Source organism: Corynebacterium sp. UBA2622 (assembly GCF_002339505.1).
Lineage (GTDB): Bacteria > Actinomycetota > Actinomycetes > Mycobacteriales > Mycobacteriaceae > Corynebacterium.
Genome location: NZ_DDJO01000023.1, coordinates 321 through 57,991, shown reverse-complemented (window position 1 = coordinate 57,991; position 57,671 = coordinate 321). Strand labels below are relative to the sequence as shown.

Genomic DNA, 57,671 nt, shown 5'->3' with positions numbered 1-57,671 from the left:
GCATGGAGGCGCTCCCCGAGGACTACGAGCGCGTCCCCGGCACCGAGATGACCCCCGAGCAGGCGTACACCGCCACCAACCTCGACCCGGCCCTGCAGCGCGCCCTCGACGACCTCGGCCCGGACTTCCGCGTCGCCGTGGTTCTCTGCGACGTTGTGGGCATGAGCTACGAAGAGATCGCGGACACCCTCGGGGTGAAGATGGGCACCGTGCGCTCCCGCATCCACCGCGGGCGCACCCAGCTGCGCCAGAGCCTCGAGGCGCAGGCGCTCAGCGACGCCAGCGCCCGCGAGCTGATCCGCGCCCGCTGAGGCCCACCCGGCCACCGGGACCGGGTTCCTCCGGCACGACCGCGGGCAGTCGCGGTATAAAGGGGAGCAGTTGCGCCGTCATTGCGCACCCTCCGCGCGCCCACCGCGCGCGGGCACGGCCGGAAAGGGAAGGAGGCTCCGCCATCAATATTCACCTGCCGGGGTCGTCTCCCCGCGCCGCGGGATCCCAGCCGACGTTTCGTCCCACCGACCACCTGAGCACCGAGGCCATCGCCGCCTTCGCGGACGGCGAGCTCAGTCGCCACGCAGCTCACAGGGCCCGGGTGCACATCGTCGCCTGTGAGGAGTGCCGCAGGGAGGTCAACATTCAGCGTTCCGCCGCGGAGCGGTTGCGCTCCTGCGGGGCCGATGAGTCGATCCGCGCGCCGCGGACCCTCGTCGAGCGGCTCAGCCAGGTCGGGGAGCAGATGCCGGCGGGGGAGGATGGGGCGTCGAGAAGCGCCCAAGGCGGTGCCTCCGGCAAGGTTGACGCGATCCTCCGCGCGTTGAAGCGGCGCGGGTAGGGTTGAGCCGTGTTTTCTAACATCGGCTGGGGAGAGATCTTCTTCATTCTCCTCATCGGCCTCATCGTCATCGGCCCGGAGCGCCTCCCGGGTGTGGTCGCGGACGTGCGCGCCGGGATCTACGCCGCCCGCAAGGCGATCAACAACGCCAAGAAGGAGCTCGAGCTCGACGCGGGGTTCGAGGAGTTCGAGGAGTTCCGCAAGCCGCTGAACGCGGTCACGGAGTACGCGGCCCTCGGTCCGCGCCGCGCGGTGGCGAAGGTGCTTTTCGACGACCCCGACGACCGCCCCGGCGCCCCAGCCCGCAACCCGGACGAGCCCGACCCCCGCGCACCTTCGCGCCCCTCCGGCCCGCGCCCGGCCCCGGGGAAACCAGCCGGTCCCGGCAGCACCCGCGTCGACATCGGTGGCGCACAGGACAACCCCCGCCCCGGCCGGGGGGAGGCCGGAAGCGGGGGCTTCTCGTGGGCGGACATCACCTAGGTTTTTTCAGCCAGCTTCCGCGGGGGCTGCGTCCTAGCGGTTAACCCCCAGGTTGAGCTTCCTCCCGGCGAGGGAGTCGCGGCGAACCTTGAGCTTCGCGGCGACGGCCCGCAGCGCCCCGGCGGCCGGGGAGTCCGGCTGGGAGAGGACGACGGGCGTGCCGGCATCGCCGTTCTCCCGCAGGGCCGGATCAAGCGGCACGGAGCCGAGCAGGGGCACCTCGCCGTTGTCCGTGAGCGCGGTCAGCCGGTCGGCGACCCGCTGGCCGCCGCCCTCGCCGAAGACGTTCATCACGGAGCCGTCGGGCATGGCCATCCCGGACATGTTCTCCACCACGCCGGCGATGCGCTGGCCGGTCTGCTGGGAGATGGTGCCGGCTCGCTCGGCGACCTCCGCCGCCGCGGCCTGCGGGGTGGTCACCACAACGAGCTCCGCGTTGGGGATCAGCTGCGCCACCGTGATGGCCACGTCGCCGGTTCCCGGGGGCAGGTCCATGAACAACACGTCCAGGTCGCCCCAGTAAACGTCTGAGAGGAACTGCTGGATGGCGCGGGTGAGCATCGGGCCGCGCCACACCACGGGCGCGTTGCCCTCGACGAACTGGCCGACGGAGATGTGGCGCACGTCGTGTGCGATCGGGGGCATGATCATGTCGTCGACGACGGTGGGGGACTGATCCCCCGATCCCATCAGGCCCGGGATCGAGTGGCCGTAGATGTCGGCGTCGAGGATGCCGACGGTCAACCCCTCCGCGGCGAGGGCGGTGGCGAGGTTGACCGTCACGGAGGACTTGCCCACGCCGCCCTTGCCGGAGGCGATGGCGTACACGCGGGTGCGCGTGTCGGGGTCCGCGAAGGGGATCTCCGGGGTGGTCTGGGCGCCGCGCAGTTTCAGGCTGAGCGCCCGGCGCTGCTCGTCGCTCATGGTGTGCATGGTCACGGAGACGTCGCCGACCCCCTCGATTTCCTCCAGCACCGCCCGGGTATTGGACTCGATGGTCCCGCGCATCGGGCAGCCCGCGATGGTGAGGTAGACGCCAACCGCGACGTCCGCCCCATCGATAGCGATGGATTCGACCATGTCGAGCTCCGTGATCGGTTTGCCGATCTCCGGGTCGTCAACGCGGCTTAGCGCCTCAAGGACGGTCTCTCTGGTGATTTCTCTGGTCTCAGACATTTGCCGTCGAGTATAGGCCCCTCGAGCGCACCCGCTTATCGACGCCCCAACAGCCCCCGGGTACTAACCTGGGAACCGGCAATAACTAATCCGAATCGAAGGACGTGATGGACATGACGCAGCCGATGAACCCGATGGGCGGGCGGGCGAACCAGCCGGTCGCGCGGCAGCGCCCCAGCGGATGGCCGGTGGGAAGCTTCACAAGCTACGAGGACGCGCAGCGCGCCGTGGACGGCTTGGCCGACCAGGAGTTCCCCGTCCAGCACCTCACCATCGTGGGCGTGGACCTCATGCAGGTGGAGAATGTCACGGGGCGGTTGACCTGGCCGCGCGTCCTCGGCGGTGGTGCGCTGTCCGGCGCGTGGATGGGCCTTTTCTTCGGCCTGCTGTTCGCCCTGTTCTCCACGCCGGGGGAGGGCTGGGGCGTCGCCGTCTGGGCGCTGCTCATCGGCGCGGTCTTCGGCCTCATCTTCGCTGCAATCGGTTACGCGCTGACGGGCGGCAGGCGCGACTTCTCCTCCGCGACGGCCATCGTCGCCGGCCACTACGACGTCCTGTGCGACCCGTCCACCGCCCCGCGCGCCCGCGACGCCATCGCGCAGATGAGCTTCGGCACCGCCGCGCAGGGTGGTACGCCCGCCGGACGGGACCAGAACCCCGGCGGGGAGCCGCGCGCGTAACGGCGCCCGGCCGGCCGGGTACAGTAAGGCCCGACAGCCGGCCGCGCCCGCGGCCCGTGCACGTGAGAAAGGACAGCCGGGAAGATGAGTGGGACCACACGCGCGGCGGCGTCGGAGAGCCGACGGCCCCGGCGCCTGGCCGCGGTGGGTCTCGCGGCCGCCTCCATCGCGGTCGCGGTGGCCGCGCCCGCCGTCGTTGGCGAGGCCCGCTCGTGGCAGGGAGCGCGGGAGCACCCGAAGGTGGTCATCGGCGTGGATTCCGGCTCCGACGAGCAGGTCGCCCTGGGCGAGGTCTACCGCCAGATGTTCTTCTCCATGGGCCGCGACGCGGAAACCCGGGCCGTGGACACCCGCCACGGGGTCCACGCGGTTGACCTGCTCGCGGAGGACGGAGTGGATTTCACCGTCGCGTGCACGGGCACGCTCCTCACCCAGCTGGACCGCGCCGCGGCCGAGAAGCTTGCGGGCGACATGGCCGCGCCCGCGCCCGGCACCGCGGAGCCGGAGGGGGCGAAGGAAACCTACGACGCCGCCGTGAGTGCACTTCCCGGGGACGTCACCACGGTGGATCTCTCGCCGGCCGAGGGGTGCGCGGACGTGGCGGGTGATACGGGAGGCAGCGCCCTGGAGCTGCCCCGCAACCTCATCCCGATCTTCCCCAAGGCGGAGTTCACCCGCGACGAGACGCAGCGGATCAACTTCATCAACCGCGCCCTGGACACGAAGGGCGTCGCGGACATGGCGCGGAAGGTGAGCGGGGGAGAACCCGCCACCGAGGCGGTGCGGGGATGGCTGAGGGAGCAGGCTCGCACCGAGGTGCGCGACAGCCCCGACACAACCCAGATCCGCGGCTGACTCGCTTACTGGGACGACAAACCGGGCCGGTCCGCCATCCGTGGGGATGGAGCGGACCGGCCCGGTTCTTTCGCGCGTCGGCTCCGGCGCGCCGCGGCGGGGGTGCCGCGGCGTTTACGCCGGTTTACTTGGCAAAGGCCTCGTCGAGAAGCTGCTTCTCCTCGAGCTGGTGGACCTTGGCTACACCGGTGGCGGTGGTGGACTGCGAGCGGCGCGAGACGCGGACCATCTCGGGCATGTCCGGGATGAGGTTGCGCAGGTGCTCGTTGTAGAACGGCCACGCACCCTGGTTTGCCGGCTCGTCCTGGACCCAGCGGATCTGCTTCGCGTTCGGGTAGTTGGCGAAGGCGTCCTTCAGGCGGTTGAAGGGGATCGGGTGGAGCATCTCCACGCGCACGATGGCCACGTCGTCCCTCTTGTCCTTCTGGCGGCGCTTGTCCAGTTCCCAGTAGATCTTACCGGAGCAGAGCAGGATGGTCTCCACCTTGGAGTGGTCGGCACCGGAGACCTTCTTGTTGCCGCGCTCGACGAAGTTCGGGTCGTCGATGACGGACTGGAAGCGGTCCACCTCGATGAAGTCGGCCGGCTGGGATACGGCCGCCTTGTTGCGCAGCATCGACTTCGGGGTGAAGACGACCAGCGGGCGCTTCATCTCACCCATCGCCTGGCGGCGCAACAGGTGGAAATGGTTGGCCGGGGTGGACGGCTGGGCGATGGTCATGGACCCCTCGGCGACGAGCTGCAGGTAGCGCTCGATGCGGGCGGAGGAGTGGTCCGGGCCCTGGCCCTCGTAGCCGTGCGGCAGCAGGGCGATCAGCGAGGACAGCTCGCCCCACTTGGTCTCCCCGGAGGCGAGGTACTCATCGATGATGGTCTGGGCGCCGTTGGCGAAGTCACCGAACTGGGCCTCCCAGGCGACGACGGCGTCGCTGTTGCCGATGGTGTAGCCGTACTCGAAGCCCATGCCGGCGTACTCGGTCAGCGCGGAGTTGATCACCTCGAAGCGGCCGTCGTTACCGGCCTTCTTCGCGTTCTCGTCCAGCGGGTTGTAGGCGTCGCCGTTTTCCGGGTCGTACAGCACCGCGTGGCGCTGGGTGAAGGTTCCGCGCTGGGAATCCTCGCCGGCGAGTCGGACGACCTCGCCATCCTCCGCGAGGGAACCGAAGGCGAGTAGCTCGCCCCAGCCCCAGTCGATGTCACCGTCCTCGAAGGAGCTGCCGCGCTTCTTCAGCACGGAGTTGAGGCGCTTGTTGGCCACGAAGTTCTCCGGCAGGTCCTTGTAGGCTGCCGCGAGGCGCTTGAAGGTCTCCTCGCTGATGGAGGTGTCCAGGCCGAGGGTGAGCTCCTGGGCCTCGGTGATGCCGGTCTGCTCGCTGGGCTTGCCCTCGTTGGCCTTGACGTCCGAGAAGACGGAGTCCAGCTGGTCGTGGAAGTCCTGGGCCGCGATCTCGGCCTCTTCCTGGGTGATGTCACCGCGACCGATGAGGTCGTTGGTGTAGCGGGTGCGCACCGAGGGGTGGGACTGGATCTGCTCGTACATGAGCGGCTGGGTCACGGTCGGGTCGTCGGCCTCGTTGTGGCCGCGCAGGCGGTAGCAGATCAGGTCGATGAAGACGTCCTTACCGAACTCCCGGCGGTACTCCGTGGCCAGGTGTGCAACCCACGCGGCGGCTTCGGGGTCGTCTCCGTTGACGTGGAAGACGGGGCAGTCGAAGCCCTTGGCCAGGTCGGTGGCGTAGTAGGTGGAGCGCCCGGAGTCCGGGGTGGTGGTGAAGCCGATCTGGTTGTTCACCACGATGTGGACGGTGCCGCCCACGGTGTAGCCGTTGAGCTTGGACAGGTTCAGGGTCTCCTGGACGATGCCCAGGCCGGTGAAGGAGGCGTCGCCGTGCAGCATGATCGGGACGATCGGGTGGTCGTCGCGGCCCTGGGTGTGCTTGAGGTGGTCGTCCTTCGCGCGGGCGATGCCTACGAGCACCGGGTCGACGGCCTCGAGGTGGGACGGGTTGGCGGCCAGGGTGACCTTGATTTCACCGTCGCCGAACATCTGGATGTGCTCGCCCTGGAAGCCCAGGTGGTACTTCACGTCGCCGGAGCCGCCCTGCTGGGCGGACTTCATGTTGCCCTCGAACTCGTTGAAGATTGTGGCGACGGGCTTGCCCACGATGTTGAACAGCACGTTCAGGCGACCGCGGTGCGGCATGCCGATGACGACCTCCTCCAGGCCCTGGCCCGCGGCGGTGTCGATGACCGCGTCCATGAGCGGGATGAGGGTCTCGGCGCCCTCGAGGGAGAAGCGCTTCTGGCCGAGGTACTTGGTCTGCAGGAAGTTCTCGAAGGCCTCGGCGGCGTTGAGCTTCTGCAGGATGTACTTCTGCTCCGCGTTGGTCGGCTTGGGCATGCCGGCCTCCATGCGGTCGCGCAGCCACTCGCGCTCGTCGCGGTCGAGGATGTGGGTGTACTCGGCACCGACGTGGAGGGTGTAGGCGGAGCGCAGGCGGGACATGACCTCGCGCAGGGTCATGGTCTCCTTGCCGCCGAAGCCGCCGACGTGGAAGGTGCGGTCGAGGTCCCACAGGGTCAGGCCGTGGGTCTCCATGAGCAGGTCGCGGGCGTCGGGCTTGGGCAGGCCGGGCTGGTGCCAGCGCAGCGGGTTGGTGTCCGCGTTGAGGTGGCCGCGCGAGCGGTACGCCTCGATGAGCTGCATGACGCGTGTGTCCTTGTTGATGCCCGTGTTCGGCAGGTCCTGCGCCCAGCGCAGCGGGGAGTAGGGGATCTCCATGGCCGAGAAGATCTCGTCCCAGAACTTGTCGTCGATGAGCAGCTGGGAGATGTCGCGGAGGAACTCGCCGGACTCGGCGCCCTGGATCACGCGGTGGTCGTAGGTGGAGGTCAGGGTGACCAGCTTGCCCACGCCCAGCTCCGCGAGGCGGTCCTCGGACGCGCCCGCGAACTCCGCGGGGTAATCCATGGCACCCACGCCCACGATGGTGCCCTGCCCGGCCATGAGGCGCGGGATGGAGTGGCGGGTGCCGATGCCACCCGGGTTGGTCAGCTGGATGGTCACGCCCTGGAAGTCGTCCATCGTCAGCTTGCCGTCGCGGGCGCGGTTGACGATGTCCTCGTAGGAGGCGACGAACTGGCTGAAGGAGAGGTTCTCGCAGCCCTTGATGGCCGCGACGACGAGGGAGCGCGAACCGTCCTTCTGGGGCAGGTCGATGGCCAGGCCGAGGTTGATGTGCTCGGGCTGGACGGCGAAGGACTTGTTGCCCTCCTCGCGGTAGTTCTTGTTCATGTCCGGGTGCAGCTTGGTGGACTGAACGATGGCGTAGCCGAGGATGTGGGTGAAGGAGATCTTGCCGCCGCGGGTGCGCTTGAGGTGGTCGTTGATCAGCATGCGGTTTTCAAACATGAGCTTGACCGGCATATCGCGCACCGTGGTGGCGGTGGGCACGCTCAGGGACTCGTTCATGTTCTTCGCGATGGCGCGGAAGGCACCCTTGAGCTGCGCCTCGCCCGGCTCAACGGTGGTCTTGTCAAGCTTGTCCAGCGGGGAGACCTTCGGCTTCGGCAGGGTGTCGGTGCGCTTCTGCACGGCGTTCTGCGCGGCCTGGTCGACCTTGGTCTGGCGGCCGTCCTGGCTCGGCGCGGCGGTGGTGGCGGAGACCTTCGGGTCCGTCTTTGCACCCGAGGAGGGGGCCTCGCTGTCCCCGTCGGGGGCGACCTGCACGGTGGCCTCGGTCTCGGGCGAGCCCTGCTTGTCGAACAGCTCGCGCCACTCCTTGTCCACGGAGCCCGGATCCTTCTTGTACTGCTGGTACATCTCGTCTACCAGCCAGTCATTCTGTCCGAAAGTGTTGTCACTGCTCACGGCAGGTGCTCGCCTCTCTCTGTTGGTGTATATAGCGGTAACTCGGTCTGACTCTAATTGTCCGCCGCGGGCGAGCGCTAACTCGCTACCGGCATGTTGTTTTGGTGTGCGTAACGCCCACCCCCGTTAGCGGTTGATGGACCACATCCGGGCGTACGCGCCGCCCCGGTGGAGGAGGGCCTCATGGGTACCGTCCTCAATGATACGTCCTTTATCTATGACGAGTACACGGTCCGCCCGGGCGGCCGTGGCCAGGCGGTGCGCGACGATAACGGAGGTGCGCCCGGCCGTCGCCTGCTCGGATGCGTCCAGCACCGTCTTCTCCGTCGCGGGGTCGAGTGTGGCGGTCGCTTCGTCGAGAAGCACCACGTCCGGCTCCAGTATCTCCGCACGCGCGAGCGCGATGATCTGGCGCTGCCCGGAGCTCAGCCCACGGCCGCGCTCACCGACCGGATGGTTGAAGCCGCCGGGAATGGTGGCCACGACCCCGAGCGCCCCGATCCGCCTCACCGCGTCCTCGACGCGCCGCGGGTCCACCCCGTCGACCCCGTAGGCGATGTTCTCCGCCACCGTCCCGGGGAAGAGGTAGGTCTCCTGCGGAACCTGGGCCACGGCGCGGCGCCACTCGGGGAGGGGGAAGCGGGCGATGTCGCTTCCCGACGCCTCGACGGTTCCCTCCACGGGGTCGTAGAAGCGGGCGAGCAGCTTCACGACGGTCGACTTGCCCGCCCCGGTGGGCCCGACGAGCGCGACGGTCTCGCCCGGGCGCAGCGTCACGTCCAGGTCCCGGAGCTCCGCACGGTCGCGCGGTGCGGCGGGGTCGTAGCTGAACGTCACCCCGGAGAAGGCCAGCGGGCCGCGGGCGGCGAGGGCCGCGCCGGGGTCGGTGCCGGTGTCGGGGACAGTGGTGCGGGTGTCCAGCAGCTCGGTGATGCGCCCGAAGGAGATGGTCGCCTGCTGCCACGAGTCGAAGATCTGGCCGAGCTGCTGGATCGGCCCGTAGAGCTGGCTCAGGTACATGGTGAAGGCCACCAGCACGCCCACGGAGAGGTCCCCGTGGGCGACGCGCTGCCCGCCGACGGCGACGATAACGGCCGTCATCACCTGCGATATCGCCTGCATGCCCGGGAAGTACGTGGCCACCAGGGTCACCGAGCGCATGCGGTAGCGCCGGTACGTTTCCGAGGCCCGTGAGAAGTGCTCGCCTGTGCGTGCCTCGCCGAGGTGCATCTGGGTTATGCGCACCCCGCCGATGAGCTCGGCGAACTCGCCGTTGACGGCCGAGATCTGGGTGCGCGATGCCTCGTACCACCGCTTGGACAGCCGGCGGAAGACGGCGGTGGCGGCGACGATGACCGGCACGGCGGCAAGCGCCACCAGGGTCAGACCCGCGTCGGTGGCCACCAGCATGGCGGAGACACCGGCCAGGGTTCCCACCGCCACGATCGCTTCCGCCAGACCCGTCTGCAGGAAGCTGGAGAGGGTGTCGATGTCCGTGGTCATCCGCGTCATGATGCGACCGGAGAGCTGGCGCTCAAAGTAGGCCAGCCCGAGGTGCTGCAGGTGGGCGTAGCTGCGCAGGCGCAACCCGTAGAGGAGGCGCTCGCCGGAGCGGGAGCTGAGCACCGTCATGAGCGCCTCGCTCGCCCACGCCACCGCGACCACACCGAGGGCGAGCGCGCCGACGCGCCACAGGGTGGCCGGGTCGCGGGGCTGGATGCCGCGGTCGATGCTGGCGCGCACGAGGGTGGGGAAGGCGAGGTCGGCCAGGACCCCGATGACCAGGAGCACCACGGTGGCGGCGATGAGCCACCTCACCGCGAGGAAGAGGTCGCGGACCCTGAACGGCCTGCCGGGTTGGCGCAGTGCGGCGGTGTCGATGCCAGGGGCCTCGGTCGCCGCCGGCAGGCGCGCGACGCGCTCTCGCAGCTGAGGCGTTGCGGTGATGGTCGAGGCGCCGCGGCCCGGCTTGCCCGGGGTGGCGGGCGCGGCGGTGAGGATGTGCTCGGAGCTGGCGCGGGCGGCCTCCGGCCAGAGGTCCCGGTGCCGGGGCTCGGCGGGGCTGGTGGTCGTCTGCGGTTCCGGTGCCATGAGGTCGGTGTAGTCGGCCGTGCGGGTGACCTCGTCGCGGGGGCCGTCGGCGACGGCGCGTCCGTTCCTCATGACGACGACGCGGTCGGAGTGGTCCACGGTGGATTGCCGGTGGGCGACGGCGATGACGGCGACGCCGGTGAGCGCGGAGCGGAGGTTGGCGAGGATCGCGGCCTCGTTTTCCGCGTCGATGGCGCTGGTGCCATCGTCGAGCACGAGCACGGCGGGTCGGGCCAGAAGCGCCCGGGCGAGGGCGATGCGCTGGCGCTGCCCGCCGGAGAGGGTCAGGCCACGCTCGCCGACGAGGGTGTCGTAGCCCCCGGGGAGGCGGTCGATGAACTCGTCGGCGCGGGCGAGGCGGGCGGCCTCGCGGACCTCGGCGTCGGTGGCGGTGCCGCCCGGGGCGCCCATCGCGATGTTGTCGCGCACCGAGGAGGAGAAGAGGAAGGCCTCGTCGAAAACGCACGTCACCCGCCGGCGGATGGCGGAGGTGGTCAGCGAGCTGTACCCGGTGGGGGTGAGGGAGGCGTCGAGAAGCGAGATCGCACCGCCGTCCGGCTCGTAGAAGGCGCCGGCGAGCTGGACGGCCATGGATTTGCCCGCGCCAGCCGGGCCGACGAGAGCGACGAATTCGCCGGGGCGCACGTCGAGGGTCAGGCCGTCGAGGACGCGGTGGCCGCCGGTGATGAAGGTGACATCGCTGAAGCGGATGCCGAGGGGGCCGTCCGGGGCGGGTGCCGGGGTGGCGGGTTCGCGGTGGGCGGGGGTGAGTGAGAGGACCTCGTCGAGGCGGTCGACGGAGCTGAAGCCCATCTGGAGGCGCACGTACTGGCTGGTCAGCATGCTCATCATGCTGGTCATGGAGGTCAGGTAGGAGGTGAAGGCGACGAAGCCGCCGACGGTGATGCCCCCGGTGATGGCGGTCAGGCCGCCGGCGATGATCGTGACCACCAGCGCGGCCTTGGGCAGCTGGCTCAGGACGGGCTGGAAGCGGGCGGTGAGCTTCGCCGAACGCATCTTCACGGCGTAGAGCGTGCGGCCGTAGCGGTCGAGCTCGTCGATGGCGCGTTCCTCCCGGCCGAAGGCCTTGACCACGCGCACCCCGGATACGGTCTGCTCGACGTGCTCCGCGAGATCCGCGGCGGCCTGTTGGTTGACCCACGTTGCGGCGTAGAGCGCCGTCCGCGAGCGGTTCGCCTCCCAGAGGATCAGGGGCAACAGGGCGAGGGAGAGAAGGGTCAGACGCGGGTCCATGACGAACATGGCCGCGAGGGTGAGGGCGAGCTGCAGCGCGCGGGTGGCGAAGATGGGCAGCGATCCGAGCACCATCTGGAACTGGTTGAGGTCAGAGATGGAGCGCGAGACCACCTGCCCGGTGACGATGTCGTCCTGACCGGGCCCGTCGAGGCGTTGCAGGGTGTCCAGGATCCGGGTGCGCACCCAGTGCTGGCTCTCGGCGGCGAGGCGCCCCGCCGTCCAGCGGCGGATCCACGCCATGGCGTAGGTGAGCAGGGCAACCCCGATCATCTGCCCCGCGATCAGCGGTACGGACCCGGGGGCTGTTCCGGAGGCGATGTCGATGGCGTGGCCGGTCAGGGCGGGAAGGGCGACCTGCGCGGCGGCGGCGACGGCGGAGGCGGTGAAGGCGGCGACCGCGGTGGTCCGGGCCGCCGCCATGGACCGGGTGATCAGGGATGTCCCGCACGTTCCGGGGGTTGGGTGTCTCACGCTGCGGGTCCTGCCTTCCGGTTCCGGTGGGGGATTTTGGCGCTACTTGCCGCGGCGGAGGATGCCCTTCCTCCGGGCCGGCGCGCCGGTGGCTGCCTCGCCGGTGTGCGATTCGTCGGTGCGCGATTCGGCGGTGTCGTCCCCGCCGTCGCCGCGGCCGAAGGCGTTAGAAACGAATTCGACGAAGTTGCTCGGGCTCAGCGCGCCCTTGAACTTCGATCCGCCCTCCGCCTTCTCCGGCAGGGCGAAAATGAACTGCGCGGGGATGGGCCCGAGGCTGGGGCCGACGTTGTCGATGATCGTGCCCGCGAGCTTGCGGTTGGCGGTGGCACCGGCGACGGCGCCCAGGCCGAGGGGCAGCAGTTTGCCGAACCAGGCGCGGCGCATGCGGCGCGAGATGGACTTCATGGCTGCGCGGGTGAGGATGTTGTTGGCCTCTACCAGCTTGGGCCCGGAGAAGCGCGAGAGCGTCGCGGCGGTGGGGATCACGGTGGCGTCTTCGCCCAGGAGGGTGTCCACGACGGCGAGCCCCTTCGACCCGGTGAGGGCGACGAGGACGATCGCCCTCCGGCGCTCGGGGTCGGTGATGTCCACCCCGCGCAGGTAGGCGCTGGCCATGGTGTAGAACGCGGCCACGTCGAGGAAGACCACGGACTCTCCCGCGATGGCGGCGGTGCCGGTGACCAGCCCCACGCCCGGGACGGCCGCGGCGAGACCCGCGCCGGCACCGGTGCCGGAGACGGCGTTGCGGAAGTGCCCGTCCATCACCTTCTGCACGGCGGCGGGGGAGAGCTCCGGGTTCTGCCGGCGGACCCATTCGACGTAGTTGCGGATCGGGCCGGTCTGGAGGTGGACCGCCTTGTCCACGGTGGAGATGAACGCCCGGCCGGTGGGGCCCGCCTCCTTTTCCAGCGTGGCGGTGTCTGAGCTCAGCGCGTCCGTAATAATGTGCTGCACTTCCGGGTCGTCGGAGTGGTAGCGGGCTTCGGCACCGGCGGTGTCGCGGTGGTTGGTGCGGCCGAACATGATTGGTGTCCTCCTGCGGGGCGGGTTCGTTGGTGGGTTGGCTGGAGTTCAGCGTGGGCGTGGGTGTGAAAACTATGTGCGCCGGGCCTCGGGGGCCGACGGGTGAATTCGCGGATAACTACAGGTGAAGCGGGTGCCCGTAGAGTGCAGCACCCCGCGGGAGGGTTTGATTCCCGCAGAGACCAAATCTTAACCGCTGGCTAGTGTGGGTGGCATGGATTCGGCGACAGGCCCCGTCGTGCGCACGACGGCGGGAGCGGTGCAGGGGGTCATCGACCCCCTCTCCGGCGTGGCCACGTGGCGGGGGATCCCGTACGGTGCCGACACCTCCGGCCCGCACCGCTTCCGCGCGCCCCGGCCCGTGGACCCGTGGGGTGGCGTGCGCGGGGCCGCGCGCTACGCGCTGCCCGCCCTGCAGGGCACGTTCGGCTGGAAGGACGCTGTAATGGGCACGGAGGACTGCCTCACCCTCGACGTGGTCCGCCCCAACACCGACAATGTCCTGCCGGTGGTCGTGTACTTCCACGGCGGCACCTTCGTCACCGGGGCGAGCCACGAGAAGGTGCTCCACGGGCACAAGCTCGCCCGGGCCACCGACGTCGTCTACGTCTCGGTCAACTTCCGCCTCGGCGTGCTCGGTTACCTGGACTTCCGCTCCGTGGGGTACGACTGCGTGGCCAATCCCGCCCTGCTGGACCAGATTCTCTCCCTGAGGTGGGTGCGCGACAACATCGCGTCCTTCGGCGGTGACCCGGGCAGCGTGACCATCATGGGCGAGTCCGCCGGCGGCGCGGCCGTCACCCACCTCATGTCCGCGCCCGCCGCGCGCGGGCTCTTTCACCGCGGCATCGCGCAGTCGGCGCCGTGCGCCAGCGTGCATTCGCGCGTCCAGGCCACCATGTGGGTGCGCGCGCTTATCGACGGCATGGGCCTGTCCCGCCTGACGACCCTCGACGATCTGCGCCGCGAGGACGCCCGGGAGCTTGTCCGGGTGGGCCAGTCGATGCTGCGCAACAGCCGCGAGCTCGTCAGGTTTAACACGGCGTTCATGCCCACGGTGGACGGCACCACCCTGCCGGCGCACCCGATAGACACCTTCGAGGCCGGTGACCAGGCTGCGGTACCCCTGATCATCGGGACGAACCTGAACGAGGCGAGCTTTGCCAAGGCGATGTACCAGACCGCCCGTTCGCGCCAGCGCGCCGCGTTGCGCGCCCTGGAAGTGTTCGACGGCGCCAACGCGGGCCTGGTGCTGGAGGCGTACGGGCAGGCCGTGAGGCGCGGCGACTTCGCCGAGCTCATCGCCGACGCCATCTTCTGGGGCCCCTCCGTCATGCTGGCCACCGCGCACCGCAGGGTGGCGCCGACGTGGATGTACCGCTTCGACTACGCCTCGGCGACCATGCGCCGCCTGGGCCTCGGGGCGATGCACACCTCGGACCTCGGCGCGGTGTTCGGTGACCCGCGCGCCACGCGCGCCTCGCGCATCGACCGCTTCGGTTCCCAGGACGGCTTCGGGGAGGTGAGCCGCGCGATGCAGCACCACTGGGGCCGGTTCTTCCACTCGGGCGCGCCGGGCGGGGAGTGGCCGCAGTACGGGTTCCGCAGCGATGACGTCCCCGGCCGCGCCACGGCGGTGTTCCAGGAGAACTTCCAGGTGGAGTACGACCCGAAGGCCGCCCAGCGGCGCGCGTGGGAGGAGTTCGACATGCGCGAGTGGGGCAGCCACCGCGAGGACTTGATGGACTCCATCACCGAGTTCTTCCGCGACACCGGGGCGTGATCCCGTCCCGTCCGCACCGTCGGCTGTCAGCGCGCCGGGCGGCGCCACCGGCGAAGCCGGGGCGCGGTGGCTAGGCTGGGGCGGGTCGAACGTCGACTGAACGTCCGCCTCCCTCCGAAGAGTCGGATTCTCCGTACAGCAACTGGAAGGATTTGGTGCGCCATGAGCTTTTTCGAGGACATCGCCGCCGCCCTGGACCGCGAGGGAATTGAGTCGAGGGTGCACGACGAGACCATGTTCGTGCCGATCACGGCGGATGTGGAGATCCAGTTCGTCGAGGTGGACCCCCACCTTCCCGCCGCGAACGTCTACATCGCCGCGGCGGACGTGGACGAGGACGACGAGGAGTTCGAGGCCGTGCTCGTCGGTGTGGTCTTCTCGGTGGACGACGCGGTGACCACCGTCGCGGAGCACATGGCCACCGACGAGGTGGTCACCGTCCTGCGCGACCTGCTCGAGGGCACCGACGAAAGGATCGCGGACCTGGAGTTCTTCTCCGACCGCGTCAACAGCCAGCTGGTGCGCGCCGAGGTCGGGGAGAGCGCCGAACTGCAGGTCCTGGTCGAGGTCGTCGACGGCACCCCGCGCGCCGCGGTGTCCTTCGTGGCACTGTCGGACAACTACGACGAGTTCATGGACGACGCCATCGGAGAGCTGTGGGAGTCCGACGGCGACGCCGAGCTCACGGAAGAGGACCGCCTGCGCCTTTTCGAGAACATCCACAGTGAGGCGATCTCGGAGGCGGAGGTGCTGGATCTGGGCACCTACGAGGACTTCGACCGGCTTTTCGACGTCCTCTCCCTCGCCGCGGACCAGGCCGAGGACTGGGAGTCCCAGCTGCTGCCGGTGGAGGAGGACTTCGACGAACCGGATGTCTACGACATCTTCGGCGAGGACGACCCCGAGCTGGTGGAGGACCTGGACCCCGATCTGGACCTCGACGACGAAGACGGTGAAGACGATGAGGATGACGGGGACGCCATCGACGCGGACGATGCCGGGGCGTACTCCGTCACCCGCCCGGCTCCCGCGAAGGAGCCGTCCGCCGCACCGCTCAAGTCCACCGGGGTCGACCCGTCGCCCGAGACATCGGACGTCGACGAGGTGTAGGTCCGCGGTGGCGGGTGGGCGCGCCTGACCCATCGCGCACTGTCTAGGCCGCGGAGAGGTCCTCGAACATCGAGGAGGGGGAGAGAACGGGGGCGTAGGTGCCGTCGACTAGCCAGACGTAGCTGATGGCGCGCGGTGCGGGGATCTCGTGCACGGCCGAGACAAGGTTGCCCGGCACGAGCGCGCGGACCCACGCCTCCGCGACGACCGGGTCGGCGGGCAGGCCGGAGCGGTCCGTGATGCGTAGCTCGATCAGGTATGCGGGGTCGTGGGTTTCGCCGTAGCCCTTGACGCGCGCCCGGGCCCGCGGGCCGACGCGCCGGCGCGTGACGGCCACCGTGAGGTCGTCGTCAAGGCCCGTGCGGGGCAGGTCGCGCGAGGGTGGGCGCCATGCGGCGCTCGGCCGGGCAAGCGAGCGCGGGTGGCGGATCATACTGCGCAGGGTGTTCAGGGTGGCCGAGTGCCGGTCGTTGATGACGGACGCGAGCGCAGCCGGATCTGCGGGGGCGGACGGGGAGGAGGGGAATGCGGACATCATGTTCTTCTTGGTCATGGGGCAAACGATAGAACGGGTGATCGACACGGCCGCGCAATTTATCGAACGAGCGTTCGAGAGGTGCGGCAAATTCCGGGCACCGGCCCCGGGGTCTACGCTGGGTGGGAAATGACAACAGCAGTTACCCCCTCCCAGCTGAAGCCAAAGATCCCCTCCACCATCTGGGTGCTCGCCGTCGCGGCGTTCATCATCGCACTCGGCTACGGCTTCATCGCCCCCATCCTCCCGCAGTTCACCGCCAGTTTCGGCGTCTCCATGGCGGCCGCCGGCGCCGTCGTGTCGGTCTTCGCGGCGGCACGCCTCATCGGCGCGCCTGGTGCCGGCGTTCTGGTGGACAGGCTCGGCTCCCGGCCGGTCTACATCACGGGCCTGTTCATCGTGGGCGGGGCGACCTTCCTGGTCGCCTTCGCGCAGGCGTACTGGCAGATCTTCGCGCTGCGCTTCATCGCGGGCTTCGGCTCCACGATGTTCACGCTCTCCGCGCAGGCGCTCATCGTCCGCGTCACGCACCCGCGCATCCGGGGCAGGGCAAACGCCGTCTACGCCTCGGCGTTCCTGCTGGGCAACATCTTCGGCCCGATCATCGGCGCTGCCCTGTCCTACCTGGGTTTCCGCATCCCGTTCATGATCTACGGGGCGGGTGTGGCACTGGCAGCCACCATCGTGTGGGTCGCCTGCTCCACTCCCCGCGGACGGGTGGAGCTGCCCGCGAAGCTGCCGCCGATGGAGCTGCGCAGCGCGCTGCGCCTGCCGACGTACCAGAGCCTGCTCACCTCCGCCTTCGCCAACGGGTGGGCGAACTTCGGGGCGCGGGTGGCCGTCCTGCCGTTGTTCGCCGCCTCGGTCTTTGCCAACGGCGGGGCCGCCGCGGGCCTGGCGCTCACCGCCTACGCCGTGGGCACCGCCGTCACCCTGCAATTCTCCGGGATCCTCGCGGACAAGCTGGGCCGCAAACCCATGATCCTCGCCGGACTGGTCACCATCGCCGTTTTCACCGGCCTGATGGGCTTTGCCACCAGCTTCTGGCCGCTCATCATCGCCTCGGCCCTGGCGGGCGTGGGCGGCGGGTTGATGAACCCCGCCCAGCAGGCCACGCTGGCGGACATCATCGGCAACGAGCGCTCCGGTGGAAAGGTGCTGTCCACCTTCCAGATGACGCAGGATGCCGGGGCCATCTTCGCCCCGATCGTGGTGGGTATGCTCGCGGAGAAGTTCGGCTTCGCCGCGGCCTTCGCGTCGTCGGGGGCCATCGCGCTGGTGTCCCTGGCCATCTGGCTCACCCGCGGCACCGAGACCCGCACCGCAGGCACAGAAGGAGTGGAGGAGTAACCCGTGCGCGTGATCCTTGACTGCGACCCAGGCATCGACGATGCCCTCGCCCTGATCTACCTCACCGCCGCCCACCACGAGCAGTGCATCGAGCTCGAGGCCGTGACCACCTCCGCGGGCAACGTCGGCGCGCGGCAGTGCGCCGTCAACGCTGCCTGGGTGCTGGGCCAGTGCGGCCTGCCGACCATCCCCGTCGCAGCGGGCCTGCCCGGCCCCCTCGAGTATGAGCTGACCACCACCCCCGAGACCCACGGGGACTCCGGCCTCGGCTACGTCACCGCGCCCGAGCGCGGCGTGGAGACAGACTGGGACGCCCTCTGGATCGACGCCATCGAGCGTGGCACGGACGACCTCCACCTCATCGTCACCGGTCCGCTGACCAACCTCGCCGCTTTTCGACGCCTCCACCCCGGCCATTTCTCCCGCCTGAAGCGCATCACCGTCATGGGCGGCGCCTTCACTTACCCGGGTAACACCACCCCCAGCGCGGAGTGGAACTTCTGGGTGGATCCCCACGCCGCGAAGGAGGTCTTCACCGCCGCGCCCGTGCCCGTCACGGTGTGCTCGCTGGGTGTCACCGAGCGGATGGTGCTGGATCCGGGGGCGCTGGAGGGGGTCGCTGACACGCTGGGGCGCGCCCCGATCGCCGCCCACCTCCCCGAGATCCTGCGGTTCTACTTCGAGTTCCACGAGGAAGTCGGGGAGGGCTACCGGGCGCAGGTGCACGACCTGCTCACCGTGCTGGTGGCGCTGGGGACCGTGCCTTACGACGCCACCGCCACAGCCGTGGACGTCGAGTCCGAATCAGAGCTGATGCGCGGGACCTCGGTGGCCGATCTGCGGGACATGTGGGAGCGGGAGCCGAACGCGCTGCTGGTCACGGGTGCCGACATCGACGCCGCGCACGAGGAGTTCCTTCGGGCATGCGGGGTGCACGCACGCTTCTTCGGGGGCGGCGAGGGGGAGACCGACCTGGACGCGGTGCGGCACGCGCGGGCGGAGGATTAGGGTCTCCGAAAAGCTTACGACGCTCCCTAGTGGGGAGGACGCTCCTTAGTGGGGAGCCTCGACCGCCAGGGACGCAGTAATCGCTTCGAACAAATCACGGGGTACTTCCTGGCGTAATTTGAGGTTTGCAATCACTACGTCGAGCGTTTCGCCACGGTTTCCACGCATCGTAGATTGGTCCGCACGCGTAGCTTCAGCTTGGCCGAGGTAATGAAACTCGAGGCCGTCTGCATCCTCCCGTTTAACAAAGAGGTGAATAGATACGTCGCCGTGGAGGATGGGTTGCAATTCCGCGCTTTGCAGCGTTCGGCCGTGGCGGCTGAACCATTGCATGGTCGATTGATCGATCAATGAATCTTCATAGCGTTGGCTCGCGTTGACCTCTGAATCCTTGTGATAGGTCACGAAGATCGGGCAGGTAGCTGTATCTTTATCGACCTTGTAGCCCATGATCGTGGCTTCGGAATTCATCTTCCAGTTGAGGAGGCGGCTGGCGTCTTTGCGGGAGTAAGTTTTCCCTGGAAGAAGGTGATCGCTCGAGCCATAATGCTTGCGATTCAGCAATAAACCTGTCTCTATGATGTCATCGACATGCGCTCGGAAACTGATTGCCGGAGAGGGATGATCCCCGTTGTAGGAGAAGTAGAGTTCCGAAAAGCGCTCACCCAGGCGCAAAACATCTCCGCGCCGAACGATGAGGGGGGAATCGCCATATCGCGTCCTAGCGGTCGTGACAAACCAGGACAGGTCTAGAACCCGCACTACGGAGTCGAGCAGCGCTTCTGAATGGTCGAGATTTCGTTCTGAAAGGAGCGAGCGGAAGTCTTCTACATTGACTGATTCCTTCTTGAGCAATTCCCGAATGAGCAGCAGCTCCTGCGGACGCTTACCGTTCAACAGTTCCAGGGAGAGCATGTCGAGAATCGCAGCCTCGTGTGCACTCGGCCCCGATGCTACGAACTTCAACTCATTGAGAAGGGTCCAGTAATTCCGAGCCTTGGAGTCAGAGGAGGCCAGGAGAAAGGGATTCATGGATCCATGATTTTCGAAATCGATGAGCCGTGGAACTTTGCCGAGGCGGAACTGCAATGCGAGGATGGCCTCGCGTTTAGCGAGGCGGCTAGTGATCCGTGCTTTCTGCAACGATTCAACAATCCGTTGCATCGAGACTCGGTCAAAACTAATCGTGGATGACCCAGCCACGGTGTGCCGACGAGTGCGACGGATCCCTTCGCGGATGTGGTCTTTGCTTCCTGATCGATCGCCCGTGAGTGCGATCGGAATCAAATAGTTGTTTGCATAATTACCGATCAAATCGATGACGCGCAGTGAGTGTTTGTCGCTGTGTTTACGTAGGCCTCGCCCCAGCTGCTGGGTAAACACAATTGAAGATTGCGTGCCTCGTAGCATGACCACGACGTTTAACGCGGGAATGTCGATGCCCTCATTGAAAATATCGACGGTGAGGAGGTAATCCAAGGCCCCGTCTTCGAGTTGAGATACTGCACGTTCGCGAGACTCGATGGAATTGGAACCCGACAACGCAACCGTTCGCAATGGGCGACCATGGACGCGCCTGCCGTTCAACTTGTCGCTTAAACGCTGGGCTTCATCGTTGCTACTGCAGAAAATCAAACCCTTGGTGCCGCGCGCGAAGGAATAATCCTCCAGCACTGAGACAAGGTGGTCCACTCGTTGCTCAGAGGTCCGGGCGGTCAGGTCTGAATCGTCTGTGATAGTGAATCCGTACGGGGATTGATAGTCGCTGACACCGTAGTAATCAAAAGGGACAAGCATGCGATTCTCTAACGCGCCCTCGAGACGAATCTCGTAGGGGACGTTGTAATCAAACAATTCAAAGACGTTGAAACCGTCAGACCGTTCTGGTGTGGCGGTCAGGCCCAGCGTGAAAGCAGGACGAAAATAGTTCAACACCTTCCGGTAAGACTCCGCTCCGGATCTGTGAACCTCATCGACGATAACGAGATCAAACTGGAGAGGGGAGATTTCGGCCAGGTTGTCGGGCCGGCTCAGAGACTGGATCGTTGCAAAAACGAACCTTCTATCCAGGTCGTGGCGCGCGCCGGCTAGGACCCCGATATCGGAGGATGTGCACTGCATAACGCGCATGAATTCCTCAGCTGCTTTGTTGAGGATTTGCTCGCGGTGGGCCAAAAAGAGAACGCGCTGGGGGTGCATCTGGCGCGCGGCGAGCGCGGCGAGGATCGTCTTGCCCGTTCCGGTTGCAGAAATGATGAGTGCCCGCTTCTCACCGCTCTCTTGCACCTTTTGAAGGTTTTCTAGAGCCTCGACTTGCATCAGATTGGGAAGTATTCGATCCCCGCCCGGGGAGACGGCAAGAGGCTGATCATCTTCAAAGACAATGACTCGCTTTTCCCGCCCCAATTCATAGCGCGCAATCCATTCTTCGGTAAGAGGCACGGAGTTCTGTACCTGCCACCGAACCGCGCGATTTAACTGGTCGGCGATATCACCATCTCGGTGGCTCGAAAACTGTAGGTTCCACTCATTATTTTCGGACAGCGCTTTGCGCGTGAGGTTGGAGCTACCGATGAGGGCGGTGACGTGATCACCGTGGTGGAAAATGTACCCCTTGGCGTGGTGAGGTTGGCCGCTCATGATCCTGACCGAGACATTCTTGAACGTCAGTAGCTCTCGCAGTGAATCGGGATCGTTGAAGTCTAGGTAATCAGACGTCACGATTGTCCCAGCACCCGTAAAACTATTGAGTTGTTGTTTGATCATTCCGAGGGCATCTGCGGTGACGAAGGCGACGGAGAAAATAAACGAGTCGGCACTTTCGAGCTCCGATCGCAATGCCCCTAGCATTGTCGTACCGTCTCTGTTTGATACCAACTGGGGATTGTCAAAGTGGGATACGCGGTGATCCGCCTCTATAAAACCGTGTTCCACATCCTGGCGGAGAAGGGATTTGTCAGGCATGACCGCTGTGCTCCTGAGCAATGGCTTCGACGGCCGGGAGATCAGCAGGAGCCCAGTCGAGGGAGTGTAATTCGTCCACTGGTACCCACCGGACCTCAGAATGCTCGGTAGGCGTAGGTTTTCCGGAGACAATGTCGCAGTAAAAAGTTGCGAGATTTACCACTCCGAAATCGTAAGGATATGAAGTGGTCGCGATGTGGGAACCCACGCGGGCGTCGATAAGCAGCTCCTCGGCGAGTTCTCGGGCGAGAGCGTCTTCTGGGGATTCGCCAGGTTCAATCTTGCCTCCCGGAAATTCCCACTTGTCCGGGAGGGCTTTGTCGCGTCCCCTCCGGGCGGCGAGCACCGTTCCGTCCCGAAGGAAGACGGCTCCGACGACCTCAATGTGCTGTGGCATGGACGCGAGTTTAAGTCACGTTTGTATCGGACGCGGGGGAATCAGGAAACTGTTGAACCGTCCCCAAATGGTAATATCCGCCCACGTCGCGTACGGTGGGGAAACAATGAGCATTACCGAAAACGCTACCGGCGGCGAGTTTGAGCCGGATATGAATCTGTCGGAATCTCAGGAAAACCCGCAGGATGCCGTGGCCGAACAGGCCGCTGACGAAGGCACCAGGGACGCGGGCACTTCTGAGCAGAGCGACGCTTCGGCCGAGACCGAAGCCACTGCAACCAACGGGGCCGACAACGCTCCGGACACCACTGAAGACACCGTTGAGCCGGCCCAGGATGCGGAGGAGCCCGAGAACGGCTTCGACAAGCTGAGCCTGCCGGAGCGCGTCGTCGAGGCCGTGAAGAAGGTCGGCTACGAGCAGCCGTCCGCCATCCAGGCCGAGACCATCCCGCTTCTCATGCAGGGCCGCGACGTCGTCGGCCTCGCACAGACGGGCACCGGCAAGACCGCCGCCTTCGCGCTGCCGGTCCTCTCGCGCATCAACGCCCAGGACCGCTTCCCGCAGGCCCTCGTCCTCGCGCCGACGCGCGAGCTCGCCCTGCAGGTCTCGGATGCCTTCCAGTCCTTCGCCGACCACCTCGGCGGCATCTCCGTGCTGCCGATCTACGGCGGCCAGGCGTACGGCATCCAGCTCTCAGGGCTGCGCCGTGGCGCGCAGATCATCGTCGGCACCCCGGGCCGCGTGATCGACCACCTGGAGAAGGGCTCCCTCGACATCTCCAACCTGCGCTTCCTCGTCCTCGACGAGGCGGACGAGATGCTCAACATGGGCTTCCAGGAGGACGTCGAGCGCATCCTCAGCGACACCCCCGACAGCAAGCAGGTCGCGCTCTTCTCGGCGACCATGCCCAACGGCATCCGTCGTCTGTCCAAGCAGTACCTCAACGACCCGGCTGAGGTCACGGTCAAGTCGGAAACGCGCACGAACACGAACATCACGCAGCGTTACCTGTTCACCGCGCACCGCAACAAGCTCGACGCGATCACCCGCATCCTCGAGGTCACCGAGTTCGAGGCGATGATCGTCTTCGTGCGCACCAAGCACGAGACCGAGGAGATCGCCGAGAAGCTGCGCGCCCGCGGCTTCTCCGCCGCCGCCATCAACGGCGACATAGCCCAGCAGCAGCGTGAGAAGACCGTCGATCAGCTTCGCGACGGCCGACTCGACATCCTGGTGGCCACCGACGTCGCCGCCCGCGGCCTGGATGTCGAGCGCATCAGCCACGTGCTGAACTACGACATCCCGAACGACACCGAGAGCTACGTCCACCGCATCGGGCGCACCGGCCGTGCCGGCCGCACGGGCGAGGCGATCCTCTTTGTCACCCCGCGCGAGCGCCGGATGCTGCGTTCCATCGAGCGCGTGACCAACGCGACCATCGATGAGATGGATCTGCCGACCGTCGACGAGGTCAACGAAAGTCGCAAGATGCGCTTCATGGACTCCGTGACGGAGGCGCTCGAGTCGAGCGACCTGCAGATCTTCAAGTCGATGGTTCGCGAGTACTCCTCGGCGAACAACGTCCCCATGGATGACATTGCCGCCGCCCTCGCCATCCAGGCGCAAACCGGCGACGAGTTCCTCATGAAGGAGCCGCCGAAGGACAAGCGCGACCGCCGCGATCGCGACGACCGCGGGGGACGCGATGACCGCTTCGGTGGGCGCGACCGCGGTGGCCGTTTCGACCGCGACGACCGTCGGCGCGACGACCGCGGACCGCGCGGTGGCCGGGGCGACAGCGAGAACTTTGACACCTACCGCCTCGCGGTGGGCAAGCGCCAGCACGTGCGCCCCGGCGCGATCGTCGGTGCCCTCGCCAACGAGGGTGGCCTGAACTCGAAGGACTTCGGCCGCATCACCATCGGCGGTGACTTCACCCTCGTGGAGCTGCCGAAGAACCTGGACCGCGGTGTGCTCGACCGTCTCTCGGACACCCGCATCTCCGGTCAGCTGATCGACATCAAGCGCGACCAGGGTTCGGCACGCGGAGGCTTCGCCGGCGGCGGCCGTGGGGGCCAGAATGACCGCGGTGGACGCGGTGGCTGGAACCGCGATGACCGAGGAGATCGTGGTGACCGCGGCGGACGCGGCGGCTGGAACCGTGACGACCGGGGCGACCGCGGAGGGCGTGGTGACCGCGGCGGACGCGGCGGCTGGAACCGTGACGACCGGGGTGACCGCGGTGGACGCGAGCGCCGGGAGTGGCGGGATTAGTCCCACCGCATCCTCATAGCCTGAACGCCCCCTCCCTATACCGTTGCTGAGACGGAACCGGGAGGGGGCGTTTTCGCATGCCTGGAACCCCGGCCGAAGGGAATCGCACTGCGGCGACCGCAGCCGAGGGTGGCTGCGTAACGCCCGAGGTTCTTCCGAAGTTCTGTAGAGAAGGATCGGGCATCTAGCACCGGTGGGCCCAAGCATATTCTTCGAGCCGGGAAACGGCCTGCCCGTAGGGGTGGTTTGTGGCAACCTGCAATCCCGTCCAACCTAACAGGGTTCCCATCCCTTCCCAGAAGTTTTCGTTATTCGCAGCTCCCTCAACTTTCTTATGTGTGCTCAGGATGTAGCTGACCGTCGGTTCTAACTCCACCCGGTCTTCGGGTGGGGCATTGTTGTAGATTACGCGGGCGTGGTCATCTATGGTGGTGGAGTTGCTTATTGTGTCCCGGTCGAGGTGTATGAAGTCTTCTACCGCCGAGCAGAAGGCCTCTTGGCGCGCCTTTTCACGAGCCTCCGCTTCCTTCTTTTCGCTAGAGGTGCACCCGCAAAGCGTTCCCCCCAGAAAACTCAGCGCAAGAAGCGTAGTGGCTAACTTCTTCATATGAGCATTCGCCTCCTAGTCAACCTCAATGTGTTGCTGGCTCCAGATTACAAAGGGGGTCCCGCAGTCTCCGAAGGGGAACAGGCCGCCAGTATCGTTAGGTTTATAATACAAAATATATCCTAAAATTGAATCCCAGCTTTTAGATAAATGCAAATGGCTGTTACAGAATATTCAGCGTCGTCTCAGGTATTGGCGGAGCTCGGTACTTGGGATGCTCCATCGGTCTCAGAAGGGGTGCGATTCAAGGAGGCGCTGAAGGCGGTGGCTACTCGTAAGTCCGTTTATTTGGATGGCAATTGTCCGTAAATTCGACCCGTTTCAACGGAGCGCTTGGTTTGGAGCTGCCCTAGGGGGTGGCACTTATCTTTGGTCCTAGCTCTCCAGTAATTGCGTGGACGCTGATCTAAGCGCGGGTGCGTTGACTCGTGCACCTACGCGCTCGATGGGCCCTTCTGCAGGTGTTCTTAAGCCGCCGTAGCCAAACATCATCCGAACTGCCGGCGTGGATCCCAAACAGATTGCACCATCCTAGTGCGGGTGAGCGGGATTCTCGTGCACTCATGAAACGGCTCCAAAGTCTGCAAAAAGGCCGCGGCCAACAAGCCGCGGCCTTCGGAGTGGACTCCAGCGCCTCTATGCGCCGGGGGCGGGGAGGAACATGAGGATGAGCACGAGGAACCATAGAAGGTTGAACACGCCGGCTCCAGCGGCGGTCTTCGCCTTCGCGCTTTCAAAATTGGACGTGCGATCCGCGGGGTCGGCTTCACCGGGGGCGAGCGCGCCCATGCTGCCCATGATCTTGCGCTGCTGCGGCACGACCATGAAGAACAGGATGGCCCAGGCGATCACCGAGAGGATGATCGCGGTGTGGAACCAGTAGTTGGTCTTGTAGTCGCCCCAGTCCGCGATGAGAACAGCGGCACCGAGGAGGGGAACAAGAAGGGAGAGGACGCCGTATCGGTTGGTGATGCTGTGCAGCATTGCGGCGCGGCCGGTTGATTCCTCCCCGCCTGCGTGAGCCTTCTCGGCTTGGCCGGGGAACATGGATGTGGCGACCATGACGGGTCCGAGCAGTAGGATCGCCGCCGCCACGTGAACAAAAACAAGGATTGTATGCATGGCCCCAACCTTACGGGACGGCAGCGGTTGATCCGGGATTCAACTCCCGAGGTACCACGAGGCTGCGGCGCGCAACAAGCCCGGACACCCCCGAGCAGACGAGTCGGGAGGCCCGCAGGTCCTGGCGCGGAAGAGGCAGCTGGTACTCGCGCGCCACGGCCACCAGCTGGCGGGCGTAAGCGCAGCGCGCCCTGCGCTGCGGAGGCATCCACTCGCCGGGGAGCTGGTCTGACTTGCTCTGGTTGGCCCTGGAGGAGGTGACCACGAGGTTGCGCGGGTCGTTGGCGAAGGCGCGGCGGCGCTCCTCCGGCCAGGCGTGGGCGCCCAGGTCCCACGCGGCGGACAGGGGCACCACGTGGTCGATCTCCACGTCGCCGGGGACGAGGGCCTTGCCGGTGTAGGGGTCGGTGATCGGGTCGACCGACCAGTCGCGGTGCGGGGTGCGGCAGGACTCGGCCGAGAACGCGCGGGCCATGGCTGTGGTGCGGGTGGTGCAGCCGTCGTCAAGCTTCTGCCACCCCTCGCCGAACGCGGCGCGCGAGTAGCCGAGGACCGTCGCGCGCTGGGCAACGGTGGGAGGTGCCTCGAAGCGCGACATGCCGGTGGGGAAGGGGATGACGAGCGCCGTGAGAAGCGCGAGGACGACGAGGAAGGGGCGCATGCCCCGCTTAGACGGCAGCGGAGCCGTCCGGGTTCCCGGGGAGGGTGCGGCCCGCGCGCTCCCCGCGCACCTCGTCGAGGGCGTCGGCGAAGGTGGACTCGGGGTGGCGCACCGCGTAGGCGGTCACGTCGACGGCCTCGTCGAATTCCTCGTCAATGCCGGGCCGGCGGCGGGTGAGAAGTGACACGGCGACCATCGCGAGGGTGGCCAGGACGACACCCGGGACGATCTCGTAAATCAGGCCGGAGAGCGCCTCGGAGGAGCCCCAGACGAAGACGGTGACCGCGCCGACGATCATGCCGGCGATGGCGCCGGGGGCGGTGAGGCGGCGCCAGTAGAGCGAGGCCACGACGACCGGCCCGAACGCGGCACCGAAGCCGGCCCAGGCGAAGCCGACGAGGCCCAGGATCGTGTCCGAGGGGTGGATGGCCAGGAGCATGGCGATGACCGCGATGGCCACCACCATCGAGCGGGACAGCACGAGCAGCGTCGTGTGCGAGGGTGCCTTTCGGGCGACGATGCGGTAGAGGTCCTCGATGAGCGCGGAGGAGGTGATGAGTAGCTGCGAGGACATCGTGGACATGATCGCCGCGAGCACGGCGGTGAGGACGATGCCGGCGATGAGCGGGTGGAAGAGGATGCGCGCCAGGTCGAGGAAGATCGTTTCGAAGCCGGTCTGGTCGGTCACGTTGTCGGCCTTCTGCGCGAAGAAGACGGTGGAGACCAGGGCGGTGAACACCGCCCCGAGATAGCAGAAGAACACCCAGAAGGTGCCGGTGCGGCGCGCCGAGGCCGCCTGGGCGGGGGAGCGCAGCGCCATGAAGCGGGTGACGATGTGCGGCTGGCCCACGTAGCCCAGCCCCCAGGCGAGGTTGCCGATGATCGTCGCCGCGGACACGCCCGCGACCATGTTGAAGTAGGTGGGGTTGCCGTCCTGCCACGGGCCGTAGGGGTGGTCGGTGGCGAAGGAGAAGATGTCGGCGGGGTGATCCAGGGCGAACAGCGCCATGACGGGGACGATGATCAGTGCGAGGAACATCAGTGCCCCCTGGACCACGTCGGTGTAGGACACCGCGAGGAAGCCGCCGATGAAGGTGTAGAGCACCGTGATCGAGCCGACGATGAGCATGCCCGTGAGGTAGTCGCCGTGGAAGGTGGACTCGAAGTAACGCCCGCCGGAGACCATGCCCGAGGAGACGTAGAAGGTGAAGAAGACGATGATGATCACCGCGGCCACCACGCGCAGGATGCGGGAGGTGTCGTGCGTGCGGTTCTCGAAGAAGGACGGCAGCGTGATCGAGTTGTTGGCCACCTCGGTGTAGGAGCGCAGGCGCGGGGCGATCCAGCGCCAGTTGGCCCACGTGCCCACGAACAGGCCGGCCACGATTCACAGCTCGCTCATCCCCGCGACGTAGAGGGCGCCGGGCAGGCCCATGAGCAGCCACCCGGACATGTCGGAGGCGCCGGCGGAAAGGCCCGCGACGAAGGGGTTGAGGCCGCGGTCCGCCAGGACGTAGTCGTCGTACTTGTCGGTCTTGAGCCACGAGTAGAACCCGATGGCGACCATGACGCCAAAGTACAACACAATGGCCAGGACGAGCCAGAAACTGTCAGTCATCTATCCTCCGATGGGCGCAGGGCGCGGGAAACAATGGGGGCGTTCAACAATCCATTGAGGGTACTTCACCGCCTGACCGCTCACGCGCAGAACCAGCGATTTTGGCCCCGCGTGGTATAAGGGTGGTTATGCCAAAATTCCTCCTGCACGGGCTCTGGTTGGCCGAGTCCGGCCTCAACCTGTGGGTTGAGCAGGTGGAAGGGCACAAGATCGTGGTGCCCTCGCAGGTGCCCTCCGGCACGTTTCCCCCCGCCGTCGAGGCCGTGCTTGACGACGCCCACTTCCGCCACCGCGCCCGCATCCGGTTGCAAACCCCCCGCGGGCGGCAGGTGAATCTGAAGGTGCCCACCGCCGCCTACGCCCCCGAGGGAGCCGTGGCGCTGCTGGCGGGTCTGGCCTTCCTGGACGACCGCAACCCGGCCGCCTCCGCGGCGCAGCGCGAGGCGATCGCCCCCGACCTGTACTGGCTGATCCGCGCCTACACCGGCGTGAGCCAGTTCGTCCGCGCCGGCCGCGTAAGCATCCACGTGCCCTACCGCGAGGGGCTCTGGTACGCCGAGTGGCAGCTGGGCACCGGCGTGGAGGAGCGCGGCTGGCTGGCGGAGATGATCGCCGCCGCCCCCGGCGTGCTGACGGTGAACAACCCGAACCTGAGCGAGAACATCGCCCAGACCCTCGTGCACTGGGTGGCCACCGCGCTGCTGCGCGGGGCGCAGGAGGAGGACCGGCCCTACCCGTGGCACGACTTCGTCCACTCCCTCCTCTACGCCGCACCCCTGCGCCGCGGCGGGGGGCAGCTCTCCCAGCGCGTCAGCGAGTGGAACGGCTCGATCACCGCGGTGAACCTGCAGCTGGTGTTCATCGTCGAGCAGCCCGCGGACCTCGAGGATGAAGGCGGGTCCGAGTGGACCGACTCCGGCGTGACGGGCGCGGCGGTGCAGTGGCCCGTGCGCGTCCAGGTGCGCGCCGGCACCGACTCGCCGCGCCCGATCCACCTGGCGGATTACGACGCGCAGACAGCCCAGACCCTGCGCCGTGACTTCGCCCGCGCCGGTGAGATAGTCGAGCTGGTCGACCCCGAGCGACACCCCCGCCAGCCGTGGACACCCCTGACCGGCAACGAGGGGGAGTGGGACATCTACCTCACCACCGAGGAGATCGTCCGCTTCATCACCGCCGACGCGATCAAGCTTCGCGCCCGCAACTTCGCCGTCATGCTCCCGCGGGCGTGGTCCCAGGCGGAGACGACGGCCAAGCTGCACGTCACCCGCGGTGGCGACGTGCACGACTCCTCCACCACGACCAACTTCGGCTTTGACACCCTGGTCAACTACGACTGGCGCATCTCCGTCGGCGGGGTGGAGCTCACCGAGGACGAGATGGCGGAGCTGGTGCGCTCCAAGTCGGGCCTGGTGAAGCTGCGCGGCGAGTGGGTGCTTGCCGACGGCAGGGCGTTGGCCAAGACCAAGAAATACATGTCGCAGCTGGCGCAGTCCTCCCTTGGCGAGGGCGGTGGCGAGACCTCCGGTGTGGTCACCGCCGGCGAGCTGCGCGAGCTCGCCGTGGAATCCGCCGCCGAGGCGCCGGTGGAGTTCACCGGCTCGCCCTGGTTCACCTCGCTCGTCGGCGGCACCGACCGTCCCGCGCCCGAACGCGTGGACATTCCCGGCACCGTGGCCGCGGAGCTGCGCGAGTACCAGCGCCGGGGCGTGGACTGGCTGTATTTCATGTCCCGCAACAATCTCGGCGCGGTGCTGGCCGACGACATGGGACTGGGCAAGACCCTGCAGCTGCTCGCCCTCCTGGCGGTGGAGCACGAGCAGGGACGGGCGCAGGGCCCGACGCTTGTGGTGGCGCCGACGTCGGTGGTGGGCAACTGGGCGCGCGAGGCCGCCCGCTTCGTCCCCGGCCTGCGCGTGGGGGTGCACCACGGCCCCGCCCGCCTGAAGGGGCGGGCCCTGGAGGAGGAGATCGCGAACACGGACGTGTTCATCACCTCCTACGGCGTGGCCTCGCGCGATGTGGAGGCACTGGCGCGCACGCGCTGGGACCACGTGGTTTTGGATGAGGCGCAGGCGATCAAGAACGCGGGCACGAGGGCGTCGAAAAGCGTGCGGGCGATTCCCGCCCGGCACCGCATCGCGCTGACCGGAACGCCGATCGAAAACAAGCTCAGCGAGCTGCGCAGCCTCCTGGACTTTGTCAACCCCGGCATGCTCGGCTCGCAGACGTTCTTCCGCAACTACTTTGCCAAGGCCATCGAGTCGCGCCGCGACGAGGATCTCGCCGACGAGATGGGAGAGCGCCTGCAGCGCCTCACCGCGCCGTTCATCCTCCGGCGGCTGAAGACGGACCCGACGATCATCGACGACCTGCCCGAAAAACAGGAGAGCGTCCTCGCCGTGGAGATGACCGCGGAGCAGGCCGCGCTGTACAAGGCGCTTGTCGACGACATGAAGCGCGAACTGGAGGAACGCGAGGGCATGGCCCGCAAGGGGCTCGTCCTGGCGTCGATCACGCGGATCAAGCAGATCTGCAACCACCCCGCCCACTTTCTCGGCGACGGCTCCCCCGTGACCGTTAAGGGCAAGCACCGCTCGGGCAAGGTGGAGATGCTCATGCAGCTGCTGGAGCAGGCGGTGGCCTCGGACCAGCGCGTGCTCATCTTCACTCAGTACAAGGCATTCGGCGACATCCTGCAGCCCTACCTGGCGCAGCGCCTGGGTGAGCCCGTTCCCTTCCTCCACGGCGGGGTGGGCAAGAACGCGCGCGACGCGATGGTCGCGGGCTTCCAGGCACCGACGGGCCCGCGGGCGATGCTGCTCTCGCTCAAGGCGGGAGGCACCGGCCTGAACCTCACCGCGGCCTCGGTGGTCATCCACATGGACAGGTGGTGGAACCCGGCGGTGGAGAACCAGGCCACAGACCGTGCCTTCCGCATCGGGCAGGACAAGAACGTCTCGGTGTACAAGCTGATTACGCGCGGCACGTTGGAGGAGTCCATCCAGGACGTTCTCGACGGAAAGATGCACCTCGCCGGTGCCGTGGTCGGCGAGGGCGAGGGCTGGATCACCGAGCTGGGCACCGAGGAGCTGGCCCAGCTCATGAGCTACAGGGGGCAGGAGTAATGGCCGAGCGGCCGAGCGAGGACAACGTCATCTACGCCAACTTCGGCGCGCGCCGCCGGGTGGAGCGGCCGGAGGAGGCGGGCAGCACCGGGGAGTCGGTGGTGCCCATTGCCGGGCACTCCCGGGCCGCGCGCCGGGTGCTCCTCGCGGCGCTGCGTAACACGGACCCGCAGCGGGCGAAACGCGGCCAGCAGTACGTGCAGGAGGGCAAGGTCCTCGAGGTCACGCCGCGCCCGGCGGGCTTCGACGGGGTGGTCGCCGGCAGCCAGAACGACCCTTTCACGGTCTCCCTGCAGCTGCCGCGCCGCAGCGCGCGCGACATCCAGCAGGCACTGGAGCACCTGGCGCGGCGGGCGGGGAGCGTCGAGAAGGCGAAGCGCGGGGAGTTCGACGAGGAGGTGCTCTCGCTGCTCATCGCCCCCGACGACCAGGGGATCCGCTTCTACTGCACCTGCCCCGACTCTGCGCCCGTGTGCAAGCACGCCGTGGCGGTGGCGGAAAAGGCGGCCGAGCTCATCGACGCCGACCCCTCCGTCGTCTTTGCGCTGCGCGGGCTCAGCCTGCCGATGATCGAGCAGGGGGTGCGCAACCAGGCGGCGGCCGTGGCCAAGGAGAATTCGGCGGAAGGCTCGGAGTACTTCTGGTCCGGCCGGGAGCTGCCCGAGCTGCCCAGGCCAAAGGTGGCGCCGATGGTGGACGACTCCGATTTGGACCTGCTGCACCGGGCGATGCAGACGGTGTCCTTCACCAACATCGACCAGATGCGGGCGGTGGCGGACATCGAGGACCTCTACGACGAGTTGACGCGGTAGGTTTGCGCAGGCCAGGGGCGTGTCCGGGTGGCGTGCTAAACATTGACCTATGAGCGCCGTGACCTTCATCCACACCTCCGACCTGCAGCTCGGCATGACGCGGAAGTTCCTGCCACCCGAGGCGCAGTCGCGCTTTGACGACGCCCGGCTCGCCGCCGTCGCCCGCCTGGGCGAGCTAGCCACCGAGCGCGGAGCCGAGTTCATCGTCGTGGCCGGGGATGTCTTCGAACACAACGCGCTGGAGAAACGCACGCGCGGCCGGGCGCTGGAGGCGCTCAAGGCGCTGCCGGTGCCCGTGTACCTGCTGCCCGGGAACCACGACCCGCTGGTGGCGGACTCGATGTTCGCCCGCACGGCCGACCTGGACAACGTCTGCGTGCTGGGCACGTTCGAACCGGTGGTCGTCCGGGAGGGGGTGGAGATCGTCGGCGCGCCGCTGATGGCCAAGCACGCCTCGGAGGACCTCGTGGCCCGGGCGCTGCGCCCCCTGGAGCCCACCGGGGCGATCCGCATTGCCGTGGGGCACGGGCAGACGCAGGCGCGCTCGGGCGAGGCGGCGCCCGACACCATCGACCTGGCGAACGTGGAGGCGCGCCTGGCCGACGGCACCATCGACTACCTGGCGCTGGGCGACACGCACTCCACGCAGTCGCTCGGTTCCACCGGGCGGGTGTGGTTCTCCGGTTCGCCGGAGACGACGGACTTCCACGACCACACCCCGGGGGTGACGGGCAACGAGACGGATTCCGGCAACGCCCTGGTGGTCACCGCGCAAAAGGGCGGCGCCGAGGTGGAGAAGGTCCCGGTGGGTGCCTGGACCTTCGACGCGCTGCACTGGGACGTCACCGACGCAGACGACGTCACCCGCGTGCTTGAGCAGCTGGCGGCGTACCCGGACAAGCCGCGCACCGTGGTGAAGTACTCGCTGTCAGGCACGCTGGGGCTGGAGGCGACCCGGCAGCTGGAGCAGGGTATCGCCGAGCTGCAGCCGGTGTTCGGCGCGCTCTACGAGCGGACCCGGCTGATGGATCTCCACCTCGAACCCGGCGACGAGGAGCTGGCGAACCTCCCCCTGAGCGGATTCGCGAGCTCGGCTATGGCCGAGCTCGTCTCCGCGGCGGGCGCGGGCGACGCCACCGCCCGCGACGCCGTCAACCTTCTCTTCCGACTGTCCCAGGAGGCCTGAGCACCGTGCGCATCCACGACCTCATCATCGACAACGTCCGCGCGATCCGGCACCTGGAGCTGCGGGACCTGCCGGACACGGGCGTCATACTCATCCACGGCGAGAACGAGGCGGGCAAATCCACGATCCTGGACGCCCTCGACGCCGTGCTGAACGTGCGGCACACCTCCGGGGGCAGGGAGATCCGCGTGCTCGAACCCGTGGGCCGGGACGAGGGCCCCNNCCGCGAGGCCGACGACAAGCTGGAGGCGATCCTCGCCGAGCACCTTGACGCCGACCTCGCTGCGACCCTCTTCCTGCGCCAGGGTGCCGCGGACCCGGGCATCGCCGCCGCCGGCATCCCCTCGGTCACCCGCGCGCTGGACGAGGGCGCGGACGGCACCCTCGCGGGCACCGAGGACACCGAGCTCATGGGGCGGATTGCCGCGGAGTACGGGGAGTACTTCACCGCCCAGGGGAAGAAGAAGGCGGGTTACGCGGGGCTTGAGACCGCCGCGGCCAACGCGCGCGAGGCCGTGGAGGACAAGCGGGCCCAGGTGCAGCGGCTCGCCGGGGCCGTGGACGAGGTGGAGCGCCGCAACGCGGAAATCAGCGCGATTGACGCGGAGTTGCCGGAGGCGGAGGCAGAGCACGCGCAGCGGGCCGCCGACGCGGAGGCGGCGCGCGAGGTCAAGGCCCGCGCCGACGCCGCCCGCGAGAAGCAGGAGCGCACCGAGGTGGACCTGCACCGCGCGGAGGGGGACCTCGCCGCGCGCCAGGCCGCGCGCGAGGGGGTTGAGGCGCTGCGGCGGGAGGCGGCCGAGCTGGCCGCGCTGCTCGAGCCCGCCGCCGAGCGCGCCCGGGAAGAGAAGGAAACGATCGAGCGCCTCACCGCCGCCCGCGACGACGCTCGGGAGGTCGTCCACGGCGCCCGGGAGGCGTTGAAGGAAGCCCGCCGCGCCCACGAGGCGGCCCGCGCGCGGCAGCGCCTGACGGAGCTCACCGAGCTGGTGGGCACGCTCGACCGCGCGGATGCCGAGCTCGACCGGGCGCTCGCCGCTCGCCCCGCCCGCACCGTCACGGACGAGGAAGTGCGGCGCATCGAAAAAGCCGCCAGCGAGGTCGCCCTGCAGCGCAGGCTTCTCGACGCCACCTCCGCCAAGCTCGACATCACCGCCGAAACTGCTTCGGTTGTGAGCGTGGACGGCACCGACGTCGAGGTCGACGGTACCGCCACCGTGGCCCTGAGCGAGGGCACCACCCTCACCCTCGGCGGGTTCACCGCCGTGTACAGGGCCGGGGCGGTTAGCAGCGGGTCCGGAACGGCTCTAGAGGACGCCCAACGTGACCTCGCCGACGCGCTGACCACCACCGGCTGCGCCGACGCGGAGGAGGCGCGGGCCAGGCGCGACGAGCATGCCCGCTTGGCCGCCGAGCTCGACGCCGCCCGCGCCCGCCGCGACGAGCTCACCGCCGGCACCGACGGCCGCGAGCTGCGCGCCGAGCTGGCGAGATTGAAGGAGGAGGCCCCGGACGCCGCGGGAATAACGGAGGGCGAGGCCCGGGTTGCGGTCGCCGAGGCGGAGCGCGCGCTTGACGGCGCCACCGAGAAGGCCGAGCAGACCGAGGCAGCCCTCAAACCCTGGGGGGAGCGCGCGGCTTCGGCGGAGCTGTCGGTGCTGCAGACGAAGAAGGAGCTCAAGGACGCGCAGATCGCGGCCGCGGAACGCGACCTCGCCGCCGCCGAGGAGTCGACCCCGCTGGCGGGCCTGGAAGCGGCGGTCGAATCCGCCGCTGCCGCGCTGCGCGGCATCGCCGCGGAAGCAGCGACGCTGGAGGAGGAAGTCGCGGGCGTGAACCCCGCCCTCGCCGAGGACCTGTTGAAGGGCGCCGCCGCCCGCCTTGCCAACCTGCGCGAGCGCCGCGCTCAGGCGGACCGGCGGGTCGCCGNNCGCGCCGAGCTGGGCAGCCAGATCGAGGTGGCGGCGGGCGCCGCGGAGCAGCTCGACCGCGCCGAGGCGGTGCTGGAGGCCGCGGAGCTGGACCTGCACCGGGCCACCCGCAGGGCGGAGGCGGTGAAACGACTCTGGGAGACGATGTGCGCGCACCGCAACGCCGCCCGCGCCCGCTACGCCGAGCCCTTCGCCCGCGCCCTGAACCGGTACGCGGCGGTGGTGTTCGGCCCGGACGTGGAGTTCACCCTGGGGGAGAACCTCGAGGTGCAGGCCCGCACCGTCGGGGACACGACGGTGGCGCTGGACCAACTTTCAGGGGGAGCCCGGGAACAGATGTCCATCCTCACCCGCTTCGCCATCGCGGAGCTGGCGGGGCGCGGCTCGGAGGGCCGGGTGCCCGTTCCCGTCATGGTCGACGACGCCCTCGGTGCCACCGACCCCGACCGCCTGGCCCTGATGAACTCGCTGTTCACCAACGTGGGGCGGGACGCGCAGGTCTTCGTGCTCACCTGCTTCCCCCGACGCTTCGACCGGGTCACCGCGGCTCGTACCGTGTCGATGGGTGAGCTGAAGGGGTGACGCCGCCCAAAACGGCAGGTGGGGGCCTTCCGGATATTTCGCGGCCGGTGGGGCCCGTAGTAACGTGCGGGTCATGACCACACCACCGCGTTGGCTGAACGACGAAGAACAGGCACTGTGGCGATCATTGCTCGCCGCATCGAGGAAGGTCGACCGCGTCATCGACGAGACCCTCCAGGCCGGCTCCGACCTCTCCGCCTCCGAGTTCGCCGTTCTGGTGGCCCTCAGTGAGTCCGAGGAGCGCAAGATGCGTCTTCGTGAACTGTGCGCGTGCCTCAACTGGGACCGCTCCCGGACCTCCCACCAGGTCACCCGCATGGAGCGCCGCGGCCTGGTGAGCAAGTGCAAAAGCCCCGGCGACGCCCGCGGGGTGCTGGTGTGTCTCACCGACGAGGGAATGACGCGCCTGGAGCAGGCCGCCCCGGACCACGTCGAGAGCGTGCGCCGCACGGTGTTCGACCACCTCGACCCGGCGGACATGCCCGCGCTGCGCCGCTTCCTCGACGGCATCGAAAACGTCTCCAACGTCCCGGGCACGCCGGGGTTCAGCGGCCCGATCTCCCGGGCGGTACCCGCCGAGTAGGGGCACCCCGAGACACATGTCGGGGTGCAAATCAGGGTTTTCCCCGTTGTCGGAGGCAACCCCCGAGCGTTGAATGGGCTGTATCAGGTCCACGACTCCGAAAGGGATACACAATGTCCATGCAGAACCCGTCCTACAACAACCAGCCCGCCCGACTTACCCGCTCGCTGACCGACCGCTACGTCGCCGGCGTCTGCGGCGGCATCGCACAGCGCTTCGGCATCGACTCCACACTGGTGCGCCTGGGCTTTGTCGCGCTGTCCCTGACGGGTTTCTTCCCCGGGTTCCTCGCCTACGTCGTGGCGTGGATGGTCATGCCGCGGGGAGTGTGACTGTTCGGCGGGGCGGGCCCCGTAAATGAGCGCCTATAAATGAGCGCCAGTCTGGTGAATTCCCCGGCCGATCTCGCGGCCACCAGACTGGCGCTCGTTTAATGGCGCTCATTTGAGATCCAACCGCATCTAATCCAGCGCCGTCAGGTAACGGCGCGTCGTAATGACCCGCCGCGCCGCATCGAGAAGTGGGCGAACCGCACGCCAGAACAGGTTGGAGGGCCGGGACACCGCCTCGATGACAAACACGACCTGCCCGCTACCGCGGCGCTCAACAAGGAAGCTTTCCTCGCCCGACTCGGGGTGGCCCGGAAGAGTGCCGTAGGAGAATCCCCGGCGGTCGGGCTCGTCGACGACGTCGGTGACGCGGCAGTAGAAGCGCGCGGGGCCTAGGCAGGGGCCGAGGCTCATCTCGACGATCGCGCCCGGCCGCACCTGAGTGCACGTCGTCCGAACCCGGAAAACACTCCGCTGCGGGGCCCAGTGCATCAACCGGTCGGAGGCGGCATCGAAACCGGAGGGGATGACCCTTTCGTAGCGCACCCGGTCGTAGTCCGTGGAAGCACCGGGGGAGAAGGTCAGGGCCTGGAGACGCTTCACCTTTTCAATCTCGGCCGGAAGAAGAGCGACCTCGCGCATCTAACCCCCAAAAAACTTGTGTCCCCGACAGGATTCGAACCTGCGACCTTCGGTACCGGAAACCGATGCTCTAATCCACTGAGCTACGAAGACAATCGCCACAGAAGCAAAGGTGCCCTGCAACGAATAACAACCCTAGCACCCCGCCCGGGCGGGGTGACAAACGCCCCGCTACTGCGCCTCGAAGTAACCCGGCGCATCTGTGGCGGTGACCTCGCCGGTGCGCAGGTAGTCCACCACGATGCGGTCGACGGCCTTGTTGCCCAGTGCGACGTGCCCGTGGCCGGGGCCGTGGACGGTCACGAGGTGCGAGCCCATCTCACCGGCGATGGTGCCCCGACCGAAGTAGGGCGTCTGGGGGTCATTGGTGGCGTTGATCTGCAGCGGGCGGACCTTCAGCCCGGCCCCGCTGAGCGGGATCCGGCCCGCTACGGGGGCGGCACCGGAGCAGTACGCGCCCGAGCCGATGGTGGCGCTGGGGATGGTGAACAGGTCGCCGGTGACGTAGGTGGCCCAGGCGGCGGTGGGCAGCAGGGAGTAGTCCGGGGGAGTGACGTTCTCGTTGCACATCTGCACCGCCTGCAGCTGCATGAGTGCGACTGTCTGGCCCTGGAGCTCGTCGATAAGCGCCTGCGAGGGCCGGGGCCGATCGATGGCGGGCAGGGTGCCGTTGGTCGCCCGGGCGAGGGTATCCCAGTTCATGGCCTGAGGCAGCATGGTGCGCGTCTCGGACAGGAGCGGGGAGTTGATCTGGTTCGCGCCGGGGTGGAGCAGGCGGGAGACGATGCCCTGGCCCTCGACGCGCGCCTTGCCGGTGGCGGTGAGCGCGTCGGCGCCGGGCTGGCCGACGGCGGCGAGGGCGGGCGGCAGATCCCCGACCTGCGCGGGCGGGGGCGTAACGGTGGGGTTGGTGCCCGTCTCGGCGACGACGCGGTTGGACCAGTACTGGTAGGCCTTCAGCGGTGTGTCGCCCATGTGGTAGGTGGCGTCGTTGGCGGCGACGAAGGCGAAGTACTCGTTGAGCACGCGCTCGTAGGCGCCCTGCTGGTCGCGCATGAGCTGCTGCCACTGCGCGTCGGGGTCCATCGCGGAGTCGAGCACGACCCGATCGGTCGACTGCGGGAACAGGCTGGCGTAGGCGGCACCCAGGTAGGTGCCGTAGGACAGGCCCATCACGGAGATGCGTTCGTACCCCAGGGCGCGCCGCGCGGCATCCCAGTCACGCGCGTTGGTGTCGGTGGTGATCGTCTCCGAGTAGCCGGGGCGTGAGCCCTGGCAGGCGGCGCGGCTCTGCGCGCCGGTGTTGACCACCGATTCGACCTGGTACTTCACGGCCGAGGAGAGGTCCGGGGTGGGCGGCGCGGGGCACTCCAGCGGGGTGGAGTGGAGCAGGCCGCGGGGCTGGACGGTGACCAGGTCCCACTCGTTGCGGATCTCCTGCGGCCAGGTGAAGCCGGCGTCCTCGTTGCCGAAGTAGGTGTAGGCGTCACCGCCGGGTCCGCCCGGGTTGCCGAAGAGCACACCGCGGCGTGACGCCGGGTCGGCGGCGGGGATCCTCATCACGCCGACGGAGATGGTGGGGCCGGCCGGGTCGTCGTAACGCATGGGCGTGTCGAAACTGCCACACTGCGCGCCCGCGGCGGTGACGGTGGGCGGGCACGTCTCCCAGCGGATCTGCGGGGCGGCGGGGGAGTCCTGCGCCGCGGCGGACGGGGCACACAGTGCGCCCGCCGTGAGGGCGAGTGCGGCGCCGAGGGCGCTAGCGGCGCGGGACAGGGGTTTTGCTGGCGACATGCCGGGCCTTTCCAGGGTGCGGACACCAGTTGTGCGGTGTTCTTTATGGTCCGTGGCTCATCCTAACGGGCGCGGTGGACATCGCGGGACGGGAAACGCCGGCAGCGCGAAGGGCCGGCCACCCCTGGCGGGGGACCGGCCCGTGCGCTGCGGGTTCGAGCGGTTAGGCCACGAGCATCACGATGAGGTCGCGCGGCCCGTGCACGCCCTCGACGCGGACGAGCTCGATGTCGGAGGTTGCGGAGGGCCCCGAGATCATGGTCGAGGGCTTCTCCGGGTCGATCCGGGCGATCATCTCCGGCACGCCGTAGACGACCGAGGCGCGGCGGACGATGACCACGTGGCGGTCCGGCACGAGGCTGAGGGCGCGGCGCCCGCACACCTCGTCGGACTCGAGCGTGATGGTGCCCGTCTGCGCGGAGGTGACGTGCGAGTCCGTGACCACGGCGTCGACGGAACCGAGCTCGCGGGGGTCGGCGGAGACGTCGTCGGGGCGGGCGGCGCCGTCGAAGTCCGCGAAGAGCGCGGGGTCGAGGCCGGGAGCGTAGACGACGTCCCGGCAGCCTCGACCCCGGAGGACCTCGGCCAGGTCGCCGGCGAGGGTGTCCTCGGTGGTGTCGACCACGTCGGCCTTGTAGTCGATCAGGCGGTCGATGAGGATCTCGCGGAGCTGCTCGGGGGACAGATCGGAGGTGGTGCGGTACTCGCGGACGACCTCGACGTGGTCGGGGGCGTCGGAAAGCTTGTGCGCGTTGCGGATGCGGGCGAGGATCTCCCTCTTGGCTTCCTTGTTGCGCGCGGCGTCGTTGCGTGCGGCGTTCACGGTTACTTCACCTCTCCGGTGCGGTCGTCCTCGAAATTCGTCTTCCCCGTGTCCCTTCCCGGGATGCCCTCGGCGCGGGCGTCGGCGAGCAGCTTCTGCGCCTCGTCCGTGTCCCACCAGGAACGGAATGACTTCTTCGGCGGCACGGCGACATCGCGGTAGTTGGTCCAGCCGGACATCGGGGCGGGCAGCGTCTCGATCTGGTGGTTGAACCCGCCGAGCACGCGGCCGAGGAACATGAGGCGCACGGCCTTGTCCCACAGCGCAGGCTTACCCCACAGCAGGCTGATCGTGCCAAAGGCCTTCGACTCGAGGAACGGGGTGTGCTCCTCGGCCTTCTGCCGGCGCAGCTCCAGGAGGATGTCGGTGATGGGGATCTTCACCGGGCACACCTCGTCGCAGCGCCCGCACAACGACGACGCGTAGGGCAGGGAGGCGTTCGGGTCCTCGGCGGAGTCCATGCCCGTCAACTGCGGGGAGATGATCGCGCCGATGGGTCCGGGGTAGGTCGAGCCGTAGGAGTGGCCGCCGGCGCGCTCGTAGACGGGGCAGACGTTGAGGCAGGCGGAGCAGCGGATGCACTTCAGGGCCTCGCGGCCGATCGGGTTGCTCATCGCGGCGGTGCGGCCGTTGTCGAGCAGGACGATGTGGAAGTTCTGCGGGCCGTCACCCTCGGTCACGCCGGACCACAGCGAGGTATAGGGGTTCATCCGCTCGCCCGTGGAGGAGCGGGGCAGGAGCTGGAGGAAGACGCCGAAGTCCTCGAAGGAGGGCAGGATCTTCTCGATGCCCATGACGGAGATGAGCGTCTCCGGGAGGGTGAGGCACATGCGGCCGTTGCCCTCGGACTCGACGATGGAGACGGTGCCGGTCTCGGCGATGCCGAAGTTTGCGCCCGAGATGGCCACCTTGGCCTTCATGAACTGCTCGCGCAGGAAGGTGCGCGAGGCCTCGGCGAGGTCGTGCGGGTCCTGGGTGAGCGAGTCGTCGGTGTTGGGCATCTTGTCCACGAAGATGTCGCGGATCTCGGCGCGGTTGCGGTGGATCGCGGGCACGAGGATGTGGGAGGGGAAGTCCTCGCCGAGCTGCACGATGAGCTCGGCCAGGTCGGTCTCCCGGGCGTGGATGCCGGCCTTCTCCAGCTCCTCGTTCAGGGCGATCTCCTGGGTGGCCATCGACTTGATCTTGACCACCTCGGTCTCACCGGTTTCCTCGATGAGGCCGCGGATGATGTCGTTGGCCTCGCGGGAGTCGCGGGCCCAGTGCACGTGGCCGCCGCGGGCGGTGACGGCCTCCTCGAACTGCTCGAGCAGCTCGGGCAGGCGGGCGGCGACGTCGCGTTTGATGGTGGAGCCGGCCTCGCGCAGCTGGGCCCAGTCGTCGAGCTCGTCGACGACGGCCTGGCGCTTGATGCGGATGGCCGTGGTGGCGTGGTTCAGGTTGTGGCGCTTGGTGGCGTTGTCGAGCTCGAGGTGGGCCCTCTTCTGGAACTTGACGGCGCCGCGGAGGTGGTTGGGCCCCTGCGCGCGCGGGGGCATCGTCGGTTGGCCGAGTGCGACCTTCACAGCATTGTCTCCTTCGAGTAAACGGCCGAGGTGGGAGTCCACGGGTGCTCCTTCGTCGAGGCCAGAATTTCGGCGATGTGCAGGGCGCGCACGCCCAGGTGCTGGCGGCTCATGGCGCCGGCGATGTTCATCAGGCAGGAGGAGTCGCCCGCGGTGACGTACTCGGCCTGGGTCTCCTTGATGTGGCGGGTCTTGTCGGAAACCATGGCGGCGGAGACCTCCGACATCTTCACGGCGAAGGTGCCGCCGAAGCCGCAGCACTCCTCGCGGTTGGGCAGCTCGACCAGGTCGAGGCCCTCGACGTTGCGCAGCAGGTCGTAGGGGCGCTGGCCCACCTTGAGGATGCGCTTGGAGTGGCAGGACTCGTGGTAGGTCACGCGGTGGGGGAAGAAGGCGCCCACGTCCGTCACGCCGGCGACGTCGGTGATGAACTCGGTGAGCTCGTAGGTCTTCTTCGCGGTTGCCGCGGCGGCCTCGGACAGGCCCTTGGAGCCGTACTTTCCGGCCAGGTCCGCGTGCTGGTGGCGCACGGCGCCGGCGCAGGAGCCGGAGGGGGCCACGACGTAGTCGATGGAGGGGTCGGAGAAGGCGTCGACGTAGGACTCGATGATCGGCAGCGCCTGCTTCTGGTACCCGGTGTTGATGTGCATCTGTCCGCAGCAGGTCTGGCCCTCGGGGAAAACGACCTCGTAGCCGAGGCGGGACAGAACGAGCGCGGACGCCTTGTGGGCATCGGGGAACAGGGCGTCACCGATACAAGTAGAGAACAAAGCTACTCGCATGAGGGGCTCCTTAAACAGCAAGAAAGTGGTGGAGAGTGACACAAACGGGGCGGGGCTGACGGGCACGCGGTTCAGTTTCCGGCCGAACGCGCGCCCGCGCCGGGGGCGGACAAGGACCCCCGACGGCCGTGGCCGGGCCGCGGACTCCTTGCCCTCCACATTTACCGCTGTTGGGCCGGCGGGGAGGAACCGGCACGGGTATGCCTTGACTCACACCGCCCGCACGCTGCGGCAAAAAGGGTGTGCGCAGCGCTTTCCGCCCGGGCCGGGCCACGGGCCGGGCGGGGGCCTACCGGAATTCGGGGGTGGGGCCAGGGGCCGGGGTGTCACCTGGGCGGGCGCAAAAGGGGCAAACAACCTAATAGGGACGATGTCCGGGCCCTGAATTAGACTTGCGTCCCATGACGCCAGCAGATCTCGCCGCAACCATCCAGCGGGCAGCAACCGCTGTCCTCGGGGCCCACGGGCTCGACACCGCCGTCGTCCCGGAGGCGGTCACCGTCGAGCGCCCGCGCAACCCCGAGCACGGCGATTACGCGACCAACATCGCCCTCCAGGTGGCCAAGAAGGCCGGCACCAACCCGCGCGAGCTCGCCGCCTGGCTTGTCGACGCCCTCGCGGACGACCCGGCCATCGCCACCGCCGAGGTAGCCGGGCCGGGCTTCATCAACCTGCGCCTGGCGGCCGATGCCCAGGGGCGCATCGTCACAGACATTCTCGCCGCAGCCGGAGACTACGGGCGCTCGGAGGCCTACGCGGGGCAGAAGATCAACCTCGAGTTCGTCTCCGCGAACCCGACCGGGCCGATCCACCTCGGCGGCACGCGCTGGGCGGCCGTCGGCGACTCCCTCGGCCGCGTCCTCGAGGCAGCGGGCGCGGAGGTCACCCGCGAGTACTACTTCAACGACCACGGCGGGCAGATCGACCGCTTCGCCCGCTCGCTGGTGGCGGCGGCGAAGGGGGAGCCGACGCCGGAGGACGGTTACGGCGGCGATTACATCTCCGAGATCGCGGGGAAGGTCCTCGAGAAGCGACCCCACGCCCTCGAGGGTACGGCCGAGGAGGTCCAGGAGGTCTTCCGCGCCGAGGGCGTGGAGATGATGTTCGCGCACATCAGGCAGTCGCTGCACGACTTCGGCGTGGACTTCGACGTCTACTTCCACGAGAACTCCCTGTTCGAGTCCGGTGCGGTGGACAAGGCCGTGCGCACGCTGAAGGACAACGGCAACCTCTACGAGTCCGAGGGCGCCTGGTGGCTGCGCTCCACCGACTTCGGGGACGACAAGGATCGCGTGGTGATCAAGTCCGACGGTGACGCCGCCTACATCGCCGGCGACATCGCCTACGTGGCCGACAAGTTCGACCGCGGGCACACGCTGGCGATCTACATGCTCGGCGCCGACCACCACGGCTACATTGCCCGCCTGCGCGCCGCCGCGCAGGCCCTGGGCTACGACCCGCAGGCAGTGGAGGTGCTCATCGGCCAGATGGTCAACCTCGTGCGCGACGGCAAGCCCGTGAAGATGTCCAAGCGCGCCGGGACGATCATCACCCTCGACGACCTCGTCGACGCGATCGGCACCGACGGTGCCCGCTACGCTCTCGTGCGCTCCTCGGTGGACCAGACCCTCGACATCGACCTGGGCCTGTGGACGAAGCAGTCCTCCGACAACCCCGTCTACTACGTGCAGTACGGCCACGCGCGCCTGTGCTCCATCGAGCGCCGGGCCGCCGAGGCGGGGGTGACCTACGACCAGCCCGACGTCTCCCTGCTCACCCACGAGAAGGAGGGCGACCTGATCCGCACGCTCGGTGAGTTCCCCGCGGTGGTCACGGCCGCCGCGGAACTGCGCGAGCCGCACCGCGTCGCGCGCTACGCCGAGGAGCTGGCCAGCTCCTTCCACAAGTTCTACGACACGTGCCAGATCCTTCCGAAGGCGGGGGAGGAAGCCGAGGCGATCCACTCGGCGCGCCTCGCGCTGGCCATGGCCACCCGCCGGGTGCTGGCAAACGCCCTCGGGTTGGTGGGCGTGAGCGCGCCCGAGAGGATGTAAGTGGTGCTGCGCACGACGAACTTCAACGACCTGCCCGCCCACGTCTGGCCGCGCGGTGCCGCACGCCAGGAGGACGGGGTGGTCACCATCGCGGGTGTGCCCCTGCCGGAGATCGTGGAGGAATACGGCACGCCGGTCATGGTGGTGGACGAGGACGACTTCCGCTCCCGCTGCCGCGACATGGGCCGCGCCTTCGACGGCCCCGCCAACGTGCACTACGCCTCCAAGGCGTTCCTCACCCGCCAGATCGCGCGCTGGGTGGACGAGGAGGGCCTCGCCCTCGACGTGGCCAGCGAGAACGAGCTGCTCATCGCGCTGGCTGCGGATTTCCCGGCCGAGCGCATCACTGTTCACGGCAACAACAAGTCGGACTCCTTCCTGCGCCTGTGCGTGGAATCCGGCGTGGGCCACGTGGTGATCGACTCCCACCAGGAGCTCGCCGAGCTCAACGCCGTCGCGGCCGAGTGCGGGAAGGTCCAGGAGGTCTTCGTGCGCGCCAAGCCGGGCGTGGACGCGCACACCCACGAGTTCATCGCCACCAGCCACGAGGACCAGAAATTCGGCCTCTCGCTGGCCTCGGGTTCGGCTTTCCAGGCGGCTGTGGACGCGATCGAGTCCAGCAACCTCGCCCTGACGGGCCTGCACTGCCACGTCGGCTCCCAGGTCTTCGACGCCGAGGGCTTCAAGCTGGCGGCCGAGCGCGTGCTCAAGCTGTACCGCCGGGTGTGGGAGGAGCGCGGCATCGCACTCGAGTACCTCGACCTCGGCGGCGGCTACGGCATCGCCTACACCCCGGACGAGGAGCCGCTCGACGTCGCGGCCATCGCGTCCGACCTGCTGCGCGAGGTGCGCAACGTCGCGGACGAGCTCGGCATCCCCGCCCCGACCGTGGTGGTGGAGCCGGGGCGCGCGATCGCCGGGCCGTCGACGGTGACGGTGTACTCGGCGGGCATCGTCAAGGACGTGCACACCTCGTACACCACCACGCGCCGTTACATCGCCGTCGACGGCGGCATGAGCGACAACATCCGCCCGTCGCTCTACGAGGCCGCCTACGACGGGCGGGTGGTCAACCGCTTCACGGAGGGCGAGCCGGTGGAAACCCGCCTGGTGGGTTCCCACTGCGAGTCGGGCGACATCCTGATCAACGACGCCGCCTGGCCGGACGACATCGCCAGCGGCGACCTCATCGCCCTGGCCGCGACAGGGGCGTACTGCTACTCCATGGGCTCGAACTACAACTCCTTCGGCCGCCCCGCCGTCGTCTCCGTGCGCTGCGGGAGGGTCACCCCGATGGTGCGACGGGAGACCGTGGAGGACATCCTGGCCCGGGAGTACTGAAGCGAATAAAAGTACCCCGGCTGCATAGGCTGGGCGGTACCCTGGGGACACCCTGGGGAACAGCACGGCCCACGCACCAGCACCACGCACCAGCACCGCGCACCAGCACCGCACGAACACACCGAGACCGCAACGACAGGAGCACCCGGAGACCATGACTGCGACACATGCCGAAGACCGGAACGGCAACTACCCCGGCAAGGGGATTGGCGAGGCGGTCGGCGTGGCCATCCTCGGCAAGGGCACCGTCGGCACCGAGGTGCTGCGCCTCATCCACGAATTCTCCGACAACCTCGCCCACCGCATCGGCGGGCGCATCGAGGTGCGCGGGGTCGCGGTGTCCAACCTGGACAAGCACCGCGACGCTCCCGAGGTGCAGGGCATCGAGCTCACCGACGACGCGCGCAGCCTGATCTCCCGCGGGGACATCGACGTCGTCGTCGAGCTGATCGGCGGGATCGACTACCCGCGCGAGCTCGTGCTGGAGGCCCTGAAGAACGGCAAGTCCGTGGTCACGGCCAACAAGGCGCTCGTCGCCGCCCACGCCGACGAGCTCTCCGAGGCCGCCAACGAAGCCGGCGTGGACCTCTACTACGAGGCGGCGGTCGCCGCCGCCATCCCCGTCGTGGGCATGCTGCGCCGCTCGCTCGCGGGTGACCAGGTCAACCGCATCTCCGGCATCGTCAACGGGACCACCAACTTCATCCTCGACGCGATGACCACCACGGGCATGAGCTACGAGGACGCGCTCGCCGAGGCGACCCGGTTGGGCTACGCGGAGGCGGACCCGACCGCCGATGTGGAGGGCCACGACGCCGCCTCGAAGGCGGCCATCCTCGCCTCCATGGGCTTCCACACCCGCGTGACCTACGACGACGTCTACTGCGAGGGGATCACCCGGATCACCGCCGACGACATCGCCGCGGCGAAGGCCTCGGACGAAACCATCAAGCTTTTGGCCATCTGTGAGCGCTTGGTCGACGCCGAGGGCAACACCACCGGCGTCAACGCCCGCGTGCACCCCACGCTGGTGTCCAACGAGCACCCCCTGGCCAGCGTGGACAAGTCCTACAACGCGATCTTCGTCGAGGCCGAGGCCGCCGGGCGCCTCATGTTCTACGGTAACGGCGCGGGCGGCGCCCCCACCGCCTCAGCGGTGCTGGGCGACCTCGTCGGGGCCGCGCGCAACAAGGTCCACGGCGGGCGCGCCCCGGCCGAGAACCCCTACGCCGACTACCGGGTCGTCGACTTCGGCGAGGTGTCCACGCGCTACCACATCAACATGAGCGTCAACGACCGCGTCGGCGTGCTCACCGAGCTGACCAGCATGTTCGCCGACGCCGGGGTGTCGCTTTCCGCCGTGCGCCAGGAGGAGTCCGGCGAGGAGGCGCACCTCATCGTGGTCACGCACATGGCGAAGGAGAAGGACCTGCGGGCGATCGTCGACAAGCTCGGCGAACACGACGACGTGCGCGCGGTGAACTCCGTCATCCGCCTCGACGCGTAGCGGGGACCGGCATGGCGACTGAACTTCCCGTCGGCCTCACGGCCACCGTCACCGTCCCCGGTTCCTCCGCGAACCTCGGCCCGGGCTTCGACACCCTCGGCCTGGCCGTGGGCATCTACGACACCGTGCAGGTCGAGGTCACCCCCTCGGGCCTCGAGGTCGAGATCTTCGGCGAGGGTGCCGACGACCTGCCGCGGGATTCCTCCCACCTGGTCGTCCGGGCCATCCGCTCCGGGCTCTCCGCGGCCGGGGCGGACGCGCCCGGGTTGAGAGTGACCTGCACCAACGCCATCCCGCAGTCCCGCGGGCTCGGCTCCTCCGCCGCGGCGGCGGTCGCGGGAGTCGTGGCGGCGAACACCCTGGCGGGAAATCCCCTGGACACCGACGCGGTGGTGCAGCTCGCGTCGGCCTTCGAGGGCCACCCGGACAACGCCGCCGCCTCCGTGCTCGGCGGTGCGGTGGTGTCCTGGACCGACGTGCCCGTCGACGGCGTTTCCCAGCCCTCCTACAGGGCCGTCGGCGTTCCGGTGCACCCCGCGATCCGCGCCACCGCGCTGGTGCCGGACTTCCGCGCCTCGACAAACGCGGTGCGCAAGGTCCTGCCCAGCCACGTCACGCACACCGACGCCCGCTTCAACGTCTCGCGCACGGCCGTGATGACGGTGGCCATCCAGCACCACCCCGAGCTTCTGTGGGAGGGCACCCGCGACCGGCTGCACCAGACCTACCGCGCCGACGTGCTGCCCGTCACGGCGGAGTGGGTCAACCACCTGCGCAACCGCGGTTACGCAGCCTTCCTTTCCGGGGCGGGCCCGACCGCGCTGGTGCTCAGCACGGAGCCGGTCCCGGAGAAGATCCTCGACGCGGCCCGCGAGGCGGGCCTGCGGGTCATCGACCTCGAAGTCGCCGGGCCCGTAACGGCGCAGCTGAGCCACGCCTAGCGCCGGCCCGATTCTGCCTCCGGCTCAGCCCGGCAGAACGCCGAGGCCCTCCAGCCCGCCGCGCAGGCTGGCCAGGCCGGTCGCGCCCCGGCGCCCCAGCACGTCCACGGCCTGCGCCGAGCGTGTCCCCCGGGCGCACACGAGCACCGCACCGTTCTCCGCCTCGGGCGGGGTGAGCCCGGCCAGGATCGCGCTCAGCGGGGCGTTGACGGAGCCGGGCAGGTGGGAGGTCTCGAATTCCTCCGTCTCGCGCACGTCGATCACTGTGGCGCCCTCGGCAATGGCGCCGACCTCTGCCGGGCCGTGGGGTGGGGCGTCGCGAAGCACGCGCTCGGCCACCGCGGGGTCGGCGGTAAGGGGAACCTCCTCCCAGGTGGGGGCGAGCGAGTCGAGGTAGGCCAGGCGGCCGATCAGCGGCGTGCCCACGCCTGTGATGAGCTTGAGGGTCTCCATCGCCATGGCGGAGCCGACCATGCCCACAAGCGGGCCGAGCACCCCGGCCTGCGCGCACGAGGGCACGCTGCCCGGCGCGGGCGGGGCGGGGAAGAGGTCCTCGTAGACGGGCCCGCGGCCGGCCCAGAACACGGACAGCTGCGCCTCGTGGCCGAGGATCGAGCCCCAGACGTGGGGAACCCCGAGGCGCGCGGCGGCATGGGAGGCTATGTGGCGGGTGTCGAAGTTGTCGCTGCCGTCGACTACGACATCCGCCCCGGCCAGGATGGCGACCGCGTCCGGCCAGGTCAGTCGCTTCTCGACGGCCCGCACGCGCACCTCCGGGTTCAGCTCCCGAAGCCGGTCCCGGGCCGAGGCCGCCTTTGGCCGCCCGATCCCCGGGGTGGAGTGGACCACCTGCCGGTGGAGGTTGCTCAGCTCGACGGTGTCGTCGTCGATGACAGTGAGGCGCCCCACCCCGGCCCCGGCCAGGTAGAGCAGAGCGGGGGAGCCCAGGCCGCCGGCACCGACGACGGCCACGTGGGCCCGGGTGAGCCTGTCCTGCGCCTCCGGCCCCGTCAGCGCGACCTGGCGGGCGTAGCGGGGGTTACTCAACTCCGACCCACTGGGTCGTGCCGTCGGCGAGGTCCTGTTCCTTCCACAGGGGCACCTCGGCCTTGACGCGGTCGGTGATCTCCTCGCAGGCGGCGAAGGCCTCGCGTCGGTGGGCGGCGGCGACGATGACGGCGAAGGCCACCTCGCCGATGGCCACGTCTCCCGTGCGGTGGGCCGCCCACACGCGCACGGGGTGGGCGGCGGCGACCTCGCTGGCCACGCGCCCCAGTTCGGCGGCGGCCGTGGGGTGCGCCTCGTAGCTCAGGGCGGCGACGGGCTGCCCGCCGTCGTGGTCGCGCACCACGCCCTCGAAGCGGACGAGCGCCCCCATCGCGTCTGTCATGGTGTCGCGGGCGGCGGCGTGGATGAGCGGCTCGAGCGGGGCGGCGGTGACCGCAGTTCCGGTGACCTGCCCGGTCTGGTCGGTGACGTAGCCCGGGTCGCTACTCGTGGCCACGCGAGCCCTCCATGAGGTCCATGATGTGGCCGAGGATGGGGTCGAGGGCCGCGCACCCGTCCTTGACCCCGCCCAGGGAGCCGGGGAGCGTCATCACGAAGGTCTCCCCGGAGATCCCTGCGACGGCGCGGGAGAGCACCGCGGTGGGGGTGCTCTCCAGGCCCCTGCTCCAGAAGGCCTGGACCACCCCGGGGAGCTCCTTGTCCAGCAGCGGCTGGACCACCTCGATGGTGAGATCGTCCGGGGTGATGCCCGTCCCGCCGGAGGTGAGCAGGACCGCGGGCTGGGCGGCCAGGGCCTCGCGCACGGCGCTGGCGATCCCGGCGTCGGCCACGATGGTTGCGTCCGGGGTGTCGAAGCCCCGGGAGCGCAGGAACTCGACGGCGGCGGCGCCCGAGCGGTCCTTGTAGACGCCCTCGGCGGCCCGTGTGGAGGCGACAATCACGCGTGCGGTTCTCATATCACGCACACTTTATAGGGGGTAGACCCGCGCGAGGGAACCGGCGGGGACCGTGGTGCCCGCCGGGATCCGGATGAGGCAGGTCGCGGGCCCAGCCTGCGCGAGGAGGTGGGATCCGGGTTTGCCAACGGCCTCCACCGACCCCCCGGCACCCACCCGTCCGCGCAGGAACTGGTCGCGCCCCTCCAGGCCGGTAATCTCCGCGGCAAGGGGCGCGAGGAGGGGATCGGGCGCGTGGCCCAGGAAGGGCGCGACGTAGAGGCGGAAGCTGACCAGGGTGGACACCGGGTTGCCCGGCAGGCTGATCACGGGGACGTCCCCGAGGTGCGAGAGCCCCTGCGGGCCGCCCGGCTGCTGCGCAACGTGGCCGTACCAGCCGTCGGCGAGCACCTGGCGGACGACCTCGAAGCGGCCGTGGCTGATCCCGCCGGAGGTCACCACCGCGTCGGGGCGCGTCTCACCGATGGCGCGCTCCAGCGCCCCACGCAGCGCGGCCGGGTCGTCGTCGGTGGCCACCCGCCCCGCAACTCCGATGCCGTGGCGGTGCGCGAGAACCTCGAGCATGGGCCCGTTGGTGTCGCGGATCGCGGCTGCACCGGTGCCGGAGACCTCCGCGCCCCCGGTGACCAGGAGGATGCGCGCCCGCCGCCGCACCTTAACCTCTTCAAGGCCCTGGGCCACGAGGGCCCCGAAAAGGGCCGGGGTGATCTCCGCGCCCGCGGGGGCGAGGGTGTCACCGGCGCGGATGTCGGAGCCCGCGGGGCGCACGAACTGGCCCGCGCCCGCCGCGGGGAGGTGCACCGGCTCGCCCTCGGCGACGAAGGAGTCGGGGGCGCACGTCTCCACGGGGACGACGGCGCGGGTGCCCGCGGGAAGCATCGCCCCGGTCATGACGGGCGCGGCCGCCCCTCCCAGGCCGTGAGGGTAGAGGGCATCGGGGTCCGAGCCCGCCGGGACGGTCGGGCCGGCCACCGCCGCGCGCTCCCCGAGCAGGGAGGTGGCGTAGCCGTCCATCTGGGAGTTGTCGAAGCGCGGCTGGTCCTCCCTGGCCACCACCGCGGCCGCGAGTCGGGCGCGGCGGCGGGCGGCGTCGGCTAGCCCCACGGTTTCCGCGGGAAGCGCGCCCAGCAGGTCGCGCACGGCCGCGGCGTGCTCATCGGGCGTTCTGCTCATGCGGCCCACCCTAACGAATCGCCTGCGGCGATAGGATGAGCCGCATGCGTATCCACTACTTCGCCGCGGCCCGCGCGGCCGCCGGCGTGAGCGAGGAGGAGGTCGGCGAGTTCGCCACCCTCGGCGAGGTGCTTGACGACGCCACCCGCCGCCACCCCGGGGCAACGGACGCGGGGCTCACCTTCGCCGATGTCCTGGAGCGCTGCACGTTCCTCGTCGACGGGCGCCGCGCGCAGCGGGGGGATCCGACGGCGGGTGCGGAGCGCCTGGACGTCCTGCCGCCCTTCGCCGGCGGCTAGGTTCCCGCGGGAATCACCCGGACCCTGTCGGCGTCGACCCGGACGCCGAGCAGCGAGCCCGGTTCGATGCCGAGGCGCACCGCGTCCCCGCGGGCAACCGGCAGGGCGAGCACCCCGCCGGGTGCCTCGAGTTCGACGCTGAACCCGCCGCCGGCCGTCGCGGTGACGGCGCGCACGCGGGCGCGGAGAACCCCCGGGCCGGGGGAGGGGGCCAGCATGACATCGGACGGGGAGAAGACGGCGGCGACCGGTGAGTCCCCGGGCCAGCCACCGTGGGCGGTGCCCCCCAGCTCCCCGAGCCCGGTGGCGGCGCAAACGGCCTCCCCCGGGCGGGCCGCCGGGGCGGTGGCCGGCAGCCAGTTCAGCCCGGCCAGCTGGGCGGAAAAGACGGTGGACGGTGCCGAGAGTTCCCCGGCGGTGGGCCGGAGCGCCACCACCCGGCCCAGGCGCATCACCGCCACGTGGTCGGAGAGGCTGGCCACGTCCAGCGGATCGTGGGTGACCACGATGGTGGTCCGTGACCCGGCGGTGGCACGGAGGATGTGGCGCCACCTCTGGGCGGAGTCGATGTCGATGGCGGCGAGGGGTTCGTCGAGAAGCAGGACGCGAGGACGGGGGGCAAGGGCGCGGACGAGGGCCACCTGCGCCGCCTGTCCGCCGGAGAGGGCGCGCACGGGGACGTCGGCAAGCTCGGCGAGCCCCGCGGCGCCCAACAGGGCCCGCGCCCCGGGCACGTCGCCCGTAACCATGGCGACGGCCTTGAGCGGGGTCGAGGTGGGGGGAAGCCCCGGGTTCTGCGTGAGCATGACCGCGCCGCGGCGGTGCGCCGGAAGCCGGTCGACGGCCCGGCCGCCGAGAGTCACCGGGGCACCCCTGAACCGCCCCGCGACCGTGCCGAGCAGCGTCGTCTTGCCGGAGCCGTTCGGGCCGACGAGGGCGGTCGTGGACCCGGCGGGGAAGGTGGTCGCGCCGACGCGCACGTCGGGGCCGTCAGCCTCCGGGCGGGTCAGCTCGCGCAGCGCGACGGCATCGACCTCCCCGGTGGAGCGCGGGCGCGGGGTGGGGGCGCGCCGGGTCAGCAGCGGCGGCAGCATGGTGGCGGCGAGGACCAGGATCGCGAGCCCGGCAAGGATGGCGGACAACCCGTAGGCGAGCTGCTGGTCGATCTCCCGGGCCAGGTAGATGCCCAGCGGCATCGTGCGGGTGACCCCGGGCAGCGATCCCGCGAAGGTGAGCGTGGTGCCGAACTCGCCGAGGGAGCGCGCTGCCGCGAGTCCCGCCGCGGACATGAGCGTCGGTGCGATGGCCGGCAGGGTGATGCGCGCGGTGGCGCGGGCGGGGGAGATGCCCACGCCGGCGGCGGAGGTGAGCACCTCCGGGTCGAGCTGGCGCAGCGCCGAGTCCAGGGTGATCACCACGAAGGGGAGGGAGACGAAGACGTGGGCGGCGATCACACCGGGGAAGGCGAAGGCGAACTGCCACCCCAGCGCGTCGAGGAGGGGCGAGGCCAGTCCCCGGCGCCCGAGCAGCGCCGAGAGGGCCAGGCCGGCGACCACCGGGGGCATGGCCAGGGGAAGCAGCACCAGCACGCGCGCCAGCTGCGAGCCGCGGCGCAGGTTGTGCATCCACAGCGCCAGGGGCGTGCCCAGGGCAACCGAGATTACACAGGCCGCGGCGGCGGAGGTGAGGGTGACGCGCAGCAGCTCCCTGGTGCCGGGGGCGGCGAGAATCGGGCCCAGGCCGGACCACGGCACGCGGGCGCCGAGCGCCCCGATGGGCAGGATAACGGCCCCCAGGGCGACGAGCGCTAGTGCGAGCACGGGCACCGGCGTGGGGTGGGGCGCGGGCCGGGGAGCGGGGGCAGCCGGGCCGGACGCACCGTCACGCAACTCCGTCACGTCCCTGCCCTAGCTCGCCGGGGTGAAACCGTGCTCGGCCCAGGCCTTCTTCATCTCCTCGCTGGAGAGCTCGTCGCGCAGCTTCTTCGCCTCCTCGCGGTGCTGCGTGCGGGTGGCGACGGCCGCAACCAGGGAGTTCGGGTGCTCGTCGGCGTGCGGGATCTCCACGATGGTCACGGCGTCACCGGCGGAGGCGGCGTCGGTGCGGTAAACGAAGCCCGCGTCTGCCTCGCCGGAGACGACCTTGCCCAGGGTGTCGGAGACGCTGTGCTCGAGCGAGACGGGGCGGACCGTGAGCCCGTTGGCCTCCACCAGCTTGTTGGTCACGGCACCGCAGGGAACCTGCGCGTCGCACATGACCACGTGCACGCCGTCGCGCTGCACGTCGTCGATCCGGGTGATCTTCGCCGGGTTGTCGCGCGGGACGACGAGCACCATCGAATTGGTGGCCACCACCTGCGGGTCCTCGGCCACACCGGAGGAAACGGCGTCATCCATCGTCTTCTGGTCGGCGGTGATGAGGACGTCGCCCGGCGAGCCGTCGCGAAGCTGCTGCACCAGATCCGAGGAACCGGCGTTGACGAAGGTCAGCTTGTCCCCGGAGTTCTTTTGGATGTCGTCATTGAGAACGCGCGTGGACGCGGCGCCCAGGACCATCAGGTCGGTCTTCTGCTCCGACTGCTCCGGGGCATCGGAGGAGCCCTGCGAGGAGCAGGCGGCGAGCAGCGCGGCGGCGGCGATGGCTGAGGCGGCGAGGACGCGGGTCAGTCGCATGGTGGTCCCTTCTGGCGGCGGTTACGTCCCCCGACCATAACCCGCGGGCCCGACACGCGGTGTGACTACGGTGTTTCCGGGGGGGATCACAGCTCGACGGGACCCAGCTCGGCCAGCGCCTCGGGCGTGTCGAAGTCCCGTTCCAGCCCCCGCCCGGGCACACGCGCCACGCAGCGGGCGGCGCGGACGAGAGCACGGGCCGGGGCATCGCGCGAGCCGGTCTTGGCGAGGGCATCGAGCAGGCTCCGGCGGCGCCACAGCGCGCACAGGGGCTGGTCGAAACCGTCGTCAGACACGGCCAGGGCGCAGTCACCATCACCGAGCGCGTTGCGCAGGGCGGGCAGCAGGGCGGCGGAGCGGGGCGCGTCCACGGCGAGGACGGCGACCAGGGGTGTGCCCAGCTCCGTCACCCCTGCCGCGATCCCCGCCACGGGGCCGCCGAAGGGCGGGTCCTCCGCCACGGTCGGCATGCCCAGATCCGCGGGGGAGACAACGACTCGCGGGGCGGCAGGGGGGAGGGTGGAGAGAAGCTTGTCGACGAGCCGCCGGCCCCCCACCCTGATCTGGGCCTTGTCCGCTCCCATGCGCGTCGAGCGTCCGCCGGCGAGGACGATGACCCCGACGTCCCCCCACTCACTCACCGGGCAGCTCCCGCGACCAGTCGCCCGAGCGCCCACCCGACTTGGCGGTGATGCCCATGCGGCGGATGTAGGCGCTGCGGTCCACCCCCTTGACCATGTCCACCACGCTCAGGGCCGCGACGCTCACGGCGGTCAGCGCCTCCATCTCCACGCCGGTGCGGTCGGCGGTGCGCACCGTCGCCTCGATGAGGACGTGGTCGGTGCGGATTTCCAGGTCGACGGCGCAGCCGTGCACGCCGATGGTGTGCGCGAGGGGTAGGAGATCGGGGACCCGCTTCGCCGCCGAGATGCCCGCCACGCGGGCGACCGCCAGGACGTCGCCCTTGGGGACGGTTCCGTCTCGCAGCGCCGCGAGCACATCAGGGGAACAGGCGACCTCACCCCGGGCGGTGGCGGTGCGCACGGTGGGCTCTTTGTCGGTGACGTCGACCATGTAGGCCCGGCCGGCGGTGTCGAGATGGGTGAACTGCATCGGGTGCTCCTTGCTGGGGGTGTTTCTAGCTGCGGGTGAGGTGGACGGTGATGTCGGCGGGTATCGGGCCCGGCCCGAGGACGGTGAAGCCCGTGATCCCGGACAGGGCGGTGACGTCGCTCGAAGGGTTCGGCCCGGCGGAGAAGGGGTGCGCCTCGGGCACTGCGCCCGTGAAGTCCAGTCGCACTGGCACCACCTGCGGTGAGGTACCCCGGGGTGGGGTGAAGCCCGCCCCGGCGCGCGCCGTGAGACGCGGGCGGGCGGAGGGGTGGGGCGCGCCCGCGCAGGCCGCGATGAGCGGGGCGACGTAGAGGTGGAAGGAGACCCAGGCGGCCACCGGGTTGCCGGGCAGGCAGACGAGCGCGGCCTCCCCCCACCGTCCCAGGCCCTGGGGCCCGCCGGGGCGCTGGTCCACACGGCCGAACCAGGCGCACCCCGTCGGCTCCACCGTCGCGCGCACGACATCGAAGGCGCCGGCGCTGATCCCGCCGGTGGTCACGATAATGTCGGCGTTCTCCGCGGCGGCGTCCAGCAGCGCGGCGAGTGAGCCGGCGCGGTCACCGGCGCGCATCCCGGCGACGTCTCCCGCCCCCGCCGCAGCGGCCAGCGCCGTGACCATTGGGAGGTTGGAGTCCGGCAGCTGCGCCTCACCCGGGGCCACCGGCCAGGCGGCCAGCTCGTCACCGGTGGAGATCACCGCGACTCGCGGGGCGCAGTAGGCGTCCACGCAGCGCACGCCGGCGGAAACCAGGGCGGCGAGGGTCCCGGCGTCGAGAAGCGTACCCACGGCTGCGACGCGCGAACCCGCGGGCAGGCTCGACCCCGCCACCCGAACGTGGCTGCGCGCCGGGTCCGCGGCGTTGACGGTCACCGACTCCGGGAGCGGGACGGGCCCGGGCGGGACGTCGGTCTGCTCCACGGGAACGACGATAACGCCCGGTCCGGGCGGCACCGGCGCGCCCGTCATGATGCGCCAGGCCTTACCCGGCGCGCATGTCAGCTCACGTGTGTCACCGGCCGGGATGTCGCCGACGACGGGTAGCTCGCCGTCCGCAGCGTCCTCGGCTCGCAGGGCGTACCCGTCCATCGCGGAATTCGTGAACCCCGGCAGGTCGACGCCGCTGCACACGTCAGCGGCGAGCGCCCGCCCGAGGACGTCACCGACCCAGCCGCCGTCGGCCAGCGCCACCCGCCGCGCAGGCAGCCGTGGAACGGCCGCGAGGATGCGCGCGAGGTGCTCGGCATCGGTGATGAGTTCGGGGGCGTGCGACATGCCCCCATTGTGCAACCCACCACTGACAACGCCCCGTTCGCAACCGGATTCGGTTGCGAACGGGGCGTCATCCCCATGCTGGATGGCGTCAGGCGCCGCGCTCGGTGCGAGTGCGCCCCTTGCCCTCGTCGGTCTCGACCCAGCCCTGCAGCCAGGAGCGGAAGTCGGAACCGAACTCGTTGTGACGCGTGCCGAGACGCACGACGGCCTTGAGGTAGTCGAGACGGTCGCCCGTGTCGTAACGGCTGCCGCGGAAGACGACACCGATGACGCCGGCGCCCTCACCCGTCGCGCTCGCACGCTCGGCGAGCGCGTCCGTCAGCTGGATCTCGCCGCCGCGTCCCGGCTCCGTCTTCTCGAGCACCGCGAAGATCGACGGGTCGAGCACGTAGCGGCCGATGATCGCAAGGTTGCTCGGCGCCTCCCCCGCGGCCGGCTTCTCGACGAGACCGGTGACGCGCACGACGTCTTCGCCCTCGCCCTCGATCGGTTCGACGGCCGCGCAGCCGTAGAGGTGGATCTGGTCGTCCGGCACCTCCATGAGCGCGATGACGGACCCGCCGTGCTTGGCCTGCACGTCGATCATCTGCTCGAGCAGGTGGTCGTCCTCGTCGATGAGGTCGTCGCCGAGCAGCACGGCGAACGGCTCGTCGCCGACGTGGTTGCGCCCGACGAGCACGGCGTGGCCGAGGCCGCGCGGCTCGCCCTGGCGGATGAAGTGGACCTCACCGAGGTCGGCCGACTTCTGCACACGCTTGAGGCGCTTCTCGTCGCCCTTCTTCTCGAGGGCCCGCTCGAGCTCCCAGTGGCGGTCGAAGTGATCCTCGAGAGCAGCCTTGGAACGACCGGTGATCGTGAGGATGTCGGGAACCCCTGCGCGCACCGCCTCTTCGACGACGTACTGGATGGCCGGCTTGTCGACGACCGGCAGCATCTCCTTGGGGATGGCCTTCGTGGCAGGCAGGAAGCGCGTGCCGAGCCCGGCGGCCGGGATGACGGCCT

Annotated in this window: 46 protein-coding genes, 1 tRNA gene and 1 pseudogene (1 of these 48 only partly in view); 21 read left to right on the top strand and 27 right to left on the bottom strand. The window is 69.1% G+C overall.

What is annotated here, in order from left to right; genetic code table 11:
- The 3 genes from sigE to tatB form a co-directional block, all read left to right on the top strand.
- Positions 1–311 carry the 3' portion of an RNA polymerase sigma factor SigE gene (gene sigE / locus B3611_RS09275; RefSeq protein WP_291314793.1) on the top strand. It extends 388 nt beyond the left edge of the window, so 311 of the gene's 699 nt are visible here — the last part of the coding sequence; its start codon lies off the left edge, out of view; the stop codon is at positions 309–311.
- A gap of 284 nt (positions 312–595) precedes the next feature.
- Positions 596–835 (top strand): hypothetical protein, encoded by a 240-nt coding sequence (locus B3611_RS09270; RefSeq protein ID WP_291314792.1) that lies wholly within the window; start codon positions 596–598, stop codon positions 833–835.
- Between the two features lie 9 nt (positions 836–844).
- Positions 845–1,318, top strand: a complete 474-nt coding sequence (gene tatB / locus B3611_RS09265) for a Sec-independent protein translocase protein TatB (RefSeq protein WP_291314791.1) — start codon at positions 845–847, stop codon at positions 1,316–1,318.
- Between the two features lie 33 nt (positions 1,319–1,351).
- On the opposite strand, the gene B3611_RS09260 is transcribed toward tatB, so the two are convergent.
- Complete coding sequence (locus B3611_RS09260) at positions 1,352–2,494, bottom strand: Mrp/NBP35 family ATP-binding protein (RefSeq protein ID WP_291314790.1); 1,143 nt, start codon at positions 2,492–2,494, stop codon at positions 1,352–1,354.
- Positions 2,495–2,607: 113 nt separating this feature from the next.
- On the opposite strand from B3611_RS09260, the gene B3611_RS09255 reads away from it, so the two are divergent.
- Entirely contained in the window at positions 2,608–3,174 is a 567-nt protein-coding gene (locus tag B3611_RS09255; protein WP_291314789.1) for a general stress protein, read from the top strand.
- An 84-nt stretch (positions 3,175–3,258) separates the two neighbouring features.
- Positions 3,259–4,029 carry a hypothetical protein gene (locus B3611_RS09250; RefSeq protein ID WP_291314788.1) on the top strand — a complete coding sequence of 257 codons (771 nt, stop codon included), beginning with the start codon at positions 3,259–3,261 and terminating at the stop codon, positions 4,027–4,029.
- A 124-nt stretch (positions 4,030–4,153) separates the two neighbouring features.
- Here the strand turns inward: B3611_RS09250 and B3611_RS09245 are convergent, their stop codons facing one another.
- The 3 genes from B3611_RS09245 to B3611_RS09235 form a co-directional block, all read right to left on the bottom strand.
- A complete protein-coding gene (locus B3611_RS09245; protein ID WP_291314787.1) occupies positions 4,154–7,900 on the bottom strand; it encodes a multifunctional oxoglutarate decarboxylase/oxoglutarate dehydrogenase thiamine pyrophosphate-binding subunit/dihydrolipoyllysine-residue succinyltransferase subunit in 3,747 nt (1,248 codons plus the stop codon).
- Between the two features lie 126 nt (positions 7,901–8,026).
- Positions 8,027–11,668: an ABC transporter ATP-binding protein gene (locus B3611_RS09240; RefSeq protein ID WP_414646336.1), complete on the bottom strand. Its 3,642-nt coding sequence runs from the start codon at positions 11,666–11,668 to the stop codon at positions 8,027–8,029.
- A 93-nt stretch (positions 11,669–11,761) separates the two neighbouring features.
- The gene (locus B3611_RS09235; RefSeq protein WP_291314785.1) at positions 11,762–12,745 is read right to left on the bottom strand and encodes a hypothetical protein; all 984 of its coding nucleotides are present in this window, start codon (positions 12,743–12,745) and stop codon (positions 11,762–11,764) included.
- Positions 12,746–12,959: 214 nt separating this feature from the next.
- Here B3611_RS09235 and B3611_RS09230 point away from each other — a divergent pair, with 214 nt between their 5' ends.
- Positions 12,960–14,528, top strand: coding sequence for a carboxylesterase/lipase family protein (locus B3611_RS09230; protein ID WP_291314784.1), 1,569 nt, complete (start codon positions 12,960–12,962; stop codon positions 14,526–14,528).
- Between the two features lie 162 nt (positions 14,529–14,690).
- Positions 14,691–15,638 carry a hypothetical protein gene (locus B3611_RS09225; protein ID WP_291314783.1) on the top strand — a complete coding sequence of 316 codons (948 nt, stop codon included), beginning with the start codon at positions 14,691–14,693 and terminating at the stop codon, positions 15,636–15,638.
- 43 nt (positions 15,639–15,681) lie between these two features.
- On the opposite strand, the gene B3611_RS09220 is transcribed toward B3611_RS09225, so the two are convergent.
- The gene (locus B3611_RS09220; RefSeq protein WP_291314782.1) at positions 15,682–16,191 is read right to left on the bottom strand and encodes a hypothetical protein; all 510 of its coding nucleotides are present in this window, start codon (positions 16,189–16,191) and stop codon (positions 15,682–15,684) included.
- A 111-nt stretch (positions 16,192–16,302) separates the two neighbouring features.
- Here B3611_RS09220 and B3611_RS09215 point away from each other — a divergent pair, with 111 nt between their 5' ends.
- Positions 16,303–17,523: an MFS transporter gene (locus tag B3611_RS09215; RefSeq protein ID WP_291314781.1), complete on the top strand. Its 1,221-nt coding sequence runs from the start codon at positions 16,303–16,305 to the stop codon at positions 17,521–17,523.
- Positions 17,524–17,526: 3 nt separating this feature from the next.
- The gene (locus B3611_RS09210) at positions 17,527–18,531 is read left to right on the top strand and encodes a nucleoside hydrolase (protein WP_291314780.1); all 1,005 of its coding nucleotides are present in this window, start codon (positions 17,527–17,529) and stop codon (positions 18,529–18,531) included.
- A 45-nt stretch (positions 18,532–18,576) separates the two neighbouring features.
- Here B3611_RS09210 and B3611_RS09205 read toward each other — a convergent pair whose 3' ends face one another.
- Together B3611_RS09205 and B3611_RS09200 are read right to left on the bottom strand one after the other, a co-directional pair.
- Entirely contained in the window at positions 18,577–21,495 is a 2,919-nt protein-coding gene (locus B3611_RS09205; RefSeq protein ID WP_291314779.1) for a DEAD/DEAH box helicase, read from the bottom strand.
- Positions 21,488–21,892, bottom strand: coding sequence for a (deoxy)nucleoside triphosphate pyrophosphohydrolase (locus tag B3611_RS09200; RefSeq protein WP_291314778.1), 405 nt, complete (start codon positions 21,890–21,892; stop codon positions 21,488–21,490). The genes B3611_RS09205 and B3611_RS09200 overlap by 8 nt, the downstream gene beginning before the upstream one ends.
- 106 nt (positions 21,893–21,998) lie before the next feature.
- Between B3611_RS09200 and B3611_RS09195 the strand changes: the two genes are divergently transcribed.
- Positions 21,999–24,167, top strand: coding sequence for a DEAD/DEAH box helicase (locus tag B3611_RS09195; RefSeq protein ID WP_291314777.1), 2,169 nt, complete (start codon positions 21,999–22,001; stop codon positions 24,165–24,167).
- Positions 24,168–24,351: 184 nt separating this feature from the next.
- Here B3611_RS09195 and B3611_RS09190 read toward each other — a convergent pair whose 3' ends face one another.
- The 4 genes and pseudogenes from B3611_RS09190 to putP all read right to left on the bottom strand — a co-directional run bounded on the left by B3611_RS09190 (position 24,352) and on the right by putP (position 28,175).
- Complete coding sequence (locus B3611_RS09190) at positions 24,352–24,774, bottom strand: hypothetical protein (protein ID WP_291314776.1); 423 nt, start codon at positions 24,772–24,774, stop codon at positions 24,352–24,354.
- Positions 24,775–25,410: 636 nt separating this feature from the next.
- The gene (locus tag B3611_RS09185; RefSeq protein WP_291314775.1) at positions 25,411–25,896 is read right to left on the bottom strand and encodes a DUF2269 domain-containing protein; all 486 of its coding nucleotides are present in this window, start codon (positions 25,894–25,896) and stop codon (positions 25,411–25,413) included.
- Between the two features lie 10 nt (positions 25,897–25,906).
- Complete coding sequence (locus tag B3611_RS09180) at positions 25,907–26,557, bottom strand: HNH endonuclease family protein (RefSeq protein ID WP_291314774.1); 651 nt, start codon at positions 26,555–26,557, stop codon at positions 25,907–25,909.
- Between the two features lie 7 nt (positions 26,558–26,564).
- Positions 26,565–28,175: pseudogene (gene putP, locus B3611_RS09175) on the bottom strand (sodium/proline symporter PutP).
- Between the two features lie 128 nt (positions 28,176–28,303).
- Between putP and B3611_RS09170 the strand changes: the two are divergent.
- The 6 genes from B3611_RS09170 to B3611_RS09145 all read left to right on the top strand — a co-directional run bounded on the left by B3611_RS09170 (position 28,304) and on the right by B3611_RS09145 (position 36,729).
- Complete coding sequence (locus B3611_RS09170; RefSeq protein ID WP_291314773.1) at positions 28,304–31,303, top strand: DEAD/DEAH box helicase; 3,000 nt, start codon at positions 28,304–28,306, stop codon at positions 31,301–31,303.
- On the top strand, positions 31,303–32,115 hold the full coding sequence (locus tag B3611_RS09165; RefSeq protein ID WP_291314772.1) for an SWIM zinc finger family protein: 813 nt from the start codon (positions 31,303–31,305) through the stop codon (positions 32,113–32,115). The genes B3611_RS09170 and B3611_RS09165 overlap by 1 nt, the downstream gene beginning before the upstream one ends.
- A 49-nt stretch (positions 32,116–32,164) precedes the next feature.
- The gene (locus tag B3611_RS09160) at positions 32,165–33,301 is read left to right on the top strand and encodes a metallophosphoesterase family protein (protein WP_291314771.1); all 1,137 of its coding nucleotides are present in this window, start codon (positions 32,165–32,167) and stop codon (positions 33,299–33,301) included.
- A gap of 5 nt (positions 33,302–33,306) precedes the next feature.
- Positions 33,307–35,814, top strand: a complete 2,508-nt coding sequence (locus B3611_RS09155) for an ATP-binding protein (RefSeq protein WP_291314770.1) — start codon at positions 33,307–33,309, stop codon at positions 35,812–35,814.
- A 73-nt stretch (positions 35,815–35,887) separates the two neighbouring features.
- Positions 35,888–36,397: a MarR family winged helix-turn-helix transcriptional regulator gene (locus B3611_RS09150; protein ID WP_291314769.1), complete on the top strand. Its 510-nt coding sequence runs from the start codon at positions 35,888–35,890 to the stop codon at positions 36,395–36,397.
- Positions 36,398–36,510: 113 nt separating this feature from the next.
- Complete coding sequence (locus tag B3611_RS09145; protein WP_291314768.1) at positions 36,511–36,729, top strand: PspC domain-containing protein; 219 nt, start codon at positions 36,511–36,513, stop codon at positions 36,727–36,729.
- A 129-nt stretch (positions 36,730–36,858) separates the two neighbouring features.
- On the opposite strand, the gene B3611_RS09140 is transcribed toward B3611_RS09145, so the two are convergent.
- The 6 genes from B3611_RS09140 to B3611_RS09115 form a co-directional block, all read right to left on the bottom strand.
- Positions 36,859–37,368, bottom strand: a complete 510-nt coding sequence (locus B3611_RS09140) for a DUF1990 family protein (RefSeq protein WP_291314767.1) — start codon at positions 37,366–37,368, stop codon at positions 36,859–36,861.
- A gap of 19 nt (positions 37,369–37,387) precedes the next feature.
- Positions 37,388–37,461, bottom strand: a tRNA-Arg gene (locus B3611_RS09135).
- Between the two features lie 78 nt (positions 37,462–37,539).
- Complete coding sequence (locus tag B3611_RS09130; protein WP_291314766.1) at positions 37,540–39,162, bottom strand: alpha/beta fold hydrolase; 1,623 nt, start codon at positions 39,160–39,162, stop codon at positions 37,540–37,542.
- Positions 39,163–39,325: 163 nt separating this feature from the next.
- Complete coding sequence (locus B3611_RS09125; RefSeq protein ID WP_291314765.1) at positions 39,326–39,985, bottom strand: LutC/YkgG family protein; 660 nt, start codon at positions 39,983–39,985, stop codon at positions 39,326–39,328.
- Positions 39,986–39,987: 2 nt separating this feature from the next.
- Complete coding sequence (locus B3611_RS09120) at positions 39,988–41,523, bottom strand: lactate utilization protein B (RefSeq protein ID WP_291314954.1); 1,536 nt, start codon at positions 41,521–41,523, stop codon at positions 39,988–39,990.
- Positions 41,524–41,546: 23 nt separating this feature from the next.
- The gene (locus B3611_RS09115) at positions 41,547–42,332 is read right to left on the bottom strand and encodes a (Fe-S)-binding protein (RefSeq protein ID WP_291314764.1); all 786 of its coding nucleotides are present in this window, start codon (positions 42,330–42,332) and stop codon (positions 41,547–41,549) included.
- 401 nt (positions 42,333–42,733) lie between these two features.
- Between B3611_RS09115 and argS the strand changes: the two genes are divergently transcribed.
- From argS to thrB, 4 genes are all read left to right on the top strand, one after another.
- Positions 42,734–44,386 carry an arginine--tRNA ligase gene (argS, locus tag B3611_RS09110; RefSeq protein WP_291314763.1) on the top strand — a complete coding sequence of 551 codons (1,653 nt, stop codon included), beginning with the start codon at positions 42,734–42,736 and terminating at the stop codon, positions 44,384–44,386.
- A gap of 3 nt (positions 44,387–44,389) precedes the next feature.
- Complete coding sequence (gene lysA, locus B3611_RS09105; RefSeq protein ID WP_291314762.1) at positions 44,390–45,727, top strand: diaminopimelate decarboxylase; 1,338 nt, start codon at positions 44,390–44,392, stop codon at positions 45,725–45,727.
- A gap of 154 nt (positions 45,728–45,881) precedes the next feature.
- The gene (locus B3611_RS09100) at positions 45,882–47,234 is read left to right on the top strand and encodes a homoserine dehydrogenase (RefSeq protein ID WP_291314761.1); all 1,353 of its coding nucleotides are present in this window, start codon (positions 45,882–45,884) and stop codon (positions 47,232–47,234) included.
- Positions 47,235–47,245: 11 nt separating this feature from the next.
- Positions 47,246–48,175, top strand: coding sequence for a homoserine kinase (gene thrB / locus B3611_RS09095; RefSeq protein ID WP_291314760.1), 930 nt, complete (start codon positions 47,246–47,248; stop codon positions 48,173–48,175).
- 24 nt (positions 48,176–48,199) lie between these two features.
- Here the strand turns inward: thrB and B3611_RS09090 are convergent, their stop codons facing one another.
- Genes B3611_RS09090 through B3611_RS09075 form a run of 4 tightly spaced genes read right to left on the bottom strand, consistent with a single transcriptional unit; the run spans position 48,200 to position 51,312 of the window.
- Positions 48,200–49,222, bottom strand: a complete 1,023-nt coding sequence (locus B3611_RS09090) for a ThiF family adenylyltransferase (protein WP_291314759.1) — start codon at positions 49,220–49,222, stop codon at positions 48,200–48,202.
- On the bottom strand, positions 49,215–49,679 hold the full coding sequence (locus B3611_RS09085; RefSeq protein WP_291314758.1) for a molybdenum cofactor biosynthesis protein MoaE: 465 nt from the start codon (positions 49,677–49,679) through the stop codon (positions 49,215–49,217). Before B3611_RS09085 ends, B3611_RS09090 begins: the two co-directional genes overlap by 8 nt.
- Positions 49,666–50,139, bottom strand: a complete 474-nt coding sequence (locus tag B3611_RS09080) for a MogA/MoaB family molybdenum cofactor biosynthesis protein (RefSeq protein WP_291314757.1) — start codon at positions 50,137–50,139, stop codon at positions 49,666–49,668. Before B3611_RS09080 ends, B3611_RS09085 begins: the two co-directional genes overlap by 14 nt.
- 12 nt (positions 50,140–50,151) lie before the next feature.
- Complete coding sequence (locus B3611_RS09075; RefSeq protein ID WP_291314756.1) at positions 50,152–51,312, bottom strand: molybdopterin molybdotransferase MoeA; 1,161 nt, start codon at positions 51,310–51,312, stop codon at positions 50,152–50,154.
- 44 nt (positions 51,313–51,356) lie between these two features.
- Here B3611_RS09075 and B3611_RS09070 point away from each other — a divergent pair, with 44 nt between their 5' ends.
- Positions 51,357–51,611, top strand: coding sequence for a MoaD/ThiS family protein (locus B3611_RS09070; RefSeq protein WP_291314755.1), 255 nt, complete (start codon positions 51,357–51,359; stop codon positions 51,609–51,611).
- Here B3611_RS09070 and B3611_RS09065 read toward each other — a convergent pair.
- From B3611_RS09065 to galU, 6 genes are all read right to left on the bottom strand, one after another.
- Positions 51,608–53,509 carry an ATP-binding cassette domain-containing protein gene (locus B3611_RS09065; protein WP_291314754.1) on the bottom strand — a complete coding sequence of 634 codons (1,902 nt, stop codon included), beginning with the start codon at positions 53,507–53,509 and terminating at the stop codon, positions 51,608–51,610. The two genes, B3611_RS09070 and B3611_RS09065, sit on opposite strands and share 4 nt — an antisense overlap.
- 9 nt (positions 53,510–53,518) lie before the next feature.
- Positions 53,519–54,283 carry a molybdate ABC transporter substrate-binding protein gene (modA, locus tag B3611_RS09060; protein WP_291314753.1) on the bottom strand — a complete coding sequence of 255 codons (765 nt, stop codon included), beginning with the start codon at positions 54,281–54,283 and terminating at the stop codon, positions 53,519–53,521.
- A gap of 86 nt (positions 54,284–54,369) precedes the next feature.
- Positions 54,370–54,867, bottom strand: a complete 498-nt coding sequence (locus B3611_RS09055; RefSeq protein WP_414646335.1) for a molybdenum cofactor guanylyltransferase — start codon at positions 54,865–54,867, stop codon at positions 54,370–54,372.
- 49 nt (positions 54,868–54,916) lie between these two features.
- Complete coding sequence (moaC, locus tag B3611_RS09050; RefSeq protein ID WP_291314751.1) at positions 54,917–55,396, bottom strand: cyclic pyranopterin monophosphate synthase MoaC; 480 nt, start codon at positions 55,394–55,396, stop codon at positions 54,917–54,919.
- Between the two features lie 25 nt (positions 55,397–55,421).
- Positions 55,422–56,669, bottom strand: coding sequence for a molybdopterin molybdotransferase MoeA (locus tag B3611_RS09045; RefSeq protein ID WP_291314750.1), 1,248 nt, complete (start codon positions 56,667–56,669; stop codon positions 55,422–55,424).
- Positions 56,670–56,757: 88 nt separating this feature from the next.
- Positions 56,758–57,663: a UTP--glucose-1-phosphate uridylyltransferase GalU gene (gene galU, locus B3611_RS09040; protein WP_422652310.1), complete on the bottom strand. Its 906-nt coding sequence runs from the start codon at positions 57,661–57,663 to the stop codon at positions 56,758–56,760.
- Positions 57,664–57,671: the final 8 nt, after the last annotated feature.

Excerpts from the sequence above, each read along its gene's own strand:
- B3611_RS09260 (WP_291314790.1), bottom strand. The coding sequence starts at position 2,494 with ATGTCTGAGACCAGAGAAATCACCAGAGAGACCGTCCTTGAGGCGCTA.
- B3611_RS09255 (WP_291314789.1), top strand. The coding sequence starts at position 2,608 with ATGACGCAGCCGATGAACCCGATGGGCGGGCGGGCGAACCAGCCGGTC.
- B3611_RS09250 (WP_291314788.1), top strand. The coding sequence starts at position 3,259 with ATGAGTGGGACCACACGCGCGGCGGCGTCGGAGAGCCGACGGCCCCGG.
- B3611_RS09240 (WP_414646336.1), bottom strand. The coding sequence starts at position 11,668 with ATGGCGGCGGCCCGGACCACCGCGGTCGCCGCCTTCACCGCCTCCGCC.
- B3611_RS09235 (WP_291314785.1), bottom strand. The coding sequence starts at position 12,745 with ATGTTCGGCCGCACCAACCACCGCGACACCGCCGGTGCCGAAGCCCGC.
- B3611_RS09230 (WP_291314784.1), top strand. The coding sequence starts at position 12,960 with ATGGATTCGGCGACAGGCCCCGTCGTGCGCACGACGGCGGGAGCGGTG.
- B3611_RS09225 (WP_291314783.1), top strand. The coding sequence starts at position 14,691 with ATGAGCTTTTTCGAGGACATCGCCGCCGCCCTGGACCGCGAGGGAATT.
- B3611_RS09220 (WP_291314782.1), bottom strand. The coding sequence starts at position 16,191 with ATGACCAAGAAGAACATGATGTCCGCATTCCCCTCCTCCCCGTCCGCC.
- B3611_RS09215 (WP_291314781.1), top strand. The coding sequence starts at position 16,303 with ATGACAACAGCAGTTACCCCCTCCCAGCTGAAGCCAAAGATCCCCTCC.
- B3611_RS09205 (WP_291314779.1), bottom strand. The coding sequence starts at position 21,495 with ATGCCTGACAAATCCCTTCTCCGCCAGGATGTGGAACACGGTTTTATA.
- B3611_RS09200 (WP_291314778.1), bottom strand. The coding sequence starts at position 21,892 with ATGCCACAGCACATTGAGGTCGTCGGAGCCGTCTTCCTTCGGGACGGA.
- B3611_RS09195 (WP_291314777.1), top strand. The coding sequence starts at position 21,999 with ATGAGCATTACCGAAAACGCTACCGGCGGCGAGTTTGAGCCGGATATG.
- B3611_RS09190 (WP_291314776.1), bottom strand. The coding sequence starts at position 24,774 with ATGAAGAAGTTAGCCACTACGCTTCTTGCGCTGAGTTTTCTGGGGGGA.
- B3611_RS09185 (WP_291314775.1), bottom strand. The coding sequence starts at position 25,896 with ATGCATACAATCCTTGTTTTTGTTCACGTGGCGGCGGCGATCCTACTG.
- B3611_RS09180 (WP_291314774.1), bottom strand. The coding sequence starts at position 26,557 with ATGCGCCCCTTCCTCGTCGTCCTCGCGCTTCTCACGGCGCTCGTCATC.
- B3611_RS09170 (WP_291314773.1), top strand. The coding sequence starts at position 28,304 with ATGCCAAAATTCCTCCTGCACGGGCTCTGGTTGGCCGAGTCCGGCCTC.
- B3611_RS09165 (WP_291314772.1), top strand. The coding sequence starts at position 31,303 with ATGGCCGAGCGGCCGAGCGAGGACAACGTCATCTACGCCAACTTCGGC.
- B3611_RS09160 (WP_291314771.1), top strand. The coding sequence starts at position 32,165 with ATGAGCGCCGTGACCTTCATCCACACCTCCGACCTGCAGCTCGGCATG.
- B3611_RS09150 (WP_291314769.1), top strand. The coding sequence starts at position 35,888 with ATGACCACACCACCGCGTTGGCTGAACGACGAAGAACAGGCACTGTGG.
- B3611_RS09145 (WP_291314768.1), top strand. The coding sequence starts at position 36,511 with ATGTCCATGCAGAACCCGTCCTACAACAACCAGCCCGCCCGACTTACC.
- B3611_RS09140 (WP_291314767.1), bottom strand. The coding sequence starts at position 37,368 with ATGCGCGAGGTCGCTCTTCTTCCGGCCGAGATTGAAAAGGTGAAGCGT.
- B3611_RS09130 (WP_291314766.1), bottom strand. The coding sequence starts at position 39,162 with ATGTCGCCAGCAAAACCCCTGTCCCGCGCCGCTAGCGCCCTCGGCGCC.
- B3611_RS09120 (WP_291314954.1), bottom strand. The coding sequence starts at position 41,523 with ATGCCCCCGCGCGCGCAGGGGCCCAACCACCTCCGCGGCGCCGTCAAG.
- B3611_RS09115 (WP_291314764.1), bottom strand. The coding sequence starts at position 42,332 with ATGCGAGTAGCTTTGTTCTCTACTTGTATCGGTGACGCCCTGTTCCCC.
- argS (WP_291314763.1), top strand. The coding sequence starts at position 42,734 with ATGACGCCAGCAGATCTCGCCGCAACCATCCAGCGGGCAGCAACCGCT.
- B3611_RS09100 (WP_291314761.1), top strand. The coding sequence starts at position 45,882 with ATGACTGCGACACATGCCGAAGACCGGAACGGCAACTACCCCGGCAAG.
- thrB (WP_291314760.1), top strand. The coding sequence starts at position 47,246 with ATGGCGACTGAACTTCCCGTCGGCCTCACGGCCACCGTCACCGTCCCC.
- B3611_RS09080 (WP_291314757.1), bottom strand. The coding sequence starts at position 50,139 with ATGAGAACCGCACGCGTGATTGTCGCCTCCACACGGGCCGCCGAGGGC.
- B3611_RS09075 (WP_291314756.1), bottom strand. The coding sequence starts at position 51,312 with ATGAGCAGAACGCCCGATGAGCACGCCGCGGCCGTGCGCGACCTGCTG.
- B3611_RS09070 (WP_291314755.1), top strand. The coding sequence starts at position 51,357 with ATGCGTATCCACTACTTCGCCGCGGCCCGCGCGGCCGCCGGCGTGAGC.
- modA (WP_291314753.1), bottom strand. The coding sequence starts at position 54,283 with ATGCGACTGACCCGCGTCCTCGCCGCCTCAGCCATCGCCGCCGCCGCG.
- B3611_RS09055 (WP_414646335.1), bottom strand. The coding sequence starts at position 54,867 with ATGGGAGCGGACAAGGCCCAGATCAGGGTGGGGGGCCGGCGGCTCGTC.
- moaC (WP_291314751.1), bottom strand. The coding sequence starts at position 55,396 with ATGCAGTTCACCCATCTCGACACCGCCGGCCGGGCCTACATGGTCGAC.
- B3611_RS09045 (WP_291314750.1), bottom strand. The coding sequence starts at position 56,669 with ATGTCGCACGCCCCCGAACTCATCACCGATGCCGAGCACCTCGCGCGC.